Raw genomic sequence first — 43687 nt, 5'->3', positions numbered from 1 at the left:
ATCAGCCCCGACGAGATCAGCGCACGCATGGCAAAGCTCGCCAAGCGAAGGGCGCAGGGAAAAGCCGCCTACGCCGACGCTAAATCCCGCGACAGCTAATCGATGGCGGCTTCCTGACCACGCTTACGGTGTTTCGATCGATAAGGCTCCCGAAGATGCTGCGCCATAGAATTCAACAAAGGTCGGATAGGACTTCAGCAATTCGACGTCGATCGACGTTGGCTGCTTGGCTAAAAGTGTCCGGCCTGCGTCAGTGGCAATAAAGAGGCCTCGTTTTGGTGATTTGATCAGCCCAGCCTTTGTCATGTAGAACTTGGCCCAGTGAATGCGGTTGTGCAGAAGCCTTTGCTTTCCGCTCGGCAACATCTGTTCGCGCTCTTCCTCGGTTAAGCCGACCATATTAGCGATCTTGTCCGCTACGAGGGGAACCCGGGTCTCGCCTTCCGCTGCAATCGCGAGGACCGGCAACATTAGCGTCTGATAATCTGGAATGGTCATACGATAAGATTAGCAAGCACGCGCAAGGCCAGCCACCTTATAAAGCGCCGACACGGACGGAGTCCGTTTCCTATTCCAACGACATTCCCGTTTGGCGCTTGGCCTACCTTCGGCTACGTGACCGCCGCCATGCCAGATCGTGATTGATCACAATACGGGCCGCCATTGAAGATTCCGGCTCCGCTACCAACGCTCGTTCATCGTCGTCCTTTTCGCCACCATTTTCCCGCAGATCATCAAGATAGTCGGACCACCATTGCGCCATGGCAACGCGTTCCTCCCAGTGCGCGCCGCGGTGGTAGGCGGCCCTCACCCGGTTGTTATCACCATGGGCAAGCGCCCGCTCAATAGCGTCATAGGACCATTTGCCAGATTCATTGAGCAGCGTGCTGGCCATAGCCCGGAAGCCGTGGGCCGTCATCTCGCTGCTGGTGTAGCCCATCCGCCGTAGCGCGGCGTTCAGGGTGTTATCGGACATCGGCCGCTTCCTCGACCACAAGGAAGGAAAGATGTAGCTCCAAGGCTTGGTGATTTCGCGAATTTGCTCCACGAGCGCCACCGATTGGCGGGACAGCGGCACGTGATGCGGCTTGCGCATCTTCATCTTTTCGGCTGGGATGGTCCAGACGCGTGCTTCAAGATCGAACTCTTCCCACTGTGCTGTGCGAAGCTCCCCCGGCCGAACGAAGACATGCGGCGCCAGTTTCAACGCCCAGTCTGTCATTCCCTGGCTTTTGTAGCCGTCGATGGCACGCAGGAGCGGCCCGACCTGGTTTGCATCCGTGATCGCTCCATAGTGAGTGACGGTCGGATTTATGAGTGCGCCGCGTAAATCCCGGGTCGGATCGGACCGCAAGCGCGCCGTCGCGACGGCATAGCGGAAGACCGACCCCGCTAATTGCATCGTGCGTCGCGCACTTTCGAGTTTGCCCCGCGCCTCGATCTTCCGGACAGCGGCCAAGACATCGATCGGCTCGATCTCCTGGATGGGCATCTTTCCAATGCTGTTATCGAGAAGGCTGAGAAGATACTCGCATCGCTTCGCAGTCGATGGAGCCCACGCCTTATCGCCATCGCGGCGGCGCTTGTCGCAATATTCTCGGGAGATGCCCGAGAAGGTATTTTCAACGCTGACGTGGGTACGCAGCTTGTTGCGCTTCTTCTCGTAGGATGGGTCGATGCCCTTGGTAATCATGTTGCGCGCCTCGTCGCGCTGATTGCGGGCATCGCGAAGGGAGACGCGAGGATATGGTCCGAAGCTCAGCTTCTTCTCCAGCCCGTCGAATCGGTACTTCATTTTCCAATGCTTGCTGCCGTTCGGCATGATGTGGATATAGAGACCTTCGCTGTCGGCCATCTTGTAAGGCTTGTCGCGCGGCTGAGCATGGCGCACGGCAGAATCGGTTAGTGGCATCACGATCTCTCCATTTGGCCGGCTCCAAACTGGAGCGGAGGATCGGCAAAATCGTCCCCGATAGGGGCCCCATATTTGAGGCGCTGCCATGAGATACCATGACACGCAACGAGCCGATAAATGGCAGATTACCGCCATTTTTCCGGTTTTGTAAATGGTGTGAGACGGCCTGAAACAGCCTTCTGGAGCGGGTAGCGGGAATCGAACCCGCCTAGCTAGCTTGGAAGGCTAGAGCATTACCACTATGCTATACCCGCATTCCCAAGGTCGGCGGCGATTGCCATTTTGCCCCAGTTTCGTCAAGCGCTTCGTCGAGCGCGCCATTGAGAACATCATGGCAACATGCTAAAGATGCGCCGTGCAAGACGGCAACGATCATGGCCCCGACGACGGCGCGGACGCCCCGGTCCGCAAGATCATCCATGTCGATATGGATGCCTTTTATGCCTCGGTCGAACAGCGCGACGATCCGTCGCTGCGGGGCAAGCCCGTGGCGGTCGGCGGCTCGTCGCGGCGCGGCGTCGTCGCCGCCGCCAGCTATGAAGCCCGCAAGTTCGGCGTTCGCTCGGCGATGCCCAGCATCACCGCGAAGCGCCAGTGCCCCGGCCTCATCTTCGTGCCCCCGCGCTTTGAGGTTTATCGCGACATCTCGCACCAGATCCGCGCGATCTTCCGCGACTATGCCGACGAGGTCGAACCACTGTCGCTCGACGAAGCCTATCTCGACGTCAGCGCCGACAAGGCCGGGCTCGGCAGCGCGACCGCGGCGGCAAAGCTGATCCGCCAGCGCATCCGCGCCGAAACCGGCCTCACCGCCTCGGCGGGCGTCTCCTACAATAAATTCATCGCCAAGCTCGCGTCGGACCAAAACAAACCCGACGGCATCACGATCATCCCGCCCGGCAAGGGCGCCACCTTCGTCCAGACGCTCTCGATCCGCCGCTTCCACGGCATCGGCCCGGTGACCGCGGCGAAGATGGAGGGACTCGGCGTTTTTTCGGGCGCCGATCTTGCGGACAAGGATCCGATGTGGCTCGCGACACATTTCGGCAACAGCGCCGAATGGCTCTTCAACCTCGCGCGCGGGATCGACCATCGCCGCGTCAAGTCGAACCGCCCGCTGAAATCGCTCGGCGGCGAACGGACCTTCTTCAACGATCTGATCACCGACACCGAAATCCGCGAGGCGCTCGCGCATGTCTGCACCGTCGTCTGGGACCGCGCGGCAAAGAAGGGCGCGCGCGGCCGCACGGTGACGCTCAAGCTGCGCTACGCCGATTTCCGCACGATCACCCGCGCCAAATCGGTCGCCGCGCCGATCCTCGACGGCAATTCGCTGCTCGCCGCGGGCGAAGCGATCCTTGCGCCCCTGCTCCCCACCGAACAGGGCATCCGCCTGCTCGGCGTCACGCTGAGCAAGTTCGAAGGCGAAGAGGATGACGAGGAGGACGCCGCCGCCGCGACGACAATCGATCTTTTGAGTCTGCTCGGATAATAATCACCACGCGCCCTCACCTTGATCCGGCCAAATTGGTTGGTGATCGCTTTGACAAGAGCAGATTTGGCCAGCTAAACTAATGTCCATTAATGGAATGACTGTGGGGGCAGTTATGTGGCGCAAGCAAGGATCTAGATTCCATCGTCGGACAAACCAATATCCGCACCGGCGATGGTTGCTCGCCGCGATCGGCCCCATAATATTGTTTCCAGGCACGGCGTCCGCCGCAGCCCCTCTTCCGCCAGCGGCGGCCGACTTTTTCCAGGAAATGAAAAAGAAGCTTTGGCCGGATCAGAACGATGTCGCCATCCCTCGTAAAAAGAAGAGCATAAACGCTGGATATTACAGGCTTCTCATTCACAAGAAGCCCTCGATCGACGATATCCAGAATTGCAACAGCATCTTCGAGAAGCTTCCGGACTATAAGTTTCTGCACACGCTGTTCGAGACGAAATACGAGGCCGGGATGGCCGCCATCTTGCCGCTCGGCAAATCCGAAGACGGCCAGGAAATGACCGCGGAGGTCAATCTTTTCCACTGGAAGCGATCGGGCAAGAAAGCATGCCGGTTCGAAATTTCCTATTTCGACCAAGCGAACGACCGATATGCCGGCCCCTGGATCGCTATCGATCATCGCACGCCGCAGGCAATCGCAGCCGAGATTAAATTTCGGCCCTGGGTGGTCGTTTCCGAAAATGAAGAGCGAAAGGCCGCCTTCTGGACGGGTATATCGGCCTTCGCCAACCTGCTCGGTCCGGTCGGCAATCTGTTCTTCGGCGACACGCAAAGCGACAAATACTCTATCCGCTCGCAAGCCGAACTGAGCCTGTTCGGAAATAGCCAGCCGGTTCTTACCGGTGCCACAGCGGCCGGGGACCCCTACACATTCTCGCGGCCGCTTGTGGTCAAGCCGGCTGATTCCGACATGGCGACCAGCTTCCTTCCCAAGAAATTTCCCTGGTCGTGGTCCGCGCCGGGCGGGAATGCGGCAGCCCAATATGCCAGCTTCGAATTTAGCTTGGAATATCAAGGCAGCCTGCTGTCGGGCAACCGCGAATATCCAAATCTGTCGGACGCCGCCGATCTTGCATCCATATTGGATGCCACGATCCCAGCGGGAATGAAGGAAGGCGCCGGGAAAAGCTGGAAACAACTGGGCGGTGCATTCAAGAATCTGGCTGAGCAAAGCAATAACGCGGGGAATGCAGCGGGTTTCGACGCCGCATGCGCACCGGCATTCATCCAGTTGACGAATATGGGCGTCTCTTCGGACGATGCACGCATCATCCTGTTTGCCCATGCCCGCAATTCGGCGGTCGCCGCCGACATAGCCAACATCAAATGCCTGACGACCCGCGAAGCCATCGATACGCTCGAACGCTTTTCGATACCCTTCGACCTCTATCAGCCGATCAAGGACAAAGCCCCGCTGATGACAGCCGCGAGCGACAGCCAGCAGTTCGTGATCGGAGCGAATAAGACCGCCCTACCGGCATATGTCGCCGGCGGCGTCACCATATATGACATGGACAATATTCTGAAGGCGAAGCTGGGTGACGCCGTTATCGGAAACAAGGGTATTGTCGCCACCCGTGCGCAATTTGCCGGTCTGATGAACGCTATTCCCGCCCTGTCGATGGCGCGCTGCCGGGCCGTGACGCTCGCCGGCGCGAACGCCGATTTTGCCTTTCCCGACACGCCCGCCGGCGATACGCCCGTCGACGGGGTCGCAGTCCACCTTGGCTTGATGAGCGAGGGTCGTGTCGTTGTGATCGCGCTTGGATTTGCCGGGCAACTGATTGCGCCGGGCCAAGCTAACCCGAAACCCGTGCTGAGCCATTTCTGGATCGGTCCGCCCGCCGAGGTCGGCGCCACCAATTGGGAAAAAATCCGTACCAAATTGGCGGCACTGAAAAATGGCGACGGCTGCGACCGCCCCAATTTCCAGACGATCGTCAATCCGCCGGTTCCGGTTCAGGTTCCGGCGAGTAGTGCCGTCGTCGAAACTCTCGCGGCAACACCCGGCTGAATGGACGCCCGCTTCGATCCCGGCGTCAATCGGCCGGAGCGAAGCGCCGTTCCTTGGTCGCCGTAAAGCGGATCGACGGATGGCGCTGGGTCACATAGCCGACTTCCCAAGCATCCTTCGCCATGAACACCGGCGCGCCGTCGCGGTCGGTGGCGCTGGCGCCGCGATGGTCGGCCTGGAACGCCTTCAGTGCCGCGGCGTCGTCGCTCGCGATCCAGCGGGCGGTGTCCCACGGCGACTGCTCAAGCTTCGCCTCGACCTTATATTCCGCATCCAACCGGCTGATCAGCACTTCGAGCTGCAGCTGCCCGACGACGCCGACGATCATGTTCGACCCGATTTCGGGGTAGAAGACCTGGATGATCCCCTCCTCGGCCATATCGTCGAGCGCTTTCCGAAGCTGCTTGGTCTTCGTCGGATCGACGAGCGCGACGCGGCGCAGCAGTTCGGGGGCGAAGTTCGGCAGCCCGGTGATCGTGATGTCGGTGCGCTCGGACAGCGTGTCGCCGACGCGCAAAGTGCCGTGGTTGGGGATGCCGATGATGTCGCCGGGAAACGCCTCTTCGGCCATTTCGCGGTCCTGCGCGAGGAACAGCATCGGGCGGCTGATCGCGATCGCCTTGCCCGTCCCGCCCTGCATCAACCGCATCCCGCGCTCGAACTTGCCCGAACAGAGGCGCATGAAGGCGATGCGGTCGCGGTGCGCGGGGTTCATATTCGCCTGCACCTTGAACACGAAGCCGGTGACGGCGTCGTCGTCCGGCTGCACCGGCGCGGGCTCGGCGGGCTGCGGCTGCGGCCCCGGCGCGTGGTTGGCGAGCGCCGAAAGCAGGTCGCCGATGCCGAATTCTTTCAGCGCCGATCCGAAATAGACCGGTGTCAGGTCGCCATTGCGGTACGCCGCGGCATCGAACTCCGCATAGCAAGCCGACGCCAGCTCGGTCTCTTCCTTGAGATGGGCCAGCCCGCGCTCTGAAAGCTCCGCCGCGAGCGCCGGATCGTCGAGCCCGGCGACCTTCGCGCGGTGGCCTTCGTACATGCGCGACGCATCACCGCCGGGCCGCATGATCGCGGGGTCGACCAGATCGTAAATCCCCTCGAACTGTCCGCCCATGCCCGCGGGCCAGTTCATCGGGCACACGTCGAGCGCGAGCCGGTCGGCGACCTCGTCGAGCAGTTCGAACGGCGGCAGGCCCTCGCGGTCGACCTTGTTGATGAAGGTGATGATCGGCACCGAGCGCAGGCGGCACACTTCGAACAGCTTCAGCGTCTGCGGCTCGATGCCCTTCGCGGCGTCGATCACCATCACCGCGCTGTCGACGGCCGTGAGGGTACGATAGGTATCCTCGCTGAAATCCTCGTGCCCCGGCGTGTCGAGCAGGTTGAAGACGAGCCCCGAATGCTCGAAGGTCATCACCGACGAGGTCACCGAAATCCCGCGCTGCTGCTCGATCTTCATCCAGTCGGAGCGCGCGCGCCGCGCCTGCCCGCGCGCCTTCACCTCGCCCGCGATATGGATCGCGCCGCCGGCAACGAGCAATTTCTCGGTCAGCGTCGTCTTGCCCGCGTCGGGGTGCGAGATGATGGCGAAGGTACGGCGGTCGGGGTGCTTGGACATGGCGCGGGCGCCTAGCAGGTGGCGGAGCAAGTGGAAAGGGGCTGGCGCCCCCGCCCCGGCGGACGCATGGTCGGTTCATGCGAACCCTGCTCCTCGCCGCCGCCCTGATCGCCGCCCCTGCCGCGGCGCAGGATTCACCCTGGGTGGGCGAATATAGCCTTGCCGAAGGCCCCGATGTCGGCGGCGGGCTGCTGATCCGCAATGACGGCCGCTTTCAATATATGCTCGCCGCGGGCGCGCTCGACGAGCGGGCCGAGGGGCGCTGGGAAGTGCGCGGCGACATGGTCTGCCTGACCACCGCCCCGAAGCCGGTGCCGCCTGCGATGGAAAAGGGCCCGCTCGGCGAGATCGACGGCGCGGTGCCCACCATCGCGGTCACCTGGCCGAATGGGCGCACCATCGCGGGCGTGGATTTCACCATCGGCTTCGACAGCGGCACCCCGATCGACGGCTATACCCAATATGACGGCTGGACGATGCCCGACGACGACAAGCGCATCCCGCGCTGGGTCGAACTGCGCGAACCGATTTACGGCATCACCGCGCCGCGCTTCGAACTGGCCGAGGCCGATGGCGGCAAATTGCACGTCATCATCAAGCCCAACGACATCGGCGTCGTGAATTTCGAGGGCGCCTGCGCGGAAAGGACCGATCGCGGCCTCACGCTGCACCGCGCCGAGGGCGATATGCGGTTCGTGCGGCTGGGCGGGGAGTAGCGACGGCTTTGCGAGGTTGATGCCGACAAGGCGAGACGCCGGAGATCGCTAGCACGGATGAGCGGCACCTTCGATGCGCTCCCCAGACCGAAGTCATGTCGCCGCCCGAATTTCTGGACGCGGCAAACCCAGCTCTTCGATCCGCTCGCTGACACGACCAGAAAAAGGCCGTCGCCATCGCGTGGAGACCCGGCCGATCTTCCGATTTCACGCTCGCTGCAGTTAGATTTGGCATGTTCTTTTTTCCCACATTTCCTCCCTCAGGAGAAATTTGACGCGTCCGGATCGGCATGGACGTGTGTGGACACGAATCGCCCGAAAGCCGCGCAAAAGCTTGGCTTTCCATGGATGCTCTCGGTCGTGTGGGGAAAACCCCCTGGTGGACAGGGCTGGACTACCAGATGTCGCCAGAAAACCGCAGAAACCGTAGATACTTGGACTGCCGCTGTGGGCAGATGTGTAGCAGTCCCGTGGATAGTTCGCCACCCCATTGCAACGGCCTTGGTATCGAACATCCGAGCTGTTACTTGAATCTGCATGAACCTCGTAAATCAACTACAGAATCTATCCACCAGCGTTGAGTTTGTGGCAGCCATCGTGGGCGCAATCGTCGGCTCCATAGCAGCCGGAGCAATATCGTACCTTATGCAGCGCCAAATGCTCCGCGAAGATCGCAAAAAGCGTAAAGAAGATTCCGCAGAGAAATTAGAAGCCGCAGCCCTCTCGCTCTTCTTCAAACTCCAAGCATGTATGAACGACCTGCGGACTCTAGCGGACCATGTGGTAGATGCTCAGGCATTTGCCGAGCGGGAAAGTTGGGATCTTTGGCAGGCCCTGATACCCATCCCTAACTTGCCGCCGATCCAAGTCTTCGTGTCGGACGATTTGGCTACATTGGTTAGACTGAAGGATTTTGACCTCTACAACAAGGTCCGGGATGTGGAAGTGACCCATCGTTCGATGATCGACTCGATGCACCTGTATCTAAAAGTTAGGTCGGAACTTGGCCGTGCGATGGGCGCGGACATATCCGGGACTCACAGCGTATCTCCCTTGACGGCGGAAGACCAACGGCGGGTTGGCCCAATGATATTGGAGACCGGCGGCTTAGCGCAGTCCATTGCGGATACAGTTGTGGATGATGCTGAAACCGCAAAGGATGCCTTCGAACGTTATAATGCTAGCCTTAAGGCACTCATTGGGCACTCTTTTACGATTGAATATGTTCGTCGCTCAGAACTGAAGAACTGAGCAGGGCGACGCAGGAACGAGGTAAAGATGGCGGGAAACGGTGACGACAAGCTATCTCGCGAAGTGGCGATTGCTGCATCGTTAGAGGAGAATGGGATCAAGCTGAAAACCAAGAGCAGGGCGGTTGCCGCGCTCGATGGTCTCGTTGGGGCGATGCTCGACGTGCCGACTGCCTTCCTCGAAGGGATCGCCGCAAAGAAGCGAGTGCGAGATTCAATTGATGAGCAATTGAGACATGCCCAAGCCGCCGCTGCCGAAGAGCAGATTGCCGGGCGGCCCGAACTTGGCGGCGTGCTGATAGACGCAGTACTGATAGATCGCGCGCGCAAACAGAAAAATGCCGCCGGGGTCGCAATTGAGGTGGTGGAAGCGATGAAGGCACTTCCGCCTCCCGGCGCTGAAAGCGACTCTACCGAAGCACCAAGCGATGAGCGAGAGCACCTCGATGATGACTGGATGAACATGTTCATCCGATATGCCGAAGATGCGTCATCGGATCAGCTTCAACAGTTATGGGGGCGCGTGTTGGCAGGCGAGATTCAAAAAGTCGGGAGTTTTTCTCGCCAGACACTTCGTTTCATTGCGGAGCTTGACAAGGAAACCGCTGAAAACTGCGAATGGATCGCTAGCTTTGCCGTCGGTGACTGGATTCCAAAGTATAGCAAGTGGGAGACCGGAGACTCCCTATTACGCCTTGTCGACTTACAACGGCTGGGGTTGATTGAGGGGGTTGGCGCTCACGGTCCCAATCGCCGCTTCCCAATCGAGGATGAGGGCTATTCGGCCCTCTTCGCATTCGGCAAAGGCCTGATTATCAATGGCCCTCCGGGAAAGGCGCTCGAAACAAGCGCCATCCTCATCACCCGCCTCGGCCAAGAGGTGTTTTCGCTCTTACCCCAAGACACGTCCGGCAAAGGACTGAGGCGCCTAGCTGATTTGATCGACAAGACCGACTTAACGCGGATTTCCTTCGGCGACGTAAGGCACGAGGGCGGGCGCTGGTATATGGCGAGTCCTGAAACGCTGTGGGAAGCTTGAAAAGAGGTTAGAAGAGAGAACGTGGAACGTACACTCTCCTTCTTGCCCCCTCCAGTTCCCCCTTCCCCGCTCGCTGGAGTCGCTTCAGCCGTCTGGCTTGCTCTCGAACTGGACGGCCAAACGAATATGGTCGGCATATGTTGCAATGACAGACCAAGGTGGGGCGTCGCTCGCATATCCGCCGGGGTACCGTGCTCTCAACTCTTGGCGAAAGTAACCACATGCGATCCGGTAACCTGACCCTCCCGATCCCGGTTCAATTAACGAAGAAAGCGGCATGTGCAACCCGCTTAGGTAACGACTTGCAAGGTCGGACGTAGTCACTATCTCGCGTATTGCGCGCCCTCTTTCATCGTGTCGGACGATTTTACTTTGCAATATCTGCTCTCGGGTCAGAAAGTTCTTGATGTCATAGGTCTTGTCCTGCCCGCTGAACATGCGGAAGGCTTCCGTCCTTCCTTTATGATGGGCCATTATGAGTGGCCAAAGGAGTGGGAGCTGAGGGGGCACAACCTCCGTCCAGAGGTGATGAATCGTAGAGAATATTTCGAAGCACTGCTCGATGTCTCGCAGTGAAAGGCCAACTGCCTCGAAATAGCTGACGCTGAGAGGAACTGCGTCGATCTCTGCCACCTTGTATAACCCCGGCGGGATCCCGTGTGTCGAGAACATGAAGTTCACAAAATCAGTGATTGGCACGTCCCGAAACGAGTAGGTTCGATCAAAAAATCTCAGAAGATAATCGGTCGCGTTGAAATCGTTCCCGTATACGGCTTTGATCGATGCCGAGAGCTGGCTGGTATTGGTTGCAATGACAAACACCACACCGTCCGTATTGAAGAGGTGCTTTACAGCCTCAAGCAAGTTGATAGCGTGGCTCGGGCGGCAACGGTCAAGTTCGTCGACAAGAACGAATATCTTGGCATCAGGGTTTTCGTCATGCGGCATGCTGGCGGCGATAGCCGCAAGGTTGTTGCGAAACGTGGCAATCGAGTTCAGGTGTTGCTTGTGAGCCTCAATCATGCGGGCGGCGAGGTCGTCGCCGAGTTTCTCAAAAACGGCGGCCGCCCCCTCGCCTATTGGTGAACTTTCGGCCTCGGCCTCGGCCTTGTGCGTCGCCTTCTGGTCACTGTCGAGGCGGTTGGTCGCTTCGCTTAAAAACTCTCCAGTATGCTTCTTCAGGAAACTCGTCGCTACGCCCTTCATCAATGAGACGGCTAGCGGACCGCTCGCTTTCATGAGAGCTTTCCATTTAGCGCGCACTTTGCTTCCTGCCGAGAGGTGAGGCTTCAGCCCGTCCTCTATGGCCGCCATGACTGCAATCATGGGTTCGTTCGCGAGGTCGTTCTCCCAAGCGTTCACTTGCGCAACCACATGGCCATCATGGGCAAGTTGGGTGGCGAAGCGGTGCAGGAAGAAGCTCTTTCCGTGCCCCCATTCGGCGTTTATGTTGAGGACGTAGGAGGCTTTTCCGCCCCGCAGGCGCCGCGCTTCAACCTGCGACATGATGAACCGATAGACGCTTTCGGCATCTTGTTGTCGGCCCAGCCTGTCCCCCTGCCAAACATCACCCCTCGAAACCAATGCCATCCTCCCCCTTTGCCAGAAGAAGTCATATAGCTATTCGCAGGTAAAAAAAGCAGGGCATCTCAAGAGAAAGCTAAAACTCACAGCCGCGCAAGCAAGTTCCTGACGCTGGAGGCGTGCCACTGTCCGCCCCGACGGGTCTGGATATGGCGATCGTTGAGTTCGGCCGCGATGGCCGGGAGCGAGGTCTTCCCGCTCGCTCTTATGTCCCCCACAGTCACCGCAAGGTCCGCTGCGAACCGCTCGGCATTGCCCTTCACCGCCCCCACAGCCGCCCCGTTCCCCTTGCCTGCCCTGTGGAGCGCAGCGGCGCCATTCGGGTTGCCTAGACGGACCCCACGGGCCTTTGCGGCCTGTAGGGCATCGCGGGTGCGCCGGGAGATTGCGTCCCCCTCGTGCTGCGCGATCACGGCCTTGATGGCGAGCGAGGTCCAGTCCGCGTCGGGATCGTCCGCAGCCATCACCTTCACCCCTGCCTCGTCGAGAAGGGTCAACAGGCGGGCCGCGCGGCGTCCTACCCGGTCGAGCTTGGCAGCTAGGAGGATCGCGCCGGTGCGCTTCGCGGCTGCGGTTGCTTCGGCCAAGGCAGGACGGTCGTTCCGCTTCCCGCTCTCGACCTCCGTATGCTCGGCGACGATATGCCAGCCGCGCCGCTCGCATAGCTCATTCACCGACCGGCGCTGTGCCTCTAGGCCAAGGCCGGATCGACCCTGCCCATCGGTGGAAACGCGGTAGTAGGCGACGACGCGGGACATCTGACTGCTCCTTACAAAACTCCGTAACGGTCGTTAGGTGGTTTTGTATGATCGAGATAGCAGCCGAATCCTCAGCTCATCGCGCAGTGGACTCCCTTGGACTCATAATGGCGATTTGCTTCAAACATGCGATTGCCAAGCTAGGCCGAATGCTCCCCGCAGGGCGAGCAAAAGGAGGCAGCCATTGCGTCGGCCAAATCTAGCGCTCGCGGCGCGGAACGATATCGAAGCGGGCTTTCGGAGACATGCCCCCGACACAGCCCCCCATGGGGGTGAATGCCAGAATGTGCGCTAAGCTAACCCGCCTCGAAGTTTTTTACATTTTTGTGGAGCCGACGAACAGCGATAGCCGCCAGTTCAGGCAGTTCCAAGTTGACAGGATTGCGATGCCGAGCGCCGGTTGGGACGCAAAGGCCACGATCAAACCGTACATCGTTATGGCGCTTTTTGCGATGCTACAGCGCGATGTAGAGTGCCGGTGGATAGATCGACCGAACTTGGCCCCTGACACACTTTGCGGGGCGAGATTGTCCTCGTTACGGTGGTTGGATTGACCAAGCTCGGTCGCGCGACCCAAGCCTTCACTTAGTGCGCTCGCGGGGAACAGGACGGACGGGATAGAGTTCGCAGTTTACACCAGCGCAGTTTGCAACCTGTTCTCTCCACGATCCAAAGCCACGGATGTAGGGGTCGTATGCGCAAGATTTACACTTGGCGTCGATTGCTTGGCGGAGGGATTGGCGCGCAGTGGCGTTCATGTGCTTGGTTCCTTGAATTGACGCAGATTGGCTTGCCCCGAATGGCGAGCGGAACGCTGCGTATGGTTGTGGTGATTGGGCGGGAGTTCGACGGGTCGAGGTTCCTGGCCCCAAGTCCTGACTAATTCGCAGACCGCAAGCGGCGCACGTTAGGAGACTGTGTCAGGTGGTAAGTAGGAAGTTGACCTAAGCCCCCCTAAACGCCCTCAGGCAGCCTTAGGTTATCTTAGGATATCTGACCGGGGGAGCGGAGCTTCCTCCACCAGTAGTCCTGACTAATTCGATATTTGGCGCAATCCCTGACATCCTCGCCCTTCCATGATGGCGGCGGCGTGGCGTATGGAAATGGCACGTTCGAGAGCAATCGGTCTGTCGGTTCCCTGTCGGCGATATCATGTCGAAGGAGGAGGCAGGAACTCAGTCAATCCGAAGGAGCCTTCATGGCCCTCGTAGTCCCTATAGGTGCCCTTAAGGTAACCCCATATATCTGACCGGGGGGTAGGGAATCTCCTTTGTCCGGTAGTCCGGACTAATTGGCCATATCCGGATTCAGCGGACTTCACCCCGGCAGACGGGGTGCCTTGAACTTGTATTCTTGTCCGTATCGCAGACCCTTAATCGCCGGGTCGTTGGCATTGAACTTCATCGCCGAATAGCTTCCGTCTGCAAGCTGACCCGTAAGCACGACCTCATCTTCCGCAACCCTTCCCAAGTCCACGTCCTTGTCGGGCAGCACGGCAACCATCCTTCGGCCGATCGCGACAACGATCTGCTGAAACTGATGCTGGGCCGCGTGCCAAGACCAGCGCTTCAAGTCGGAATAATAAGGTTCAGATTTCCAAACGTGAGGAGTGTTTGGATCAACATGGATTGCCATGCGCGCAGCGTCTTCCGCCACGATCACCATCTTGCTTTTGAAAGGGAACCAGTGGTCCCCAGCCATCGGCCAATGCAAATAGCCGCAACCAAAACTTGCGCATGAAGAGGGTCTTTCGGCGTATATCGCGCAGCCGCGACCCTTCACAACATGCGGGCACCATGTTCCCGCTGACTTCTTGAGTTCGCTGATCTCCATGAGCTTACAGCACATGCTGCACTGCCCACATTCCCGGCCATCAATCACCGGCGCATCTATCACCGCCACCCCCTACGTTATATGCCCTCGCGACACGCGCCTTCTTTGGAGTCGGGCGATTTCGTTGCTGGCAGCTCCCGGGCCGCCGTATTGGAGCTTTTCGATAGCAGCGCTTGAAAGGCCGCGTCGGTTTCGCGTTCCACAATCTTCTTCCTGCGCTTGTGTTCTTCCTCTTCGAGCATCTGGAAAATCACTGCCTTCAACACGGGGAAGAGCGTCAAGCATTCTTCGTCGGCAAGCTCGTGAATGCCCGCGCTCAGAACCGAAAAGACAGCGCTATTCTTTACAACGCGGTCGGGCAGTTCTGCACTCAAAGCCTTGATTTTCTCGTCTACTCTCATTCTGTCGAAGTCTTCTATCGCCGGAGTTCCACCCTCAATCCGCCTATCATGCGCTCGGCGAATCATCCTTTCGAACACCCGGCGGAGGTACACAAACGCCCCGGAGGCCGCATCGTGTGCGAACAATCCGATGGCCTTACCCAGCTCCTTCCTGTCCAATGAATCAAGCGTTCCTTCGATACCATTCAGCTCTCCAAAGGAGATGTCAGCGACCGAAGGAGTTTGGCCGATCTTCGTTAGACGGTCTTTGGATTTCTCGAAGACGTAAATATAAGTTTTCAGGTCTCGCTGACAAACTGAACGGACCGCAAATACCGATGGCGGCTGCGCCAGCGCGTTCCCTCCGCGCAAGCCACCGCCGGAATGCACCACCGGCATCGCCGAAATGATAAACGGCGTCTCTTTCTTGCAACCGATGCAATAGCAATCGAAAGTTCCCACACTGGCGGCTCGAAGCTTCGCCTCAACCAATCGGCCCATGTCATCGTTTATTTCGATCCCGTCATAGAGACCTTTCACCAATAGTAAGTTCTTAGCGGCGAACGCTGCTTTTGCATTGATTTCTCGATGTAGGGCCTCATGATCGGTGTCTTTGGTCATAGACGCGGTAACTAGCATTTTCCCGCAGCCGAGAAAAGCGGGGCGCCTTGCCAATAGTCTGGCCCGTTGTTCACCAGCAATCGAGTCGCTACATCGCCGCAATAGGGAGATATGGGTGCATGATAAGCGAAACAGATGAGGCGCTGCTTGTTGCTCTGAGGAGGGGCAAACATTTCAAAGCCAACCCCGGCGACGCCCTAGAACTATTGACCGCGGCAGGGCTCGAAGTTGATCACGCTGAGGCGCGGTCAAGCGCGCGAAGGTTGGCTGGCGATGGCCTTGCCGCATTCGTACAAGATACAGATCGCCCCGGACGTACATGGCTGCGGATCACAGATGACGGCATCGCATACGCGGACATCCTACTCTCCAAACAACGCAAGAGGACGTGGAGCGAGCGCCTAGCCGCTGTCCCGCGCAGCGATTGGATTGCGCTTGCCGCACTAGTTGTCTCGGCGATTGCGCTGCTTAAGCCTAGTTGACGTCACAAGGAAGAACTTTAACCCCGGCGCTCCGCGCGCCCGGCTTTCGGGCTATCCTCGGTGCGGGGACGCCCTAATATTGATGTCAGAGATTGGTTCGGCGGCGCGGCGCTAACTTCCCTGTTTCCTTCCCGCCCATATCCACTTTGCGGTTGCGTACACGGCCCAAACGAGAGACCAGAAAGCAAGTGCAACCCCGATCGCAATGCCGAAAGCCCACAGGGCGAACATGAAATCGCCCCAAGACGTCCAGCTCAACATATACTCCGACATGCATACAGCCTCATGCGAGGGGCAGAACAGTTTAGCCGTCTTGAGCTGCTCGTCCCTCACACCGGCAATCGCGAAGTAGCCGAATATCGAATAGCCAACGATCCACAGAGAGGTCAGCACCACGGCAAGGCGCTCCCACATTCCAAGCGGCCGCTTGAGCTTCATAGTTCACCCCTTCTGTTGCTGAAATCATAGCGCGATGATGAAGCCAATCCACCCAAAAGGCCCTGCTCGAACACGCGCATCACAACAGTGCAGCAAACCCATTCGATAGCACGGGCGCCCCCGCGAGAAGTGCAAGCCCAACAATCCCGAGCGACAATAGGACAAACAGGACCACAGACGCGAAGGCCAGCCTTGGCGAGCCGCCTTCATTAAACGATCTGACGATTTCCACGAGGGCGGACCACCGGTGCATTGGACAGACTCCCGACATCAAAAACTAGCAATGTTCTGACTATCGGTTGCCTTGCTGGGGCAGAGATTTTGTGAATCAGTTTTTGGAAATATGCAACCATGAACAGAGGCCACTTCCATCCGTTGGTCTGAAATCCGATTCACGCAAACTCTACGTGCCGCCGTTTCCGGCGAAGAGATCAAAATGCAGCTCTAGGATGTGGACGAGGAAGAGGCCGACTCGCTCTCCCTCCCCGCACCGATTCGCGCTCTACGATCTCAAACGGGGCCTTTACGGCGTCATGTTTGACACAGGTGCGAAAGGTCGAGGCCCGGATAGTTGACCTTCGCGAGTGCTTCCGCCTTCTGGCGCGTGGACATGCCGTCGCCATACGCCTTTCCCGACCCCGGCTCGATACGACGCGACAGGGCCGACGAAGTACGCTCGGCAAGCTCCGCCCTCCGAAGCCCGTCCTCAAAGCTATGGCGGAATGAGTGCATCCCGAGCTTGGTCCCTATGAGTTTCAAAGACTTCACGAACGCGCTGAACCGCTCGCCCAGCTTCGCCCCAACCTGCCCCCGCTGGTTCACGGTGCCTTCGGGGAACAACAGGAACTCCTCGGAACCCCGGCGCGCGGCGACATAGTCTAGGAAGCCGAGCTGGAGGAGCTGAGGGTGGATCGGCAACGTAGCCCGCGAGCCTGCGGTTTTCAGCTTCCGCTCGCCATACTCGCGAAGGTGCAAGACCGGAATCCCGTCGTCGGTGCCAATGTCCTCCACGCGGAGGCCCGCCGCCTCCCCGTTCCGCAGGCCGTGGAAAAGGCATAGCAGCGGAACCCAATAGTCCCCGGCCTTCCGCCCATCCGGTGCCCAAGGGGTCCGCCACAGGCCCGAATGAAAGATGGTGGAGAGCTGCTCGTCACTGAACGCCGAACGGCGCTCCGCATCGTTCACCGCGTCATGGACCGAAAGGCCCTCAAAGGGATTGGAGGGCACCCATTGCTCTTTCCGCGCCCAATTAAAGACCGAGGCGATGTGCAGGAGATACCCGTCGTTGATCGTCTTCGGCTGGATCGTCGGCAAGCCAAGCGCCTCCCCCCTTTCGACCGCCTGCGGCACCGTGAGGCCCGCGAGTTCCTTTCGGCGTCCAAGGTTCAACGGCAGGCGCTTCAACAGTTCGACCACGGAGCGCGCATCTTCGCGCGTGATGGTCTTGACGCCGCGACCGGGGAAAACGTCCCGCAGGAGCCGGAAGACCGGGGCCACGCCCTTCTTCGTCGAGCCGCTCCAGCGAGGCCCCTTATCGGCTTCATAGGCCGTCAGGAGTTCCTCTAGGGTCCGGTCGGCCGGATCGGCCCCGGAAGCCTCCGCCTCTACGGGGGCGTTCAGGTTGACGCGGCGCGGCTCGTGAGGTGGCTGCCCCGACAGGCGCGCAACTGCGGCAGCGTGTAGGTCAATGAAGGCGCCCATCAGATGCTCTTGTAGCATCCGCAGCTCGGCGGACTCATCGTCGAGGGCGAGACCGGCATCTTGCGCCAAGGTACGCGCCGTCCGCATCACTATCATGAAGTCGTTTCGGCCTGCCGCCTCCTCCGCTTGCGCCAAGCGGCTCCGCGCGATGTCAAGAAGCTCCCGCTGCTTGAGCTGGTCGATAGGGCGCTTCACAACGAACTGCGGCAGCGTTGAGCGATACCAGCTCGCGGCCATCGCGAGGGCTTGAGGTTCGCTCAGGGTCGTTGCCGGGGCAGCCGCGAGCTTGTCGCGGGCCTCTTGAACCTGTCGCGTGAACGCTGCGACAATCACGGGCAGCAACTGTTCCGCTGCCTTCTTGTCCTCCTCGCCGGTGGACATATTGAACTCACCGGGAAGGATTCTGGCCACGTCAGTCGGCCAACGCTTCCGAACCTGCCACTTCGCCGAGCCTTTTCTGCGGGATAATTTGAACACAGCTTCCATGCCTCCGTGTAGCAACTTTGTGTAGCAACGGAAGGTCAGAAACCTATGTTTTCTAGGGTTTTCATCGCCTTGGGAGGCGGTGGTGGACAGGGCTGGATTCGAACCAGCGTACGGAAACCCGGGCAGATTTACAGTCTGCTGCCTTTAACCACTCGGCCACCTGTCCATTGGGGCCCGCTTTGGGAAGCGGTCCAATGGCGAAACGAGGCTTGCCTGTCAATGCCAGTCATGGGAAAGGCGCGCGCATGAGACAATTTTCCCGTCATCGCCGCCCGCAGGGCCAGAATTCGCGCGGACAAGCCATCCGTTTCTGGGGCCGCCACGCCGTTCTCGCCGCGCTCGCCAACCCCGAACGCACCGTCAAGCGCATCTGGGGCACGCGCGAAGCCTTGGGCCAGCTCGACCTGCCGCCGGTGATTCCGATCAGCTTCGCCGAGGTCACCGATCTCGCGCGACTCGTCGCGCGCGACGCGCCGCATCAGGGACTCGTGATCGAGGTCGACCCGCTCGAGGACGTCTATCTCGGCGACTTGTTGCAGCAGGAGGTCGACAGCGACAGCAAGCGGCCGCTGATCGTGCTCGACCAGGTCACCGACCCGCACAATATCGGCGCGGTGCTGCGCTCGGCCGCTGCTTTCGACGCTGCCGCCATCATCACGCAGGACCGCCACAGCCCGCCCGAAAGCGGCGTCATCGCGCGCTCGGCCTCGGGTGCGCTCGAAATCGTGCCGTGGGTCCGCGTCGTCAACCTGTCGCGCGCGCTGGAAGAGATCGCCGAGGCGCAATATTGGCGCATCGGGCTGATGGGCGACACCGAAACGACGCTCGGATCGACGCTCGACGGCAGCAAGGTCGCGCTGGTGCTCGGTTCCGAAGGCGACGGGATGCGCCACAATGTCATGGAGCATTGCGACGTGCTGGCAAAACTGCCGATCTCGCCGCGGATGGAGAGCCTCAACATCTCGAACGCCGCGGCGATCGCGCTCTATGCGGTGGCGACGGCGCAAAGCTGATCGTCATCCCAGCGAAAGCTGGGATCGCTCACGTTCTGCATGGGCGATAGCGGCCCCAGCCTTCGCTGGGGCGACGATTCGGATCAATCCTCCGCCGCGATCCGCACCTTCAGCCCGTCGAGCGCCTCGCTGAACGGCAGCTGGCACGACAGGCGCGAATTGTCGTCGCGGTCGGTGGTCGAATCGAGCAGGTCGTTCTCGTCCTCGCTCATCGCGGGCAGCTGGTCGGCCGCGCCGGCTTCGACATGGACGTGGCACGTCGCGCACGAGCAGCAGCCGCCGCACAGCGCGAGCAGCTCGTCGAACCCGGCGTCGCGGATATTTTCCATGACCGTCAGGCTGGTGTCGCCCTCGATCTCATGCTCGGTTCCGTCACGCGTCACGACAATCAGCTTGGCCATGCTAGTCCCCATATCTTCGTTGTTGGTGGCGCTATGTCGCGCGTTGCTTGTCAAATCAAGCGTTGCTATTGGCTACCGAAGGAACAAAAGGAGAATATAGGATGGGCCTCAGCCAGCAGCAGCTGAACGCGGGAATCGACGCGCTCGCGGCGCGGGATTCGAACGTCGCGCGCGCGCTCGGCAATGTCGGCTATCCCGAGCCCCGCATCCGTGCGCGCGGCTATGCCACGCTGCTCCGCACCATCGTCGGCCAGCAGGTCAGCGTCGCCGCGGCCAACTCGATCTGGAACAAGCTCGAAGCGCAGTTTGGCGAAGGCTGCCCCGCCGAAACGGTCGCCGCCGCCGACTTCGACACGCTGCGCGCGTGCGGCCTGTCGGGGCAGAAACAAGGCTATGCCAAAAGCCTCGCGCAGCTGATCCTCGACGGCGAGCTCCAGTTCGACGCCCTTCCCGCCGACGACGAGGAAGCGATCGCGCTGCTCACCCGGGTCAAGGGCATCGGCCGCTGGTCGGCCGAAATCTATCTGCTCTTCGCCGAGGGACGCCCCGACATCTGGCCCGCGGGCGACCTCGCGGTACAGGAAGCCGTCGGCCGCATCTTCCAGCTCGGCGCCCGCCCGAGCGAGAAGCAGGCGCGCGAATTGGCGGAGGCCTGGCGCCCGCATCGCGGCGCGGCGGCGATCTTCAGCTGGCATTGTTATAATATGGACGTGATCTGAGGGTGCGGTAACGCGCCCCGCCTTCCCCCTTGATGGGGGAGGATACGCAGCCTTGCCGCGAAGCGGCTAGGCGGAGTTGGCTGGGGGTGAAGGCGCGTCCTTAAACCGAGGTTTGAGACCGAGAGCACACCCCCACCGCTGCGACTAGCCAGCAAGCTGGAAAGTCTCACTGCCTCCCCCATCAAGGGGGAGGATAATGGGCAGCTGAACTGGATTCCCACCTTCGCGGGAATGACGAAAGTTGAAGGTCGCTACGGGCAAAACAAAAAGGCCGGGTGGAGCATCCTCCACCCGGCCTTTTGTTGATCGTCAGCCGAAGCTTATTTCTTCGCCGCAGCCTTCTTGGCCGGAGCCTTGGCGGGCTTGTCTTCGGCGGCCTTCGCCGGAGCAGCCTTCTTCGCCGCAGCAGGCTTTTCTTCCGCCTTCTTGGCCGGAGCATCTTCGGCCTTCTTCGCCGGCGCCTTCTTGGCGGGCGCTTCCTCGGCCTTGGCTTCTTCCTTCACCGCGTCCTTCTTGGCGGCCGGCTTCTTCGCGGCAGCCTTCTTGGCGGGCTTGTGGTCGTGGTCATGGTCATGGCCGCAGCCCGGGCCATGGACGTGGCCGTCGTCGTCGGCTTCGATCGCGGCTTCGATCTCTTCGCGCGTCACTTCGCGGTCGCTGATCTCGGCCTTTTCGAACAGGAAGTCGACGACCTTGTCTTCATAGAGCGGGGCGCGGAGCTGCGCCGCGGCGAGCGCGTCCTGCTGCACATATTCGATGAAGCGCGTGCGATCTTCGGGGCGATACTGCTGCGCCGCCTGTGCGATCAGGCGCGACATTTCCTGGTTCGACACCTGGACGCCATGCGCCTGGCCGATTTCCGAGAGGAGCAGGCCCAGGCGGACGCGGCGCACCGCGATCGCGCGATAATCGTCGCGGTCGTTTTCGAGCTCGGCCTTCGCCGCTTCGGGATCTTCCTCGTGGCTGACTTCATGCTCGAGCTGCTGCCAAATCTGGTTGAACTCGGCCTCGACCATCGTCGGCGGCACGTCGAAGTCGTGCGCGGCGGCGAGCTGGTCGAGCAGCTTGCGCTTCATATAGGTGCGCGTCAGGCCGTTCAGTTCCTGCTCGACCTGATCCTTCATCAGCTCTTTCAGCTTGTCGAGGCTTTCGAGGCCGAGCGTCTTGGCGAACTCGTCGTCGATCTTCGACGCGGCCGGAACCTTCACTTCCTTCACCGTCACGGCGAATTCGGCGGGCTGGCCCTTGAGGTCCGCGACCGGATAGTCATCGGGGAAGCTGACCTTCAGCACCTTTTCGTCGCCGACCTTGACGCCGACGAGCTGGTCTTCAAAGCCCGGGATCAGCTGACCCGAACCGATTTCGACCGCCATGTCCTCGCCCGTGCCGCCGTCGAAGGCGACGCCGTCGACGCTGCCGGCGAAGTCGATGATGACCTGGTCGCCGGTGGCGGCCTTCTTGGTCTTCGGTGCTTCTTCGAAGCGCTTCATCTGCGCGGCGAATTCCTCGATCTTGGCCATCACGGCCTTGTCGTCGGCGGGAACGGTCAGGCGCTCGAGCTTCAGGCCGTCGATCGACGGCGCCTCGATTTCGGGCAGCACTTCGAGGCTGACGGTCAGCTCGGCGTCCTTGCCGGCTTCATAGCCTTCGTCGAGCGCGACGGCGGGCTGCAGCGCGGGGCGAAGCTTTTCCTTCGCCATCAGGTCGCGCACGCCGGCGTCGATCGCCTTGTTGAGCGCGTCGGCCGACAGCGCCGGGCCGTGCATCTTGCGGATCAGGTTCGGCGGAACCTTGCCGGGGCGGAAGCCGGGCATGCGGACGGTCGGGGCGATGCTCTTCACCTCGTCGTCGACGCGCGCGTCGATATCCTTGGCGGTGATGGTCACGCGATATTCGCGCTTCAGGCCTTCGTTCAGCGTTTCGACGGTCTTCATTGCCTTGGTCTTATCCTTGCTCAAAATCTCGTATCGAACCCCGCCAGAGCGGCGGAGTTCCCCATGATCCCGGCCTGCATTGCAGATTGGTGCGGGCGAAGGGACTCGAACCCCCACATCTTGCGATACTGGTACCTAAAACCAGCGCGTCTACCAATTCCGCCACGCCCGCAGGTGTTTTCGGCCGGGTGCACGAAATCGCGCGCTGCCGCGCACGCCCGTGCGGGCCGCGCGGGGCTATAGCAGACGCGTGGCCGAGGGCAAGGGCACAAAGCCCCATATTCCGTGGCCGGAACATGCGCCGCGCCCGTTCGTTGGTTAATCCAAGGAGAAAGACCATGGCCAGCAGCCCCGACCCGCTTCCCAAGCCGAAACCCGACACGATCGAGCCGCAATCGCCCCCCGAAAAGCCGGCCCAGCCGACCCCGCTCGAAGACCCCGCCGGCCAGCCGACCGAAATCCCCGGCAACCCCGGCGGCGGCGACATCGACGAGCCCGGCCGCGGGCCGGATGAGGTGCCGCCGCAGCAGGTTTGACCGCCCCTTCCCTCGTCATTCCCGCGAAGGCGGGAATCCCGCTTTTGCTACATTAGCGGGATTCCCGCCTTCGCGGGAATGACGAAGGTTAGATTGCTCAGGAATACTTGACCTCTCCCCTCACCCTTCGCACGATGCGCTGAAGGGGAGAAAGAAATGAGATTCGCCGCCGCTATCGCACTGATCCTGGCAACCACCGCCGTCGCCACCGCGCAGGAAACCACCCTCTACCGCGGCGGCTCGATCGTCACGATGGACGGCGACACGCCGCAAACCGTCGAAGCCGTCGTCACGCGCGGCGACCGCATCGCCTTCGCGGGCTCCGAGAAGGACGCCCGCAAAGCCGCGGGCAAGGACGCGGCGGTCCGCGATCTCAAGGGCGCCACCCTGCTCCCCGGGTTCATCGACGCGCATTCGCATTTCACCCTTGCGACGATGATGGCGGGCGGACTCGACCTGCGCGATGGCGGGGGGCCGCCGGTAACCGACATCGCGGGCCTGCAAGCCGCGATCCGCGATCATGTCGCCGCGCGCCCGCTCCCCAAGGGCGGCTGGGTCGTCGTCTGGCAATATGACCATGAAGCGCTCGCGGAAAAGCGGCACATCACCCGCGCCGAACTCGACGCGGTGGCCAGCGACCGGCCGATCGTCGTCTTTCACGTCTCGCTGCACGGCGCCGTCGCGAACAGCGCCGCGCTCGCGGCCGCGGGCATCGACGAAAACACGCCCGTTCCGCCCGGCGCGATGATCTTGCGCGACGACGCGGGCAAGCTGAACGGCGTCCTCCTCGAAAAGGCGATGCACCTGCTCTTCGCCAAGCTGCCGCAGCCCAGCGCCGAGCAGAAGCTCGCGGCGCTCGACGCGGCGCAGAACCGCTATTTCGCCGAGGGCTACACCCACGCGCAGGACGGTGCGACGCAGCGCCCCGACATCGCGTTCCTTACCAGCCCCGCGGCGCGCGAACGGCTCAAGATCGACCTCGCGCTGCTCCCCATCTACACCGAACTCGACGCGCTGCTCGCCGGGCCCGACCGCAAGTTCGGCGTCTATCAGGACCATGTGAAATTGCAGGGGATCAAGTTCATCCTCGACGGATCGGTGCAGGCGCGCACCGGCTATTTCACGCGCGACTATGCGCGCGGCAGCCCCGCCGGCGATCATCCCTGGCACGGTCATCCCGGCATGTCGGACGCGGAATTTCTTGCCCTGGCGCGCAAGGCGAACGACCGCGGCTGGCAGCTCTTCGTCCACGCCAATGGCGACGCCGCGATCGACATGGCGATCAAGGGCTTCGACGCGCTCGGCATCAAGGCCGCCGACGACCGCCGCCCGATCGTCATCCATTCGCAGTTCCAGCGCCGCGACCAACTTCCCGCCTACACCCGCATCGGCGTCGGCCCCGCCTATTTCTCGAACCACGCCTGGTATTGGGCCGACGTCCACCGCACCAACTTTCCGGCGGAAGTCGTCGATTTCATCAGTCCGTTCCGCTCGGCGCGCGCCGCGGGCCTCATCGCGTCGAACCACAGCGACTTCAGCGTCACCCCGCTCGACACGCGCTTCATGCTCTGGACGTCGATGGCGCGCGTCTCGCCGACCGGCGTCGTCAGCGGCGCGGGCGAGCGCCTCACCGCCTATGAAGCGCTGCAGGCGCTCACCACCGGCCCCGCGTGGCAGGCGTTCGAGGAGGACCGCAAGGGCCGCATCAAAGCGGGCCTGCTCGCCGATTTCGTGATCCTCGACAAGAACCCGCTGACCACGCCGGTGGACGGCATCAAGGATATTAAGGTACTGGAAACCATCAAGGAAGGCCGTTCGGCCTGGCAGGCAAAGCGCTGATACCGGGTCGCGCAAATCCAGCGTGCCTCCTCAGCGTTTTTCCGCTTTTTGCCCACCGCAAAACTTGATAACCGCCAGCGGACACACCGCAGCAGGAGCCTTCGTCATGCGTCTAACTTTCGCTATCCTTATGCTCGCCCCCGCTGCGCTTCCGGCGGCCGCCCTTGCCCAGTCGGCGCCCGATGTCGCCGACCTCGCCGGTGCCCGCGCCGCGGGCGGCGAGACGCAGTTGTTGGCGCGCGGCTACATCGCGCGCCGCTCGACCACGGTCGGCGAACAACGCTATACCTTCTGGTGGAATCAGCGAACCGGCCGCTGCCTGTCGGTCTCGACCGTCGATGGCCGCTACGGCGCACTAACCGGCGTTCCCGCCGAAAATTGCGACGACACCCCGCCGCGCGAGGCCTACGCGCCGCAGCAGCACAGCTACGAGAGTCCCGCCGAAACCGGCTATCGCGACCCGAACTCGCTCGTGCTCGTCTGTTACGGCGCGGGCACCCGCCCGACCGTCACCAGCAAGCCGACCTACAAATGGAATCCATGGAACCATAAGTGGGAATGGAGCAACGAGGTCAGCAACACCGCGCAGGGCTTCACCAGCGAGGTCCAGATCGAACTCTATGGCGATCAGGGCCGCATCCATCTTGGACCCAAGCTTGTCGCGCCGATCCACAGCGGCGACGACCATGGCTGGTGGGATCTCGACAATCTGGTCGTCACCCCCGACCGCATTACCGCCAGCTACCGCATCAACGGTCTCAACAAGCCGAAACTGACGGTCGATCGCCGCTCGGGCCGCATCACCATTCAGGCGATCACCAACTTCTCGGGCCAGTGCGACAGCGGCGATTGGGGCGCCGGGCAAAGGCGCTTTTAAGGGGCGACGCGCCTCGCTGCGACCTCGTCCAGCATAGCCTTCAGCGCCGCCGCATCGAACCAGCGCCCGTTTGCCATCACGCCAAGCGGCGACCGGAGCGTCCCGGGCTTTTCGAGCGGATTTTCGGCGACGAGCAACAGGTCGGCGCGATAACCCGGCGCCACGACGCCGAACTTCGCCGCGCCCGGCACCGTCTTCGCGATGAACGCGCCCGGCGTGCGCGTCGCCGCCGACAGCACCTGCCACGGCGTCAGCCCGGCGCCGAGCATCGCGTCGATCTCGCCGTGCAGCGCAAAGCCCGGCACCAGCCCCGGAATCGTCGGCGCATCGCCCCCGGTGATCAGCGGCACGCCCGCGTCGGCCATCGCCTTCACGAAGCGCGCCTCGAACGCGACGCGCCGCGACAGGTCGACCGCCTTCTTCTGATAGGATGACCGCGCCCAGTCGATCCGGTCGCCGGGCGACAGGTAACGCGCCTCGGGCGCCGCAAGATAGGCTTTCACGACCTCGGGCTTGCCGAACTGCGCCGCGATCGCCCGATAGGTGAAGAGGTCGGAGATGACGAAAGCGTCATGCGCCTTCACCAGCGCGATCGCATCGGCGATCCGCGCGTCAGCGGGCGGCGCCTGCTGGTCGTCGGCGGGCGGCGCGGGGAAGAAGCCGGTGAAAAATTCCTCGACATGCGCGACCATCGCCTGCCCCGCCGCGAGCTGTTTCGCGAGGCCGACCGCCGCGACATTATGCCCGACGACGCCGATGCGCTGCACCTTCGCCTCATCCGCCAGCGCCGAAAAGGCGTCCGCCGACAGGTTCGTATAGACCTTGATGAAGCTGTAGCCGTTGGCCTTGGCGATCCCGACGATCGCGCGTGCGTCGGCCGGCGTGGCGATCACCAGATGGCCATATTGCGGATTACCGTCGACCGCGAGCGCGGTGAAAATCTGCGGCCCCGGCACCTCGCCCTTGTTCACCGCGATCCGCGTCCGCCCGGCGAAGGCGTTGGTCGCCTCGCCCATGTTGAGCATCGTCGTGACGCCATTGGCCAGCAGCAGCGCCAGATCGTCGCGGCTCGTCACATGATTGTGCATATCGGCGAGGCCGGGCACCAGCCAGGCACCCTTGCCGTCCACCACCGGCGTCCCCGCGGGCAGCTTCGCCATGACACCGATGCTGGCGATCTGGCCGTCGGTGACGATCACCGTCGTGCGCGGAATCACGCGCTCGCGGTCCATCGGCACGACATTGACGTCGGTGAAGACGACCGTCTCGGCGCGCGCGAAGGCAGCACCGGCGATCAGCAGCCAGAGGGTCAGGAGCGCGCGAAGGGCCGCGCGCATCCTCAGCCGAGCGCCTTCTTCAGCAACTCGTTGACGACCTGCGGGTTCGCCTTGCCCTGCATCGCCTTCATCGTCTGCCCGACGAAGAAGCCGAACAGCGCTTCCTTGCCGCCCTTATACTGCTCGACCTTGTCGGCATTGGCGGTCAGGATCTTGGCGATTTCGGCCTCGATCGCGCCGGTGTCGCTCGTCTGTTTCAGCCCGTCGCGCTCGACGATCAGCCCCGCGGCGTCGCCGCTTTCGAGCATCTTTTCGAACACCGCCTTGGCGATCGTCCCCGAAATCGTGCCGTCGGCGACGAGGCCGAGCAGTTCGGCGGCATGCTCGGGCGATACCGGCGAATCCGAAATGTCGCGGCCCATGCGGTTGAGCGCGCCGAACAATTCGCTCGTCACCCAGTTCGCCGCAGCAACGGGCTTCGCGCCCGCATCGAGCAGCGTATCGAACCAGCGCGCCGCCTCGACCTCGGCGGTCAGCACATCGGCGTTATAGGGCGAAATCCCCGCCGCCAGATAGCGCGCACGCTTGGCGTCGGGCAGTTCGGGCAAGGACTCGCGGCACTCGGCCAGAAACGCATCGTCGAGCTCGAGCGGCAACAGATCGGGATCGGGGAAGTAGCGGTAATCATGCGCGTCTTCCTTCGACCGCATCGACCGCGTCTCGTTGCGATCGGGATCGTACAGCCGCGTTTCCTGCACCACGGTGCCGCCGCTTTCGATCAGCTCGACCTGGCGCTTCGCCTCGCCCTCGATCACCGCCATCACGAAGCGCACCGAATTGACGTTCTTCGTCTCGGTGCGCGTCCCGAATTCGTCGCCGGGCTTGCGGACCGACACGTTGACGTCGGCGCGCATCGAGCCCTCTTCCATATTGCCGTCGCACGACCCGACATAGCGCAGGATCGAGCGCAGCTTGCGCACATACGCCCCTGCTTCCGCCGGCGAACGCATGTCGGGGCGCGAGACGATCTCCATCAGCGCGACGCCCGACCGGTTGAGGTCGACGTAGGACATCGTCGGATGCTGGTCGTGCATCAGCTTGCCGGCATCCTGCTCGACATGGATGCGCTCGATCCCGATCACCTTGTCGCCCGGGATTCCGGCCTTTTCATCGGCTGCGATCGTCAGCGAACCTTCGCCGACAAGCGGATGATAAAGCTGCGAAATCTGATAGCCCTGCGGCAGGTCGGCATAGAAATAATTCTTGCGGTCGAACCGCGACCATTTGTTGATCTGCGCCTCGATCGCCATGCCGGTGCGCACCGCCTGGCGGATGCACTCGCGGTTCGGCACCGGCAGCATGCCGGGCATCGCCGCGTCGATCAGCGACACCTGCGTGTTCGGCTCGGCCCCGAACGCCGTCGCGGCGCCCGAGAACAGCTTGGCGTTGGAAGTGACCTGCGCATGGACCTCAAGGCCGATCACGACCTCCCACTCACCGGTTTCGCCCTTGATGCGATAATCGCTCATCTTACCACCACTTTTCGGCGCGCGCGTTGAAGCCCGCCCGCTCTTCAATAGCCAGCCCGGCGTTGAGCACGCCCTGCTCGTCGAACGCCTTGCCGATGATCTGCAGCCCCAGCGGCAGCCCTTCGCGGTTCAGCGCCGCGGGGACCGACATCGCGGGTAGCCCGGCGAGGCTCGCGGGCACCGCGAACACGTCGTTGAGGTACATCGACAGCGGATCGGCGGTCTTTTCGCCCAGCCCGAACGCCGCCGACGGCGCGGTCGGCGCGAGGATCACGTCGCACACCCCGAACGCCTGCTCGAAATCGCGCGCGATCAGCGTCCGCACCTTCTGCGCCTGCGTATAATAGGCGTCGTAGAAGCCCGCCGACAGCACATAGGTGCCGATCATGATGCGGCGCTTGACCTCGGGCCCGAAGCCGTCGGCGCGCGTCGCGGCGTACATGTCCTGCAACCCAGCACCCTGCGGCAGATCGCGCAAACCATAACGCACGCCATCATAACGCGCGAGGTTCGACGACGCCTCTGCGGGCGCGATGATATAATAGGCCGGCAGCGCATACTTCGTGTGCGGCAGGCTGATCTCGACGACCTCGGCCCCCGCATCCTTCAGCATCGCGATGCCCGCATCCCACATCGCGTCGATGTCGGGATCGATGCCGTCAAGCCGATATTCCTTGGGAATACCGACCGTCTTGCCCTTGAGATCACTCGACAAAGCGGCTTCCCAATTGGGCACCGCCATATCGAGGCTCGTCGCGTCCTTCGGATCGAAGCCCGCCATATTTTCGAGCATGATCGCGCAATCCTTGACGTCGCGCGCCATCGGCCCCGCCTGATCGAGCGAGCTCGCGAAGGCCACAATGCCCCAGCGCGAGCAACGGCCATAGGTCGGCTTGATCCCGCTGATCCCCACGAACGCCGCGGGCTGGCGGATCGAGCCGCCGGTGTCGGTTCCCGTCGCCGCGGGGCACAGCCGCGCCGCGATCGCCGACGAAGACCCGCCCGACGAACCGCCCGGCGCGAGCGCGGCATTGCCGCCGTCGTTGCGCTTCCACGGGCTGATGACATTGCCGAAATAGCTCGTCTCGTTCGACGATCCCATCGCGAACTGGTCGAGGTTCAGCTTGCCCAGCATGCCGCAACCCGCATCCCACAGCTTCGCCGACACCGTCGATTCATAGCGCGGCACAAAGCCTTCGAGCATATGGCTCGCCGCCGTTGTCTGGACGCCGTTGGTCGCGAACAGATCCTTCATCCCGATCGGCACGCCCGACAAGGGCTTGAGCGTCCCCGCCGCACGATCGGCATCGGCCGCCTTCGCCGCCGCGAGCGCATGCTCGGGCGTCTCGACGATAAACGCATTCAGCGCCTTCGCGCCCGCGACATTGGCGTTGAACGCCTCGGCGACCTCGACGGCGCTGAAATCGCCCGCGCGGTGCCCGTCGCGGATCTGCGCGACGGTAAGATTCGTAAGATCGGTCATTATTCGATCACCTTGGGAACACCGAAAAAGCCGTGCTGCGGCGCGGGCGCATTCGCCAGCACATCGTCACGGCGGCCGCCGCCGGTCAGCGGGTCGGCGTCGACGACATCGTCGCGCAGCCGCAGATGGTTCGGGATCACCGCGGTCATCGGCTCGACCCCGGTCACATCGACCTCGCCGAGTTGCTCGACCCAGCCCAAGATGCCGTTCAATTCGCCTTCCATCGCGGCGGCTTCGGCATCGCTGATCGCGATGCGCGCCAGCGACGCGATTTTCCTTACTGTTGCCTGATCGATTGACATGATCGCCCTAACTTTAACGAAGCCGCGCCGCTAGCATCCCGCCCCGCGCGCTTCAAGGTGCGGCTACTCGAAAGTGCCGGATTCCGGCACCCCGTCCACCGACAGGCGGCGTTGCTGCACCGTCTCGACCTCGATCCGCGCCTTTGACAGGTCGACCGGCGGCTTTTTGGCCGGCGACGCCTTCGCCCAATCGCCCTGCACCCATTGCCCGGCATCATTCTGCGTCACGAAATCGAAATTGAGCGAATCGCCCGGCTCGTTCTGCCCGAGTACGCCGATCCGCTTGTCGTCGAGCCACACCGCGACGCACGCCTTTGCCCGGCTGCACATGTAACTGCCCGACACGCGCTCGAGCGCCTCGGGTGGCAACGCCCGCTCCGCCGGAACGACGCGCAGCCGCTCGGCAAAGGGCTTGAGCAGGGTCGGACCGTCAGGCCCCGTCAAATCCCAACGATTCTTTGCCGTCAGCGCCGCCTTCGCCGCATCGGCGCGGGCCTTGATGGGCGAACGCTCGAGTTCCTTCAACGCCGCCCGCCCGCTCGGCCCGAAATCGAACGCCATCGCCGCCCAGTCGAATTTCTCGGCCGGCGTCGCTCCGCTTTTCAGCCGCGCCAGCTGATCGCGCGCCGAAATCGCCCCGAAATCGAGGATCGGCAGCGCCAGGAACAGCGCGAGCAACGCCAGCCCGATCGCGAGCTTCTGTTGCATCGGCCGCAGCCAATCGTCGAAATCGCGCCGTCCCTTCACGACCGCCCACACGCCCGCAATGCCATAAGCCAGCGCGATGACCGCAGCGATCACCCCCCAGATGCGCTCGGGGGTCCATCCATATTGGATCACCCGCAAATGCATCGAATAATAGGCGATCCCCGCCAGCGGCAGCACCGCAACCACCAGCACCGGCGCCGCCCAGCGCAGCGCCGGGCTCGTTGCGCGGTCGTCGCTGCCATTGCCGATCACCGCATTGGCGAGCAGCACCGCGAACGCCGCCGCCGCCATCATCACCGCCGCGGTCGAAAAGCCCGAATCCCAAAGCTTCTGCAGCCCCGTCCCCGCGAGCGAGAGCAGGAACAGCACCAACGCCACAGCCAAAACCGGCGCCAGCACCGCCAGCACGATCATCACCAGCCGCTGCAACGTCGCGACGAGCTTGTCGCGCTCGCGCAGCAGGCCGACCGCGCCGCCGAACGCCGCGCCCGCGAGCATCCAGCCGAACCATTCGTCATTGAGCAAGTCGAAGATCAGGTTGATCCCGATCAGCTTGAACATCTGCCCGATCAGCACTGTGAGCAGGAAGGTGATGCCGACGAACGCCAGGCTCGCCGCCCCAATCACCGCATCGGTCCACGCATGGCTGTGCAATCGCGCGTACGGCATCTGCCACAGTTTCCAGAAGCGCCAGTCGGGCGCGACGTCGCGCCGCGTCTGGAACAAAGGCGTCGCGACGAGCACCGCGAGCATCCCCGACCAGAAAGGCCATTCGACGGGGTTACCCTGAATATTATACGCCGCCGTCTGCCACGCGATCAGCCCGAGGATCGCGCCCCAGCCGAGCGCGAACCCCAGCGCCCAATGCCAGCGGCGCAGCTCGACGCCGAGCACGAACACCACCGCCGCCACCGCAACCGCGGTCGCCAGTGCGCTACGCCAGTCGGCCAGCGTGTCGTCATAATGATGGTCGATCAACAGGTGGAACGCCAAGCCCGCGGCAGCGCAGATCGCCGCCATGATCCACGGGCGTAGCGGCCACGGCAGGTCGTTGTCGTCGAGGCGCGCCGAAACGCCCGGCGATCGGGCGGGCGAATCGGGGACGGCGGGTGCGGTCGTGTCGGTCATGCGCTCAGCCTATCGCGTAACCTCATCATCCTGAACTTGTTTCAGGATCCATGGCCCGAGGCCGCGAGTTATGACCATGGATGCTGAAACGAGTTCAGCATGACGAGTTATTTGTAGGCGGGCACAGGAGCGGCTAGAGAGGCCCGAAATCCGTCTCCCCTCCCCCATGGAGCGCCCATTTGGCCCGCAAATTCCTCTACATTATCGCTGCCATCATCCTGCTGATCGTCGCCGCCGGGGTCGTGTACCAGCTCTTCCCGGGCTGGATCGCGCGCACCGCCTTCGTCCCCAGCACCGAATTCAAGCCGCAAGCGGCCGTCGCGCCGAACGCCTATGAAGACCCCAAAATGTGGTTCGCACGCCCGGGCATGGAAAACGACCCGTCGGCATGGCGCCCCGCCGCCGACGGCAGCGAAACCCCCGGCACCGAGCTTCCCGGCGAAAAATCCGCCACGCCGCTGATCCCGCCCGCAAAGGCCGCCGAGGCTGCAACCGAAGCCCCCTTCCCCAAGGGCGACGCCGCGGTCTTCTTCGTCCACCCGACAAGCTATTACAGCCGCTCGAGCTGGAACGCACCGCTCGAGGATCGCGATTCCGACCACCGCGCCAACCTGTTCGTACAGGGCATGGCGAGCGCCTTTGCCGACGCGGGCGAAATCTGGGCGCCGCGCTATCGTCAGGCGACGCTCGGCGCTTTCCTGGCGCAGGACCGCGTCACCGCGGGCAAAGCGATCGATTCGGCCTATCGCGATGTCGAGGAGGCGTTCGACGCCTTCCTCGCCGCGCAGCCGAAGAACAAGCCGATCATCCTCGCGGGCCACAGCCAGGGCGCGCTGCACCTCACCACATTGCTCAAAAACAAGATCGCCGGCACCCCGCTCGCCAAGCGCATCGTCGCGGCATACGTCATCGGCTGGCCGGTCAGCCTCGACACCGACATCGCCGGGCTCGGCCTGCCCGCATGCCAGACCCCCGAGCAAAAGGGCTGCATCATCGGCTGGGCGAGTTTCGCTGAGCCCGCCGATCCCGCGATGGTCACCGGCGCCTATGACGGCACGATCGGTTTCGACGGCCGCCCGCGCGCCGAAACGCGAATGCTCTGCACCAATCCGCTCACCGGCATCCCCGACACCGAGGCGCCGCCCGAGGCGAATATCGGGACGCTCAAGCCAACCGAAGGCTTCAAGTCGGGATCGCTGATCGCGGGCAAGATCGGCGCCAAATGCGACGACACGCGCGGTTTCCTGATGATCGGCGATGCCGATATCGCCAAAAATTACGTCGTCGCGGGCTATGTGCTCCCCGGCAACAATTACCACGTCTACGACATCACCCTCTTCTGGGCGAACGTCCGCGCCGACGCGCTCCGCCGCCTCGCGACCTATCAGGGCAAGCCCTCGCCGGTGCCGCCGGCCGCGACGCCGGTTACGCCGCCGGCGCCTCCGGCGACTCCCGCGGCCAAATCCTAATCCGTTCGCATCGAGCGAAGTCGAGATGCCCATCGGGGGTCCATGCCTTCACGGTGTCTCGACTTCGCTCGACACGAACGGGTAGAGAGGCGGTGATGATCACCCCCGCCGCCCCCGATTTCGCCGCCCACTTCCCGACCGGCGGCCGCATGATGGGGCTCGACGTCGGCACCAAGACGATCGGCGTCGCCTTCTGCGACACGAACTGGAGCTTCGCGACCCCCGACAAGACGATCATCCGCAAGAAATTCTCGGTCGATCTCGAAACGCTAAAAGCCCTCATCGCACAGCATAATATCGTCGGCCTCGTCGTCGGCCTGCCGCTCAACATGGACGGCACCGACAGCCCGCGCACCCAAAGCACCCGCGCCTTCGCGCGCAACCTTGCGCCGCTCGGCCTTCCCTTGCTGCTCTGGGACGAACGCTGGTCGACCGCCGCGGTCGAGCGCGCGATGATCGCCGCCGACGTCAGCCGCGCCAAACGGGCGGAGCGCGTCGACAGCGCCGCGGCGGCGTTCATCCTGCAGGGCGCGATCGACGCGATGACGCGCGGTTGACCGCATATATCCTCTATTGGCTGATCGCCGCGAACCTGATCGCGTTCGTGCTCATGATTCTCGACAAGAAATTCGCCGAAAGCGGCGCGCGGCGCATTTCCGAAACCACCCTCCTCGGCTGGTCGCTGCTCGGCGGCGCACCCGGCACCTTCGCCGCCTCGCGCTTCGTCCGGCACAAGACGCGCAAGCAGCCTTTCGCGGCGCGGATGATCGCGATCCTGATCCTCGAACTCGTCCTGCTCGCGCTCTGGGCGCTCAATAAATAGCCGTGGCCCCCGCGAAGGCGGGGGCCGCTGTCGGCCTTGCGCTACCTCTCCAGCGGCCCCCGCCTTCGCGGGGGCCACGGCCGATCTTTACTTGCTAGAATCACCCTCGGCCCCTAAACGCTCGGCTTTAATGACAAGCTCCACACTCCGACCCGCCAGCGACTATCCGCCCGGCGGCGATGCCTTTCGCCATCGCCACCTGATCGGCATCGCCCAGCTCACCCCGTGGGAAATTTCCTACGTCCTCGACGCCGCCGAGCAATGGGTCGACCTGAACCGCAGCGGCGCCGCCAAGCATGATGACCGGCTCGCGGGCCTCACGATCATCAACGCCTTTTTCGAAAATTCGACGCGCACGCTCCTTTCGTTCGAAATCGCGGGCAAGCGCCTCGGCGCCGACGTCGTCAACATGCACGCCGCGCAGTCGAGCGTGAAGAAGGGCGAAACGCTGATCGACACCGCGATGACGCTGAACGCGATGCGCGCCGACGCGATGGTGATCCGTCACGGCAGCTCGGGCGCGGTTCAGCTTATCGCCGATAAGGTCGACTGCCCCGTGCTCAACGCGGGCGACGGCCGCCACGAGCATCCGACGCAGGCCTTGCTCGACGCGCTCACCATCCGCCGCCGCCTCGGCCGCGTCGAGGGCCTCACCATTGCCATCTGCGGCGACGTCCTCCACAGCCGCGTCGCGCGCTCGAACATCCTCGCGCTCACCCTGCTCGGCAACGAAGTGCGCGTCGTCGCCCCGCCGACGCTCACCCCGCCCGCGATCGAGCGCATGCATGTGACGACCTTCACCGACATGGACGAGGGCATCAAGGACGCCGACGTCGTGATGATGCTCCGCCTCCAGAATGAACGCATGGACGGCGCCTACCTCCCCAGCGCGCGCGAATATCACGCGCTCTACGGCCTCACCGAGAAACGCCTCGAGAAAGCGAAACCCGATGCGATCGTCATGCACCCCGGCCCGATGAACCGCGGGGTCGAAATCGACAGCAATGTCGCCGACGATCCCGTCCGCTCGACGATCACCGAACAGGTCGAAATGGGGGTCGCCGTGCGCATGGCGTGCCTCGACATATTGACCCGCCGCAAGCGGGGAGTCGTCGGATGGAACTAAAGCCGCTCTACATCGCGAACGCCTTGCTGGTCGACGGCGACACGCCCCGCCCGGGCAGCCTGCTCGTCGTCGATGGCCGCATCGCCGCGCTCGATCCCACCGAAATCCCCGAAGGCACCGAGACCATCAACGCGAAGGGCCAATGGCTCGCCCCCGGCATCATCGACCTCGGCGTCTTCGCGACCGACAAGCCCGCCTTCCACTTCGGCGGCATCACGCGCGCCGCGCTGATGCCCGACAACGGCCCGCTCGACGGCGCAGGGCTGGTCGAACGCGCCGCCAAGGGCGGCAAGCCCGACCTTTGGGTCCACCCGCTCGCCGCCGCGACCAAGGGCCTCGCGGGCACCGAACTCGCCGAAATCGGCCTGATGAAACAGGCGGGCGCGCGCGCGATCGCCACCGGCCGCGCGCGCATCGCCGACAGCGGCGTGATGCGCCGCGTGCTCGCTTACGCCGCCTCGCTCGGGCTCGTCACGATCATCCATGCCGAGGACGAGGGTCTCACCGCCGGCGCGGTCGCGACCGACGGCGAGATGGCGACGCGCCTCGGCCTCGCCTCCGCCCCCGCCATTGCGGAGGCGATCGCGATCGCGCGCGATCTCGCGCTCGTCGAGGAAACCGGCGCCCCCGTCCATTTCCGCCAGGTCACCACCGCACGCGGACTCGACCTGATCCGCGCCGCGAAGGCGAAGGGGCTGCCCGTCCTCTGCGGCATCACCCCCGCGCATCTGTTGCTCTCCGACACCGCGATCGGCGATTTCCGCACCTTCGCGCGCCTGTCGCCGCCGCTCCGCAGCGAGGAAGATCGTCACGCGTGCCTCGCGGCGATCGCCGACGGCACGATCGACATCCTCGCCTCGGGTCACGACCCGCGCGGCCCCGAGGACAAGCGCCTGCCCTTCGCCGAAGCTTTGCCCGGCATGGCGGGCGCCGAAACCCTGCTCGCGCTTGGCCTGAACCTCGTCCGCGACGGCCATGTCTCGCCCGGCCGCCTGTTCGAACTGCTCGCGGGCACCCCCGCGTGCCTGCTCGGCGTCGACGCCGGTACACTCGCGGTCGGCAAGGAAGCCGACCTCATCCTCGTCGACGAGGGCACGCCGTGGCAGGTCGACGCCAAGAAGATGGCGGCGTGGGCCGGCAACACCCCCTTCGACGGCATGCCGGTCCAGGGCCGCGCGACGATGATGTGGAAGGGCGGGTTGCGGATACGCTGAAGTCCGCGGCAACCAGTGGGCTTCAATCGGGCAATGCCCCTTGCGAGCCCGCCCCCCTCGGACCACCCCCGATGGATGGCCGATTCGCCGTCGTCCGGCTCGCGCGGCTGCCTGCGCCGGGCAAGTAGACTATGAAAAGCGCCGGGCAGAACGGGCTCGGGCAAAAAGGATCACCGCCCGGAACGATCAGTTCTTCTTGCCAACCACGATGCCCGCGCCGGCGCCGCTTCCCCCCGTGTTGTCCCTGATCAGGAAGGTTCCACCGAGTTCGGCGGCGCCGGGGCCATAGAAATAGCCCGCGACACTGCTACCATAAGGGCGGCTGAACTCGGTCGAGGCGTTGAACTGGTTGCCGATGGCGATCGACCCGGTCATCGTGTGCGACCCTAGGCTTTTCGTGCCGCCGGTGACGACATTCTGGCCGACCGGATCCATCGAAAAGGCGATCGTGCCCGCCCCGAAATTGGCGGAGAAGCTGCTCGGACCCGAAACCGAATAGACGCCGGTCGCGTCGGCGTACTGGCCGTCGATCCGTGTGCGATAATTGACCGATCCGGTCCGCGGCATGTCGCTCGCCGCCGTCTGGACGCCATAGGTGAAAAAGGCGGTCGCAACATCGACGGTCGCGCCATTGTCGGTGATCGTCTGCAACGCGCCATAGCTGGCATAGGTGAGCGCCAGCTCGGTGTTGGCCGGACCGGGATTGAATAGCGCCAGATTTTCCTGCCGGTTGCCGCTGACCTTCTCATAGGCGGTGATGACCGCGCCGCTCGACGCGGCGTCCCGGTTGGCCGGACCAAAGGTCGACGACGGATAGGTCGTGCCAGCCAGAAGATAGGTTTTGTTCACCGCGTCATAGCGGATTTGCGCGCCCAGATTTTCGCGCGGATCGCGCACCGTCGCACCGCCGGTCGCCCGCGAAACATTGTAGCGGATGATCGCCGCGCGGCCGATGAAATCCTCGCTATACTGCAAGTTCACGAGCGAACTGTTGGCGTTTGCGCTCGGTGGCGGCGAAGTCGAATTGACGCCGCCACCCCCGCCGCCACCGCCACCGCAAGCGGACAACAGGGCGCAGCCGAGGCTGATAGCGGCAAAGCGTTGGTAATGCATGGAATCCCCCTGAGAATTCCAACCTTCTTGCCATCCACCATCGCATCGTCAAGACGAATACAGAAAATAACGAAGATAATGACGCGGATATATTCGATGAATATTGAATAAGCGCCGACGCAACGGCAAATCGCGGCGACCCCAAACAAAAGAGGCGCGGCCTCGCGGCCACGCCCCTCCCCCTTATCCGGGTAAAGTCTTTTAGCGCGAAGCGAGCCGCATCGCGCCGGCCTTCGACGCCCACTGGATCGCCTCGCCGCCGCCCATCGCACGGATGAAGCAGGTCTGGCCCTGCGCCTTCAACTGGTTGCACAGGCTCGCCGCGTCGGCGCGCGTCGCGAGGCCGTTCACCGTCAGGCGATAGAAATTGCGGCCGTTCACCGTCGCGGCATGGCTCGACGCCGGGAAGTTCGCGAGAACGCCGTTGCGTTTTTTCAGGCTGCCCCATTTTTCCCTGGCGATGCCGAGGCTGTCATAGGCGCCCAGCTGCACCGCCCAGCCGCTCGGCTTTTTCGCATCGAAACCCATCGCCTTCGGGATCAGCACCGTCGCAAGCTCGATCGCCTGCTGCTGTGCGGGACGGACACGCCCCTCACCCGCCACGCGCGGCGCGGCGCGATAGGGCGCGGCATCGGCGAGGATCACCTCGCCCGCGGGTTTCGGCTGCGGCAATTCGGTCACCGGCACGACGCCATCGGCGGTGCGCGTGGGCATCGGCAGTTCGACGCTGCGGATCGCGCCGCCTGCATCCGCAAGGACCGGCGGCGGCGGCGCATAGTCGGCGACCGGCGCCGGATCGGCGCTCGCGAGCTGGACTGCCGGCTCGGCCGCGGCCATTTGCGGGGCGCCAAAATTGCTCAGCGCGAGCTGGACCGGCATGCCGGCATCCTGCCGCGCCTTCGTCCCGATCAGGCTCGCGACGCGCATCTGCGCATCGGGCTGTTCGGCCAGCTTCGACCATTCGGCCATCCGCCCTTCGAGCTTGGCGATCGACAGATCCTGCGAAGCGAGAATGCGCGCCTGTGCCCAGCGGCCCGACAGCGCGAACGCCAGCGCCAAATTCTGCCGCGTCCGCGCGTCGGCGCCTTCGGCCCGCGCGGCTTCGCTCAACACATAGATCGCGCCTTCATTGTCTCCCGCGAGCGCCAGCGCCAGCCCGAGGTCCGAAGCCGGCACCGCCGCGCGATGCTGTGTCAGCAGCGCCACGGCATCGGCATTCTTGTTCTGCGCGATTTGCGCGAGCGCCAGCGAAAGCACCGTATTGCCGTCGTTCGCGCCGAGTTCGATCGCCTCGGTCAGCGCCGCGGTCGCCGATGCAAAGCGCCCGTCGTTGAGATACGCCTGTCCCAGCAACGCGCGATAATTTGCATCGCGCGGGCTGCCGGCAACCGCGGCTTCGGCCAGGCCGACCGCCTTGCTGGCTTTCCCGGCTTCGAGCGCGACGCGCGCATCGCTCGCCGATTTGGCGGCGATCGCGGGCTTGCCGGCGGCGCGCGCTGGCGCGTCGGCCATCTTGCCCATGCCGCTGCATCCGGTGGCCACGCTCAGGACAAAACCCGAAACGGCCAGGTTCATCAGCATCTTGCGGTTCATGACGGGTCCCCCTTTTTTCTTCAGCGCGCCACGCGGCGCGCCGGGCGTGCGGCCGGCAGGCGGCTCGCCATTGCGTCGATTTCGGGCAGCGAAGACAGATATTCGTCGAGCAGGTCGGTCAGGATCACCTGCGACGACCGGTTTGTCACCGCGCTCGCGAGGCGGAGGCGCAGATGGCGCTCGGCGTCGAGACGCAGCGTGAACGCCGCCTTCTCGCGGGCCCGCAATGCACGCGGCGCCTTTTCCTTCTTCGGTGCGGGCGCCGGACGCGCTTCGACCTTGCGCGCCACCGCGGCGACGCGCTCGATCAGCGATTCCTGCTGGCGGACGATTTCGGGAACTTCGGGGGCTTCGGCCTCATACTGGTCGACGCCATAATCCTCGGTCAGCCCGGTGAATTCGCCGGTATATTCGGCCGAAAATTCCGGCGTCAGCTCGTGACCGACGCTGTCGTCGACCGCATGTTCGGCCTCGACATTATGCGCCAGCACCGATCCGGTGAGCAGCGGCTTCAGATCGACCAGACGCGTGGGTTCGGCCGACTGGTCGGGATCGACATCATATCCCATGTCGTTCCAGCCGAGGTCATCGTAACCGCCGCTGTTCATCGTTGCGGGGCCGCTACCGAGCGGCTGGCGGCGCATGGCGGGACGCGCTCCACCCTTGCGGGCAAGGAGTCCGGCGCTCAGCGATGCGAGAGGTTTTGGTTCGCCCATGATTCCCGTACTCCCCGTCACTGGCCAGCGATGCGGCGGCCGAAGCCACCACCCATCGGGCGAACCGCGCCATAATTGCCCTGTGTGGGCAGCGGCGCGGCAAATACGGTCCTGCGGAAATTCTTTTCGAGGCGGTCGTTCATATACGTCCACAGCTGGCGGATCTCGTCGGCCGAGCGTCCGTTGGGATCGACTTCCATCACCGTGCGGCCGTCGATCATCGACGCGGCATAATCGGTGCGGTGGTGCAGCGTGATCGGCGCGACGGTGCCGTGCTGCGACAGCGCGACCGCGGCTTCGCTGGTAATCTTGGCCTTCGGCGTCGCGCCGTTGACGACGAACACCAGCGGCTTGCCGGCGCGTTCGCAAAGGTCGACGGTGGCGCCGACGGCGCGCAGATCGTGCGGGCTGGGCCGCGTCGGCACAACGATCAGCTCGGCGACCGAAATCACGCTCTGGATCGCCATGGTGATCGCCGGCGGCGTATCGATCACCGCCAATTTAAAGCCCTGCTGGCGCAGGATTTCGAGGTCGGAGGCGAGCCGGGCGACCGTGGTCTGGGCGAACGCCGGAAGGTCGGTTTCACGCTCGTTCCACCAGTCGGCGAGCGAGCCCTGCGGATCGATGTCGATCAGAACGACGGGGCCGGCGCCCGCAAGCTGCGCCTGCACCGCGAGGTGCCCCGACAGCGTGGTCTTTCCCGACCCGCCTTTCTGTGAAGCCAATGCCAATACGCGCACTGCGTTACCCCCTCGGAAATCCAAAATTCGGCGAAGGGATGCCATGCGGGGCGCTAAAATTGGGTTAACGATGATAAAAAGAGGGTGAACGACTTGCTCGCAAATATGGTAAATGACCCCCTAAGACGAACTTGTGCCAGAACGGATCAAGTTCGGCGTGACCGCTTTTGTCGCTAACGCCGTGTTAGCCAATTGCCGTTATAAAGCCCCCGGGGACTGCAGCCGGCCTTATGCGGCGCAAGTCATTGGAGAATAAGATGCGTTCTTTCCGCACCGTCCTTTCGCTGGCTTTGCCGTTGCTCGCGGCATCGATGCTGGCGGCGCCCGCTTATGCCGACGTCAAGGACGGCGTCGATGCCTGGCAGGCGGGCAATTATGCGGCCGCCGTTGCCGAATGGCGCCCGCTCGCCCTCGCCGGCGACGCCGATGCGCAATTCAACCTCGGCCAGGCGTATAAACTCGGCCGCGGCGCCCCCGCCGATCTCGTGCAGGCGGAGGCCTGGTATCGCCGCGCCGCCAAGCAAGGCCATTTGCAGGCGGAGGATAATCTCGGCCTCGTGCTCTTCACCGCGAACCGCCGGCAGGAGGCGATGCCCTTCATCCTCAATTCGGCCGCGCGCGGCGAACCCCGCGCGCAATATGTCCTCGGCACCGCGCACTTCAACGGCGACCTCGCGGCAGAGGACTGGCCGCGCGCCTATGCGCTGACCAAGCGCGCGAGCGACGCCGGGCTCGGCATCGCTTCGGCGCGCCTTGCGCAGCTCGACAATCTGATCCCGCTCGACCAGCGCCAGCGCGGCCTCGCGCTGCTCCCCGAAATCGAACGCGGCGAACAGCAGGCGCGCCTCGCGGCGGTCAACGCCGCCGCGCCGCCCGCGCCCAAACCCGTGCCGGCGGCCTCGCCGGTGAAGGTCGCGAGCCTGCCCGCATCGACCCCCGGCACCCGCTATACGCCGCCCCCGGTGATCGACACGCCGCCCGCAAAGCCCGCACCGCAGCCTAAGCCCGAACCCGTCCGCAGCGTCGCTATGGCCTCGTCCCCCGTCGCGAGCGCCGCCGCAGCCGCCGCAGCCGCGGCTGCCGAAGCGACCGCCAACGCCGTCGCCGCCACCGGCCAGCCGGGCACGAGCTATGCCGCGCCGCCCGAAAGCGGAAAGCTGCCGCCGAAGGCCGAGCCCGCAAAGCCCGCGCCCAAGCCCGCCGAACCCAAACCCGCGCCGGTCAAGCCCGCACCCGTCAAGGCCGCCCCCGTCGCCACCGCCGCCGCCGCGCCGGCGCCGGTGCGCGTCCACAACGGCACCGCCAGCCCCTGGCGCGCCCAGCTCGGCGCCTTCGGGGTCGAGGCAAACGCCCGGAGCCTCTGGGCCGCGCTCGAAAAGAAGAATCCCGCCTTCGCCGGGCGCACGCCCTATCTGGTCAAGAGCGGCAAGCTCACCCGCCTCCAGGCCGGCGGCTTTGCGAACAAGGGCGAAGCCGAAAGCTTCTGCGCAAGCGTGCGCAAGGACGGTCAGGCCTGTCTAGTGCTGGATCGCTAGTCGCGCCGGCATGTCGTTCGTCGGAGAATCCTTTGCTTCGGCTACCGTCGCGTCCATCGCGCGGTGATGCTTCTGACCCTTCTCGCGGCGTGGGCGTCGCCGGTTGAAACACCACCGGCGCTGCGCGTCGGCACCTATCATTATCCGCGCTACGACCGATCGGTTGCGCTGGCGCCGCTTGCCGCACTCGTCGAACGCGCGTCGGGGCGGCCGACCGAAATCCGCTTGCTCGATACGCCCGAAGCGCTGGCGAAGGCGCTCTGCCGCGGCGAGATCGATATTGCGATGACCAATCTCGGCGCATTCGTCGAGGCTCGCTCCTGCCCCGATGTCCGGCCGATCGCTGTCCTTTCCACGCCTCCGGCCGTGCTCGATCGCTATCGGGGCGTCCTGCTGGTGCGCCGCGATAGCGGCCTCGCATCGCTCGACGCCCTCGGCGCGCGCGCCGGCGACTTGCGCTACACCGAAGTGCTGCCGGGCTCGACGTCCGGCGCACTGGTTCAGTCGGCCGCGCTGCGAAGCACCGGCCGCGCCCCGGTTTTTGCGACGCGGCGCCATGCGGGCACCCACGAAGCCGCCCTGGCAGAGCTGCTTGCCGGCCGCACCGACGTCGCGGCGCTCGCCGAAGGCCCCTGGCGCCAGTTGCAGGCCGACGATCCCGGCACCGCCGCGACGCTTCTTCAGGTCTGGCGATCCGATCCGCTCCCGCCGGGGCCGCTGGTCTGTCGCGACCAGGCATCGGTGCCCTGCGCCGCCGTGCACCGCGCCCTTCTGGCCGATCGCGGCGAGGTCGCGGTCGCCCTGTCGAAAGGATGGAGCGAAACCGAAGGCGCCGTGCGTTTCGGTGCCTATGACCCGGCCCGCTATGATCCGTTCCAGGCGGAGCCGCCGCTTCCCTGACAGAGCCGCGGCAGGCGGGTCAGGATCCGCCCGCTTCCTTGGCAAGACGCGCTGCCAGCGCTTTGCGCGACCGCTCGGCGTAAGTGCGGCACGCACCGGGCTTGTCGTTATAGCGCCCCGGACCCGCATTATCGGGGTGCGCGGAAATCAGGATGTCGCATGCGAGCGCGTCCATCTTGCGATGACTCGCTTCGAACGCCTTCACGATCGGCGCGCTCGACGGCGCAGTATAACGATAATCGTCGGCCGACACCGGGTTGAGGCTCGACGCAAAGACGATCGCCTTGCACGTCTGCTTCTCGCACGCCTGCCAGCTCCAGCTCATGCTCCCCATCGTGTGCCCCGGCGTCGCCACCGCCGTGATCGC

Annotated in this window: 38 protein-coding genes, 3 tRNA genes and 1 pseudogene (1 of these 42 cut by a window edge); 17 read left to right on the top strand and 25 right to left on the bottom strand. The window is 63.6% G+C overall.

Features of this window, described 5'->3' with window-relative positions:
- Nucleotides 1-123: 123 nt before the first annotated feature.
- The 3 genes from FG91_RS20750 to FG91_RS20740 form a co-directional block, all read right to left on the bottom strand.
- Nucleotides 124-498, bottom strand: coding sequence for a winged helix-turn-helix domain-containing protein (locus FG91_RS20750; protein WP_052187995.1), 375 nt, complete (start codon nt 496-498; stop codon nt 124-126).
- 103 nt (nt 499-601) lie between these two features.
- Nucleotides 602-1912 (bottom strand): tyrosine-type recombinase/integrase, encoded by a 1311-nt coding sequence (locus FG91_RS20745; protein WP_081940708.1) that lies wholly within the window; start codon nt 1910-1912, stop codon nt 602-604.
- A gap of 183 nt (nt 1913-2095) precedes the next feature.
- Nucleotides 2096-2169 (bottom strand) — tRNA-Gly (locus FG91_RS20740).
- A gap of 101 nt (nt 2170-2270) precedes the next feature.
- Between FG91_RS20740 and dinB the strand changes: the two genes are divergently transcribed.
- Together dinB and FG91_RS20730 are read left to right on the top strand one after the other, a co-directional pair.
- Nucleotides 2271-3407 (top strand): DNA polymerase IV, encoded by a 1137-nt coding sequence (gene dinB, locus FG91_RS20735; protein WP_037518983.1) that lies wholly within the window; start codon nt 2271-2273, stop codon nt 3405-3407.
- A 178-nt stretch (nt 3408-3585) separates the two neighbouring features.
- Nucleotides 3586-5439 (top strand): hypothetical protein, encoded by a 1854-nt coding sequence (locus tag FG91_RS20730; RefSeq protein WP_161785684.1) that lies wholly within the window; start codon nt 3586-3588, stop codon nt 5437-5439.
- A gap of 25 nt (nt 5440-5464) precedes the next feature.
- On the opposite strand, the gene FG91_RS20725 is transcribed toward FG91_RS20730, so the two are convergent.
- Nucleotides 5465-7057, bottom strand: coding sequence for a peptide chain release factor 3 (locus FG91_RS20725; RefSeq protein WP_037518979.1), 1593 nt, complete (start codon nt 7055-7057; stop codon nt 5465-5467).
- A gap of 77 nt (nt 7058-7134) precedes the next feature.
- On the opposite strand from FG91_RS20725, the gene FG91_RS21925 reads away from it, so the two are divergent.
- Nucleotides 7135-7773, top strand: coding sequence for a hypothetical protein (locus FG91_RS21925; RefSeq protein ID WP_052187994.1), 639 nt, complete (start codon nt 7135-7137; stop codon nt 7771-7773).
- A gap of 86 nt (nt 7774-7859) precedes the next feature.
- On the opposite strand, the pseudogene FG91_RS22555 reads toward FG91_RS21925, so the two are convergent.
- Nucleotides 7860-7928 (bottom strand): annotated as a pseudogene (locus tag FG91_RS22555) (hypothetical protein); the annotation flags it as partial.
- Between the two features lie 382 nt (nt 7929-8310).
- Between FG91_RS22555 and FG91_RS20715 the strand changes: the two are divergent.
- A complete protein-coding gene (locus FG91_RS20715) occupies nt 8311-9024 on the top strand; it encodes a hypothetical protein (RefSeq protein WP_037518977.1) in 714 nt (237 codons plus the stop codon).
- Between the two features lie 27 nt (nt 9025-9051).
- Nucleotides 9052-10062, top strand: coding sequence for a DUF2806 domain-containing protein (locus FG91_RS20710; protein ID WP_037518976.1), 1011 nt, complete (start codon nt 9052-9054; stop codon nt 10060-10062).
- Nucleotides 10063-10146: 84 nt separating this feature from the next.
- Here the strand turns inward: FG91_RS20710 and FG91_RS20705 are convergent, their stop codons facing one another.
- The 7 genes from FG91_RS20705 to FG91_RS20665 form a co-directional block, all read right to left on the bottom strand.
- Nucleotides 10147-11652: a KAP family P-loop NTPase fold protein gene (locus FG91_RS20705; protein WP_037518974.1), complete on the bottom strand. Its 1506-nt coding sequence runs from the start codon at nt 11650-11652 to the stop codon at nt 10147-10149.
- Between the two features lie 77 nt (nt 11653-11729).
- Complete coding sequence (locus tag FG91_RS20700) at nt 11730-12404, bottom strand: recombinase family protein (protein WP_037518971.1); 675 nt, start codon at nt 12402-12404, stop codon at nt 11730-11732.
- 1317 nt (nt 12405-13721) lie between these two features.
- Entirely contained in the window at nt 13722-14237 is a 516-nt protein-coding gene (locus FG91_RS21190; protein ID WP_152568201.1) for a hypothetical protein, read from the bottom strand.
- Nucleotides 14238-14314: 77 nt separating this feature from the next.
- Complete coding sequence (locus FG91_RS20685) at nt 14315-15238, bottom strand: hypothetical protein (RefSeq protein ID WP_037518964.1); 924 nt, start codon at nt 15236-15238, stop codon at nt 14315-14317.
- Between the two features lie 593 nt (nt 15239-15831).
- The gene (locus tag FG91_RS20675) at nt 15832-16158 is read right to left on the bottom strand and encodes a hypothetical protein (protein ID WP_037518959.1); all 327 of its coding nucleotides are present in this window, start codon (nt 16156-16158) and stop codon (nt 15832-15834) included.
- Nucleotides 16159-16689: 531 nt separating this feature from the next.
- Nucleotides 16690-18345 (bottom strand): site-specific integrase, encoded by a 1656-nt coding sequence (locus FG91_RS20670; protein WP_037518957.1) that lies wholly within the window; start codon nt 18343-18345, stop codon nt 16690-16692.
- Between the two features lie 80 nt (nt 18346-18425).
- Nucleotides 18426-18511: transfer RNA gene (locus tag FG91_RS20665), tRNA-Tyr, on the bottom strand.
- Between the two features lie 79 nt (nt 18512-18590).
- On the opposite strand from FG91_RS20665, the gene rlmB reads away from it, so the two are divergent.
- Nucleotides 18591-19358 (top strand): 23S rRNA (guanosine(2251)-2'-O)-methyltransferase RlmB, encoded by a 768-nt coding sequence (rlmB, locus tag FG91_RS20660; protein ID WP_037518955.1) that lies wholly within the window; start codon nt 18591-18593, stop codon nt 19356-19358.
- An 83-nt stretch (nt 19359-19441) separates the two neighbouring features.
- On the opposite strand, the gene FG91_RS20655 is transcribed toward rlmB, so the two are convergent.
- The gene (locus tag FG91_RS20655; protein ID WP_037518953.1) at nt 19442-19759 is read right to left on the bottom strand and encodes a 2Fe-2S iron-sulfur cluster-binding protein; all 318 of its coding nucleotides are present in this window, start codon (nt 19757-19759) and stop codon (nt 19442-19444) included.
- 101 nt (nt 19760-19860) lie between these two features.
- Here FG91_RS20655 and FG91_RS20650 point away from each other — a divergent pair, with 101 nt between their 5' ends.
- Nucleotides 19861-20478, top strand: a complete 618-nt coding sequence (locus tag FG91_RS20650; RefSeq protein ID WP_037518951.1) for a DNA-3-methyladenine glycosylase family protein — start codon at nt 19861-19863, stop codon at nt 20476-20478.
- A gap of 320 nt (nt 20479-20798) precedes the next feature.
- Here FG91_RS20650 and tig read toward each other — a convergent pair whose 3' ends face one another.
- Nucleotides 20799-22412, bottom strand: a complete 1614-nt coding sequence (gene tig / locus FG91_RS20645; protein WP_037518949.1) for a trigger factor — start codon at nt 22410-22412, stop codon at nt 20799-20801.
- Nucleotides 22413-22499: 87 nt separating this feature from the next.
- Nucleotides 22500-22584: transfer RNA gene (locus tag FG91_RS20640), tRNA-Leu, on the bottom strand.
- Nucleotides 22585-22750: 166 nt separating this feature from the next.
- On the opposite strand from FG91_RS20640, the gene FG91_RS20635 reads away from it, so the two are divergent.
- The 3 genes from FG91_RS20635 to FG91_RS20625 all read left to right on the top strand — a co-directional run bounded on the left by FG91_RS20635 (nt 22751) and on the right by FG91_RS20625 (nt 25664).
- Nucleotides 22751-22948, top strand: a complete 198-nt coding sequence (locus FG91_RS20635; protein WP_037518946.1) for a hypothetical protein — start codon at nt 22751-22753, stop codon at nt 22946-22948.
- Between the two features lie 156 nt (nt 22949-23104).
- Entirely contained in the window at nt 23105-24787 is a 1683-nt protein-coding gene (locus FG91_RS20630; protein WP_052187990.1) for an amidohydrolase, read from the top strand.
- 106 nt (nt 24788-24893) lie between these two features.
- Complete coding sequence (locus tag FG91_RS20625) at nt 24894-25664, top strand: hypothetical protein (protein ID WP_152568200.1); 771 nt, start codon at nt 24894-24896, stop codon at nt 25662-25664.
- On the opposite strand, the gene FG91_RS20620 is transcribed toward FG91_RS20625, so the two are convergent.
- From FG91_RS20620 to FG91_RS20600, 5 genes are all read right to left on the bottom strand, one after another.
- Nucleotides 25661-27001, bottom strand: coding sequence for an amidohydrolase family protein (locus FG91_RS20620; RefSeq protein WP_052187989.1), 1341 nt, complete (start codon nt 26999-27001; stop codon nt 25661-25663). The two genes, FG91_RS20625 and FG91_RS20620, sit on opposite strands and share 4 nt — an antisense overlap.
- A 2-nt stretch (nt 27002-27003) precedes the next feature.
- Nucleotides 27004-28470 (bottom strand): Asp-tRNA(Asn)/Glu-tRNA(Gln) amidotransferase subunit GatB, encoded by a 1467-nt coding sequence (gene gatB / locus FG91_RS20615; RefSeq protein WP_037518941.1) that lies wholly within the window; start codon nt 28468-28470, stop codon nt 27004-27006.
- Nucleotide 28471: 1 nt separating this feature from the next.
- Nucleotides 28472-29953 (bottom strand): Asp-tRNA(Asn)/Glu-tRNA(Gln) amidotransferase subunit GatA, encoded by a 1482-nt coding sequence (gatA, locus tag FG91_RS20610; RefSeq protein WP_037518938.1) that lies wholly within the window; start codon nt 29951-29953, stop codon nt 28472-28474.
- Nucleotides 29953-30255: an Asp-tRNA(Asn)/Glu-tRNA(Gln) amidotransferase subunit GatC gene (gatC, locus tag FG91_RS20605; RefSeq protein WP_037518935.1), complete on the bottom strand. Its 303-nt coding sequence runs from the start codon at nt 30253-30255 to the stop codon at nt 29953-29955. Before gatC ends, gatA begins: the two co-directional genes overlap by 1 nt.
- A 63-nt stretch (nt 30256-30318) precedes the next feature.
- The gene (locus FG91_RS20600; RefSeq protein WP_037518932.1) at nt 30319-32091 is read right to left on the bottom strand and encodes a DUF4153 domain-containing protein; all 1773 of its coding nucleotides are present in this window, start codon (nt 32089-32091) and stop codon (nt 30319-30321) included.
- Between the two features lie 179 nt (nt 32092-32270).
- Between FG91_RS20600 and FG91_RS20595 the strand changes: the two genes are divergently transcribed.
- The 5 genes from FG91_RS20595 (at nt 32271) to FG91_RS20575 (ending at nt 36723) form a co-directional block, all read left to right on the top strand.
- Nucleotides 32271-33560, top strand: coding sequence for a DUF3089 domain-containing protein (locus tag FG91_RS20595; protein WP_037518929.1), 1290 nt, complete (start codon nt 32271-32273; stop codon nt 33558-33560).
- 95 nt (nt 33561-33655) lie between these two features.
- A complete protein-coding gene (gene ruvX, locus FG91_RS20590; protein WP_037518927.1) occupies nt 33656-34117 on the top strand; it encodes a Holliday junction resolvase RuvX in 462 nt (153 codons plus the stop codon).
- On the top strand, nt 34114-34383 hold the full coding sequence (locus FG91_RS20585; RefSeq protein WP_037518925.1) for a DUF1294 domain-containing protein: 270 nt from the start codon (nt 34114-34116) through the stop codon (nt 34381-34383). Before ruvX ends, FG91_RS20585 begins: the two co-directional genes overlap by 4 nt.
- Nucleotides 34384-34513: 130 nt before the next feature.
- Entirely contained in the window at nt 34514-35509 is a 996-nt protein-coding gene (locus FG91_RS20580; protein WP_037518923.1) for an aspartate carbamoyltransferase catalytic subunit, read from the top strand.
- Entirely contained in the window at nt 35500-36723 is a 1224-nt protein-coding gene (locus FG91_RS20575) for a dihydroorotase (protein ID WP_037518920.1), read from the top strand. The genes FG91_RS20580 and FG91_RS20575 overlap by 10 nt, the downstream gene beginning before the upstream one ends.
- A gap of 186 nt (nt 36724-36909) precedes the next feature.
- On the opposite strand, the gene FG91_RS20570 is transcribed toward FG91_RS20575, so the two are convergent.
- The 4 genes from FG91_RS20570 to FG91_RS20555 all read right to left on the bottom strand — a co-directional run bounded on the left by FG91_RS20570 (nt 36910) and on the right by FG91_RS20555 (nt 40885).
- Nucleotides 36910-37836 carry a transferrin-binding protein-like solute binding protein gene (locus tag FG91_RS20570; RefSeq protein WP_037518916.1) on the bottom strand — a complete coding sequence of 309 codons (927 nt, stop codon included), beginning with the start codon at nt 37834-37836 and terminating at the stop codon, nt 36910-36912.
- 201 nt (nt 37837-38037) lie between these two features.
- Entirely contained in the window at nt 38038-39429 is a 1392-nt protein-coding gene (locus FG91_RS20565) for an SPOR domain-containing protein (RefSeq protein WP_037518913.1), read from the bottom strand.
- A gap of 20 nt (nt 39430-39449) precedes the next feature.
- Nucleotides 39450-40145, bottom strand: a complete 696-nt coding sequence (locus FG91_RS20560; protein ID WP_037518910.1) for a hypothetical protein — start codon at nt 40143-40145, stop codon at nt 39450-39452.
- A 17-nt stretch (nt 40146-40162) separates the two neighbouring features.
- Nucleotides 40163-40885, bottom strand: a complete 723-nt coding sequence (locus tag FG91_RS20555) for a ParA family protein (protein WP_037518907.1) — start codon at nt 40883-40885, stop codon at nt 40163-40165.
- 257 nt (nt 40886-41142) lie between these two features.
- Between FG91_RS20555 and FG91_RS22525 the strand changes: the two genes are divergently transcribed.
- Together FG91_RS22525 and FG91_RS20545 are read left to right on the top strand one after the other, a co-directional pair.
- Nucleotides 41143-42420 (top strand): SPOR domain-containing protein, encoded by a 1278-nt coding sequence (locus FG91_RS22525; RefSeq protein WP_052187987.1) that lies wholly within the window; start codon nt 41143-41145, stop codon nt 42418-42420.
- Nucleotides 42421-42486: 66 nt separating this feature from the next.
- The gene (locus FG91_RS20545; RefSeq protein ID WP_037518902.1) at nt 42487-43320 is read left to right on the top strand and encodes a phosphate/phosphite/phosphonate ABC transporter substrate-binding protein; all 834 of its coding nucleotides are present in this window, start codon (nt 42487-42489) and stop codon (nt 43318-43320) included.
- A 19-nt stretch (nt 43321-43339) separates the two neighbouring features.
- Here FG91_RS20545 and bla read toward each other — a convergent pair whose 3' ends face one another.
- On the bottom strand, nt 43340-43687 hold the final stretch of the coding sequence (gene bla / locus FG91_RS20540) for a subclass B3 metallo-beta-lactamase (protein WP_037519055.1). Its footprint extends 567 nt past the window's final position; 348 of the gene's 915 nt are visible here — the last part of the coding sequence; its start codon lies beyond the right edge, outside the window; its stop codon occupies nt 43340-43342.

The organism is Sphingopyxis sp. LC81 (genome assembly GCF_000756375.1).
Taxonomy (GTDB): domain Bacteria; phylum Pseudomonadota; class Alphaproteobacteria; order Sphingomonadales; family Sphingomonadaceae; genus Sphingopyxis.
This window is presented reverse-complemented; position numbering and strand designations above follow the sequence as displayed.

Bases quoted from the DNA above. Each gene is read 5' to 3' on its own strand.
- FG91_RS20750 (WP_052187995.1), bottom strand. From the start codon at position 498: ATGACCATTCCAGATTATCAGACGCTAATGTTGCCGGTCCTCGCGATT.
- FG91_RS20745 (WP_081940708.1), bottom strand. From the start codon at position 1,912: ATGCCACTAACCGATTCTGCCGTGCGCCATGCTCAGCCGCGCGACAAG.
- FG91_RS20725 (WP_037518979.1), bottom strand. From the start codon at position 7,057: ATGTCCAAGCACCCCGACCGCCGTACCTTCGCCATCATCTCGCACCCC.
- FG91_RS21925 (WP_052187994.1), top strand. From the start codon at position 7,135: ATGCGAACCCTGCTCCTCGCCGCCGCCCTGATCGCCGCCCCTGCCGCG.
- FG91_RS20715 (WP_037518977.1), top strand. From the start codon at position 8,311: ATGAACCTCGTAAATCAACTACAGAATCTATCCACCAGCGTTGAGTTT.
- FG91_RS20710 (WP_037518976.1), top strand. From the start codon at position 9,052: ATGGCGGGAAACGGTGACGACAAGCTATCTCGCGAAGTGGCGATTGCT.
- FG91_RS20705 (WP_037518974.1), bottom strand. From the start codon at position 11,652: ATGGCATTGGTTTCGAGGGGTGATGTTTGGCAGGGGGACAGGCTGGGC.
- FG91_RS20700 (WP_037518971.1), bottom strand. From the start codon at position 12,404: ATGTCCCGCGTCGTCGCCTACTACCGCGTTTCCACCGATGGGCAGGGT.
- FG91_RS21190 (WP_152568201.1), bottom strand. From the start codon at position 14,237: ATGGAGATCAGCGAACTCAAGAAGTCAGCGGGAACATGGTGCCCGCAT.
- FG91_RS20685 (WP_037518964.1), bottom strand. From the start codon at position 15,238: ATGACCAAAGACACCGATCATGAGGCCCTACATCGAGAAATCAATGCA.
- FG91_RS20675 (WP_037518959.1), bottom strand. From the start codon at position 16,158: ATGAAGCTCAAGCGGCCGCTTGGAATGTGGGAGCGCCTTGCCGTGGTG.
- FG91_RS20670 (WP_037518957.1), bottom strand. From the start codon at position 18,345: ATGGAAGCTGTGTTCAAATTATCCCGCAGAAAAGGCTCGGCGAAGTGG.
- rlmB (WP_037518955.1), top strand. From the start codon at position 18,591: ATGAGACAATTTTCCCGTCATCGCCGCCCGCAGGGCCAGAATTCGCGC.
- FG91_RS20655 (WP_037518953.1), bottom strand. From the start codon at position 19,759: ATGGCCAAGCTGATTGTCGTGACGCGTGACGGAACCGAGCATGAGATC.
- FG91_RS20650 (WP_037518951.1), top strand. From the start codon at position 19,861: ATGGGCCTCAGCCAGCAGCAGCTGAACGCGGGAATCGACGCGCTCGCG.
- tig (WP_037518949.1), bottom strand. From the start codon at position 22,412: ATGAAGACCGTCGAAACGCTGAACGAAGGCCTGAAGCGCGAATATCGC.
- FG91_RS20635 (WP_037518946.1), top strand. From the start codon at position 22,751: ATGGCCAGCAGCCCCGACCCGCTTCCCAAGCCGAAACCCGACACGATC.
- FG91_RS20630 (WP_052187990.1), top strand. From the start codon at position 23,105: ATGAGATTCGCCGCCGCTATCGCACTGATCCTGGCAACCACCGCCGTC.
- FG91_RS20625 (WP_152568200.1), top strand. From the start codon at position 24,894: ATGCGTCTAACTTTCGCTATCCTTATGCTCGCCCCCGCTGCGCTTCCG.
- FG91_RS20620 (WP_052187989.1), bottom strand. From the start codon at position 27,001: ATGCGCGCGGCCCTTCGCGCGCTCCTGACCCTCTGGCTGCTGATCGCC.
- gatB (WP_037518941.1), bottom strand. From the start codon at position 28,470: ATGAGCGATTATCGCATCAAGGGCGAAACCGGTGAGTGGGAGGTCGTG.
- gatA (WP_037518938.1), bottom strand. From the start codon at position 29,953: ATGACCGATCTTACGAATCTTACCGTCGCGCAGATCCGCGACGGGCAC.
- gatC (WP_037518935.1), bottom strand. From the start codon at position 30,255: ATGTCAATCGATCAGGCAACAGTAAGGAAAATCGCGTCGCTGGCGCGC.
- FG91_RS20600 (WP_037518932.1), bottom strand. From the start codon at position 32,091: ATGACCGACACGACCGCACCCGCCGTCCCCGATTCGCCCGCCCGATCG.
- ruvX (WP_037518927.1), top strand. From the start codon at position 33,656: ATGATCACCCCCGCCGCCCCCGATTTCGCCGCCCACTTCCCGACCGGC.
- FG91_RS20580 (WP_037518923.1), top strand. From the start codon at position 34,514: ATGACAAGCTCCACACTCCGACCCGCCAGCGACTATCCGCCCGGCGGC.
- FG91_RS20575 (WP_037518920.1), top strand. From the start codon at position 35,500: ATGGAACTAAAGCCGCTCTACATCGCGAACGCCTTGCTGGTCGACGGC.
- FG91_RS20570 (WP_037518916.1), bottom strand. From the start codon at position 37,836: ATGCATTACCAACGCTTTGCCGCTATCAGCCTCGGCTGCGCCCTGTTG.
- FG91_RS20565 (WP_037518913.1), bottom strand. From the start codon at position 39,429: ATGAACCGCAAGATGCTGATGAACCTGGCCGTTTCGGGTTTTGTCCTG.
- FG91_RS20560 (WP_037518910.1), bottom strand. From the start codon at position 40,145: ATGGGCGAACCAAAACCTCTCGCATCGCTGAGCGCCGGACTCCTTGCC.
- FG91_RS22525 (WP_052187987.1), top strand. From the start codon at position 41,143: ATGCGTTCTTTCCGCACCGTCCTTTCGCTGGCTTTGCCGTTGCTCGCG.
- FG91_RS20545 (WP_037518902.1), top strand. From the start codon at position 42,487: ATGCTTCTGACCCTTCTCGCGGCGTGGGCGTCGCCGGTTGAAACACCA.